The 56,195-nt window shown below is 56.8% G+C and carries 45 protein-coding genes; 25 read left to right on the forward strand and 20 right to left on the reverse strand.

What is annotated here, in order from left to right:
* Positions 1 to 275: 275 nt before the first annotated feature.
* A complete protein-coding gene (locus tag WH50_RS06180) occupies positions 276 to 2,564 on the reverse strand; it encodes a putative bifunctional diguanylate cyclase/phosphodiesterase (protein ID WP_110186542.1) in 2,289 nt (762 codons plus the stop codon).
* 225 nt (positions 2,565 to 2,789) lie between these two features.
* Positions 2,790 to 4,631 (reverse strand): dihydroxy-acid dehydratase, encoded by a 1,842-nt coding sequence (gene ilvD / locus WH50_RS06185; protein ID WP_110186543.1) that lies wholly within the window; start codon positions 4,629 to 4,631, stop codon positions 2,790 to 2,792.
* Positions 4,632 to 4,752: 121 nt separating this feature from the next.
* Between ilvD and WH50_RS26300 the strand changes: the two genes are divergently transcribed.
* Positions 4,753 to 4,896, forward strand: coding sequence for a hypothetical protein (locus WH50_RS26300; protein WP_165838328.1), 144 nt, complete (start codon positions 4,753 to 4,755; stop codon positions 4,894 to 4,896).
* 149 nt (positions 4,897 to 5,045) lie between these two features.
* Positions 5,046 to 5,702 carry a Crp/Fnr family transcriptional regulator gene (locus tag WH50_RS06190; protein ID WP_110186544.1) on the forward strand — a complete coding sequence of 219 codons (657 nt, stop codon included), beginning with the start codon at positions 5,046 to 5,048 and terminating at the stop codon, positions 5,700 to 5,702.
* Between the two features lie 58 nt (positions 5,703 to 5,760).
* On the opposite strand, the gene WH50_RS06195 is transcribed toward WH50_RS06190, so the two are convergent.
* From WH50_RS06195 to ubiE, 3 genes are read right to left on the reverse strand one after another with little or no spacing between them, the layout of a single operon-like run.
* Complete coding sequence (locus WH50_RS06195) at positions 5,761 to 6,402, reverse strand: MBL fold metallo-hydrolase (protein WP_207780207.1); 642 nt, start codon at positions 6,400 to 6,402, stop codon at positions 5,761 to 5,763.
* A 60-nt stretch (positions 6,403 to 6,462) separates the two neighbouring features.
* Positions 6,463 to 7,056 carry a ubiquinone biosynthesis accessory factor UbiJ gene (locus tag WH50_RS06200; protein WP_110186546.1) on the reverse strand — a complete coding sequence of 198 codons (594 nt, stop codon included), beginning with the start codon at positions 7,054 to 7,056 and terminating at the stop codon, positions 6,463 to 6,465.
* An 8-nt stretch (positions 7,057 to 7,064) separates the two neighbouring features.
* Positions 7,065 to 7,859, reverse strand: a complete 795-nt coding sequence (gene ubiE / locus WH50_RS06205; protein WP_110186547.1) for a bifunctional demethylmenaquinone methyltransferase/2-methoxy-6-polyprenyl-1,4-benzoquinol methylase UbiE — start codon at positions 7,857 to 7,859, stop codon at positions 7,065 to 7,067.
* Between the two features lie 202 nt (positions 7,860 to 8,061).
* Here ubiE and WH50_RS06210 point away from each other — a divergent pair, with 202 nt between their 5' ends.
* Positions 8,062 to 8,706, forward strand: a complete 645-nt coding sequence (locus tag WH50_RS06210; protein WP_110186548.1) for a peptidoglycan recognition protein family protein — start codon at positions 8,062 to 8,064, stop codon at positions 8,704 to 8,706.
* A 461-nt stretch (positions 8,707 to 9,167) separates the two neighbouring features.
* Here the strand turns inward: WH50_RS06210 and WH50_RS06215 are convergent, their stop codons facing one another.
* The 6 genes from WH50_RS06215 to WH50_RS06240 form a co-directional block, all read right to left on the reverse strand.
* On the reverse strand, positions 9,168 to 9,551 hold the full coding sequence (locus tag WH50_RS06215; protein ID WP_110186549.1) for a gamma-butyrobetaine hydroxylase family protein: 384 nt from the start codon (positions 9,549 to 9,551) through the stop codon (positions 9,168 to 9,170).
* A 49-nt stretch (positions 9,552 to 9,600) separates the two neighbouring features.
* The gene (gene hslU / locus WH50_RS06220; RefSeq protein ID WP_110186550.1) at positions 9,601 to 10,932 is read right to left on the reverse strand and encodes an ATP-dependent protease ATPase subunit HslU; all 1,332 of its coding nucleotides are present in this window, start codon (positions 10,930 to 10,932) and stop codon (positions 9,601 to 9,603) included.
* A 13-nt stretch (positions 10,933 to 10,945) separates the two neighbouring features.
* Positions 10,946 to 11,485: an ATP-dependent protease subunit HslV gene (hslV, locus tag WH50_RS06225; RefSeq protein ID WP_104153359.1), complete on the reverse strand. Its 540-nt coding sequence runs from the start codon at positions 11,483 to 11,485 to the stop codon at positions 10,946 to 10,948.
* Positions 11,486 to 11,855: 370 nt separating this feature from the next.
* The gene (locus WH50_RS06230) at positions 11,856 to 12,596 is read right to left on the reverse strand and encodes an SPOR domain-containing protein (protein ID WP_110186551.1); all 741 of its coding nucleotides are present in this window, start codon (positions 12,594 to 12,596) and stop codon (positions 11,856 to 11,858) included.
* A gap of 3 nt (positions 12,597 to 12,599) precedes the next feature.
* Positions 12,600 to 14,354, reverse strand: coding sequence for an arginine--tRNA ligase (gene argS, locus WH50_RS06235; protein WP_110186552.1), 1,755 nt, complete (start codon positions 14,352 to 14,354; stop codon positions 12,600 to 12,602).
* Between the two features lie 147 nt (positions 14,355 to 14,501).
* Positions 14,502 to 16,871 carry a primosomal protein N' gene (locus WH50_RS06240; protein ID WP_243410014.1) on the reverse strand — a complete coding sequence of 790 codons (2,370 nt, stop codon included), beginning with the start codon at positions 16,869 to 16,871 and terminating at the stop codon, positions 14,502 to 14,504.
* Positions 16,872 to 17,084: 213 nt separating this feature from the next.
* Here WH50_RS06240 and rpmE point away from each other — a divergent pair, with 213 nt between their 5' ends.
* Both rpmE and WH50_RS06250 read left to right on the forward strand, forming a co-directional pair.
* Complete coding sequence (gene rpmE / locus WH50_RS06245; RefSeq protein WP_104155888.1) at positions 17,085 to 17,303, forward strand: 50S ribosomal protein L31; 219 nt, start codon at positions 17,085 to 17,087, stop codon at positions 17,301 to 17,303.
* A gap of 439 nt (positions 17,304 to 17,742) precedes the next feature.
* The gene (locus tag WH50_RS06250; RefSeq protein WP_110186553.1) at positions 17,743 to 19,005 is read left to right on the forward strand and encodes a malic enzyme-like NAD(P)-binding protein; all 1,263 of its coding nucleotides are present in this window, start codon (positions 17,743 to 17,745) and stop codon (positions 19,003 to 19,005) included.
* A 121-nt stretch (positions 19,006 to 19,126) separates the two neighbouring features.
* Here the strand turns inward: WH50_RS06250 and WH50_RS06255 are convergent, their stop codons facing one another.
* Positions 19,127 to 21,532, reverse strand: a complete 2,406-nt coding sequence (locus WH50_RS06255; RefSeq protein WP_110186554.1) for a penicillin-binding protein 1A — start codon at positions 21,530 to 21,532, stop codon at positions 19,127 to 19,129.
* A 271-nt stretch (positions 21,533 to 21,803) separates the two neighbouring features.
* On the opposite strand from WH50_RS06255, the gene pilM reads away from it, so the two are divergent.
* The 11 genes from pilM to ald all read left to right on the forward strand — a co-directional run bounded on the left by pilM (position 21,804) and on the right by ald (position 38,296).
* The gene (gene pilM, locus WH50_RS06260) at positions 21,804 to 22,862 is read left to right on the forward strand and encodes a type IV pilus biogenesis protein PilM (protein ID WP_165838329.1); all 1,059 of its coding nucleotides are present in this window, start codon (positions 21,804 to 21,806) and stop codon (positions 22,860 to 22,862) included.
* Positions 22,863 to 22,864: 2 nt separating this feature from the next.
* A complete protein-coding gene (locus tag WH50_RS06265) occupies positions 22,865 to 23,446 on the forward strand; it encodes a PilN domain-containing protein (RefSeq protein ID WP_165838330.1) in 582 nt (193 codons plus the stop codon).
* Positions 23,430 to 24,110 carry a type IV pilus inner membrane component PilO gene (locus tag WH50_RS06270; protein WP_110186557.1) on the forward strand — a complete coding sequence of 227 codons (681 nt, stop codon included), beginning with the start codon at positions 23,430 to 23,432 and terminating at the stop codon, positions 24,108 to 24,110. Before WH50_RS06265 ends, WH50_RS06270 begins: the two co-directional genes overlap by 17 nt.
* Positions 24,107 to 24,694 carry a pilus assembly protein PilP gene (locus WH50_RS06275; protein ID WP_110186558.1) on the forward strand — a complete coding sequence of 196 codons (588 nt, stop codon included), beginning with the start codon at positions 24,107 to 24,109 and terminating at the stop codon, positions 24,692 to 24,694. Before WH50_RS06270 ends, WH50_RS06275 begins: the two co-directional genes overlap by 4 nt.
* Positions 24,695 to 24,846: 152 nt before the next feature.
* Entirely contained in the window at positions 24,847 to 26,775 is a 1,929-nt protein-coding gene (locus tag WH50_RS06280; protein WP_165838331.1) for a type IV pilus secretin PilQ, read from the forward strand.
* A gap of 14 nt (positions 26,776 to 26,789) precedes the next feature.
* Positions 26,790 to 27,320, forward strand: coding sequence for a shikimate kinase AroK (aroK, locus tag WH50_RS06285; protein ID WP_110186560.1), 531 nt, complete (start codon positions 26,790 to 26,792; stop codon positions 27,318 to 27,320).
* An 86-nt stretch (positions 27,321 to 27,406) separates the two neighbouring features.
* Positions 27,407 to 28,483 (forward strand): 3-dehydroquinate synthase, encoded by a 1,077-nt coding sequence (aroB, locus tag WH50_RS06290; protein ID WP_110186561.1) that lies wholly within the window; start codon positions 27,407 to 27,409, stop codon positions 28,481 to 28,483.
* Between the two features lie 38 nt (positions 28,484 to 28,521).
* Complete coding sequence (locus WH50_RS06295; RefSeq protein WP_110186562.1) at positions 28,522 to 30,159, forward strand: SPOR domain-containing protein; 1,638 nt, start codon at positions 28,522 to 28,524, stop codon at positions 30,157 to 30,159.
* A 708-nt stretch (positions 30,160 to 30,867) separates the two neighbouring features.
* Positions 30,868 to 35,325 carry a glutamate synthase large subunit gene (gene gltB / locus WH50_RS06305; RefSeq protein WP_110186564.1) on the forward strand — a complete coding sequence of 1,486 codons (4,458 nt, stop codon included), beginning with the start codon at positions 30,868 to 30,870 and terminating at the stop codon, positions 35,323 to 35,325.
* A 115-nt stretch (positions 35,326 to 35,440) separates the two neighbouring features.
* Positions 35,441 to 36,871, forward strand: coding sequence for a glutamate synthase subunit beta (locus WH50_RS06310; RefSeq protein ID WP_110186565.1), 1,431 nt, complete (start codon positions 35,441 to 35,443; stop codon positions 36,869 to 36,871).
* A gap of 312 nt (positions 36,872 to 37,183) precedes the next feature.
* On the forward strand, positions 37,184 to 38,296 hold the full coding sequence (gene ald, locus WH50_RS06315) for an alanine dehydrogenase (RefSeq protein ID WP_110186566.1): 1,113 nt from the start codon (positions 37,184 to 37,186) through the stop codon (positions 38,294 to 38,296).
* Positions 38,297 to 38,379: 83 nt separating this feature from the next.
* Here ald and WH50_RS06320 read toward each other — a convergent pair whose 3' ends face one another.
* The 4 genes from WH50_RS06320 to WH50_RS06335 are packed head-to-tail and all read right to left on the reverse strand — an operon-like array spanning position 38,380 to position 44,631.
* A complete protein-coding gene (locus WH50_RS06320) occupies positions 38,380 to 40,350 on the reverse strand; it encodes a heavy metal translocating P-type ATPase (RefSeq protein WP_110186567.1) in 1,971 nt (656 codons plus the stop codon).
* Positions 40,347 to 41,399 carry a protease modulator HflK gene (gene hflK, locus WH50_RS06325; RefSeq protein ID WP_110186568.1) on the reverse strand — a complete coding sequence of 351 codons (1,053 nt, stop codon included), beginning with the start codon at positions 41,397 to 41,399 and terminating at the stop codon, positions 40,347 to 40,349. Before hflK ends, WH50_RS06320 begins: the two co-directional genes overlap by 4 nt.
* On the reverse strand, positions 41,396 to 42,496 hold the full coding sequence (gene hflC / locus WH50_RS06330) for a protease modulator HflC (RefSeq protein WP_207780205.1): 1,101 nt from the start codon (positions 42,494 to 42,496) through the stop codon (positions 41,396 to 41,398). Before hflC ends, hflK begins: the two co-directional genes overlap by 4 nt.
* Positions 42,497 to 42,555: 59 nt before the next feature.
* Positions 42,556 to 44,631 carry an SPFH domain-containing protein gene (locus WH50_RS06335; protein ID WP_110186569.1) on the reverse strand — a complete coding sequence of 692 codons (2,076 nt, stop codon included), beginning with the start codon at positions 44,629 to 44,631 and terminating at the stop codon, positions 42,556 to 42,558.
* Between the two features lie 456 nt (positions 44,632 to 45,087).
* On the opposite strand from WH50_RS06335, the gene WH50_RS06340 reads away from it, so the two are divergent.
* Positions 45,088 to 45,612: a PAS domain-containing protein gene (locus WH50_RS06340; RefSeq protein ID WP_110186570.1), complete on the forward strand. Its 525-nt coding sequence runs from the start codon at positions 45,088 to 45,090 to the stop codon at positions 45,610 to 45,612.
* A 58-nt stretch (positions 45,613 to 45,670) separates the two neighbouring features.
* Positions 45,671 to 47,173 carry a methyl-accepting chemotaxis protein gene (locus tag WH50_RS27125; RefSeq protein ID WP_110186571.1) on the forward strand — a complete coding sequence of 501 codons (1,503 nt, stop codon included), beginning with the start codon at positions 45,671 to 45,673 and terminating at the stop codon, positions 47,171 to 47,173.
* Positions 47,174 to 47,185: 12 nt separating this feature from the next.
* Here the strand turns inward: WH50_RS27125 and WH50_RS06350 are convergent, their stop codons facing one another.
* Positions 47,186 to 47,674 (reverse strand): GlcG/HbpS family heme-binding protein, encoded by a 489-nt coding sequence (locus WH50_RS06350; RefSeq protein ID WP_165838332.1) that lies wholly within the window; start codon positions 47,672 to 47,674, stop codon positions 47,186 to 47,188.
* A gap of 103 nt (positions 47,675 to 47,777) precedes the next feature.
* Between WH50_RS06350 and WH50_RS06355 the strand changes: the two genes are divergently transcribed.
* The 3 genes from WH50_RS06355 to WH50_RS06365 all read left to right on the forward strand — a co-directional run bounded on the left by WH50_RS06355 (position 47,778) and on the right by WH50_RS06365 (position 50,658).
* Complete coding sequence (locus WH50_RS06355) at positions 47,778 to 48,656, forward strand: LysR family transcriptional regulator (RefSeq protein WP_207780206.1); 879 nt, start codon at positions 47,778 to 47,780, stop codon at positions 48,654 to 48,656.
* Positions 48,657 to 48,785: 129 nt separating this feature from the next.
* Positions 48,786 to 49,961 (forward strand): AAA family ATPase, encoded by a 1,176-nt coding sequence (locus WH50_RS06360; protein WP_110186573.1) that lies wholly within the window; start codon positions 48,786 to 48,788, stop codon positions 49,959 to 49,961.
* Positions 49,954 to 50,658, forward strand: coding sequence for a hypothetical protein (locus tag WH50_RS06365; protein WP_110186574.1), 705 nt, complete (start codon positions 49,954 to 49,956; stop codon positions 50,656 to 50,658). Before WH50_RS06360 ends, WH50_RS06365 begins: the two co-directional genes overlap by 8 nt.
* Here the strand turns inward: WH50_RS06365 and WH50_RS06370 are convergent.
* Both WH50_RS06370 and WH50_RS06375 read right to left on the reverse strand, forming a co-directional pair.
* A complete protein-coding gene (locus tag WH50_RS06370) occupies positions 50,639 to 51,469 on the reverse strand; it encodes an aldo/keto reductase (protein WP_110186575.1) in 831 nt (276 codons plus the stop codon). The genes WH50_RS06365 and WH50_RS06370 overlap by 20 nt on opposite strands.
* 17 nt (positions 51,470 to 51,486) lie before the next feature.
* Positions 51,487 to 52,635, reverse strand: a complete 1,149-nt coding sequence (locus WH50_RS06375; protein WP_110186576.1) for an FAD-dependent oxidoreductase — start codon at positions 52,633 to 52,635, stop codon at positions 51,487 to 51,489.
* Between the two features lie 62 nt (positions 52,636 to 52,697).
* Between WH50_RS06375 and WH50_RS26305 the strand changes: the two genes are divergently transcribed.
* Genes WH50_RS26305 through WH50_RS26055 form a run of 4 tightly spaced genes read left to right on the forward strand, consistent with a single transcriptional unit; the run spans position 52,698 to position 55,129 of the window.
* Positions 52,698 to 52,850 carry a hypothetical protein gene (locus tag WH50_RS26305; RefSeq protein ID WP_165838333.1) on the forward strand — a complete coding sequence of 51 codons (153 nt, stop codon included), beginning with the start codon at positions 52,698 to 52,700 and terminating at the stop codon, positions 52,848 to 52,850.
* Positions 52,843 to 53,826 carry a hypothetical protein gene (locus tag WH50_RS06380; RefSeq protein ID WP_133251258.1) on the forward strand — a complete coding sequence of 328 codons (984 nt, stop codon included), beginning with the start codon at positions 52,843 to 52,845 and terminating at the stop codon, positions 53,824 to 53,826. The genes WH50_RS26305 and WH50_RS06380 overlap by 8 nt, the downstream gene beginning before the upstream one ends.
* Position 53,827: 1 nt before the next feature.
* The gene (locus tag WH50_RS26050) at positions 53,828 to 54,346 is read left to right on the forward strand and encodes a hypothetical protein (protein ID WP_133251259.1); all 519 of its coding nucleotides are present in this window, start codon (positions 53,828 to 53,830) and stop codon (positions 54,344 to 54,346) included.
* A 6-nt stretch (positions 54,347 to 54,352) separates the two neighbouring features.
* The gene (locus WH50_RS26055; protein ID WP_133251260.1) at positions 54,353 to 55,129 is read left to right on the forward strand and encodes a hypothetical protein; all 777 of its coding nucleotides are present in this window, start codon (positions 54,353 to 54,355) and stop codon (positions 55,127 to 55,129) included.
* A gap of 174 nt (positions 55,130 to 55,303) precedes the next feature.
* On the opposite strand, the gene WH50_RS06395 is transcribed toward WH50_RS26055, so the two are convergent.
* On the reverse strand, positions 55,304 to 55,813 hold the full coding sequence (locus tag WH50_RS06395) for a GNAT family N-acetyltransferase (RefSeq protein WP_110186580.1): 510 nt from the start codon (positions 55,811 to 55,813) through the stop codon (positions 55,304 to 55,306).
* Between the last annotated feature and the right edge of the window lie 382 nt (positions 55,814 to 56,195).

The raw sequence follows: 56,195 nt of genomic DNA on the forward strand, positions 1-56,195 counted from the left end.
CCACAGTCACGTTTCCGAAGTGTGAACTGCACGTGGGACATGCTCAAGTAAACAAAGGTAATTCGATTGAAAAGACATGTTTTGGGTAGAAGGATGATGGACCTGCTTAGCAGGTCGTTGAAAATCTATCTGCGTTGCCGAATGCCGCGTCAAAAACAGGCTCAAAATGCTCATTTAGTTCACTAAACTCCGCTTTTTCGCCTGTTTCTTGTGCCCTAGGGGTATTTCCTTGTCTCGGCTGCCTCGATAACGTTTTTCAACAGCCTGTTAAGCCGCTACTCTGGCTGCGCGCAGCTCGTGTTGAGGCGCAGTTGCTGCTGCAGATAGCCGCCCAGCTGGTCAGCTGGTAATGGTGCGGAGTACAGGTAGCCCTGTGCTTTGGGGCAGCCCTGCTGGCGCAGCCACTCCGCCTGCTCGGTGGTTTCCACCCCTTCGGCGATAACGTCGAGGCCCAGATGGGTGGCCAGCGACAGGGTGGAAATGATGATGGCCTGATCGTTAGTGCTCTGCAGGGCATCATGCACGAAGGTGCGATCTATCTTCAGCGCCTGCAGTGGCAGATCTTTCAGGCGGCCAAGCGAGGAGTAGCCGGTACCGAAATCATCCATGATGATGGCGTAGCCCTGCCGGTTAAGGTGATACAGGCGGGCAAGTACCGCACTGTCGTCGATAAAGCGATTCTCGGTGATCTCAAAGCGTAGCCACTGCGGGCTGATACGGCCGTTTTCCTGTTCCTCATTGAGAAAGTGCAGAAAGGCATCGCGCAGTAGCAATGCGGGTGCCAGATTGAAACTGAGGGTCATCGGTGCTGGGCTGATGGCCTGCCAGGCGGGCCAGTATGCAATCGCCTTGCGCAGCAGATGGATGCTGAGCTGGTCGATCAGCTCGCTTTCCTCTGCCAGTGGAATGAAACGCAGCGGGGGAACCGGGCCATCTTGAGGATGGCACCAGCGTGCCAGCAGCTCCATACCGGTCACCGCGCCTGTGCACAAATCCACCTGCGGCTGGAATACCGGATAGAGTTCATCGGTGCCGATACTTTGGCGCAGATCGTTTTCCAGCCGGATCGGCGTCATTGCTTCATGGCTGCGGCTGAGGTTGTACAGATAATAGCCGTTGCCTCCTTCAGCCCGGACCTGCGACTGTGCCAGCATGGCTTTCTGCAGCAGGCTGTCGAGGCTGTCGCCATCCTGTGGAAAACGGCTCAGGCCCTGACTCAGGCTGAGATGGACATCCATACCCTGCAGTGAAATGGGGTGCAGGCTGCACAGGCGCAAGGCTTCTGCGCGCTTGATCACCTGCTCCTCGCGGTCACCGACAAACCGCAGCAGCACGATAAAGTCATCATCACCGTAGCGAAACAGCAGGTCGTCGTCGCTGAGGGCGTTGGAGAGGCGGCGCGCCATGATTCTCACCAGCTGGTTACCAGCCTGTGGACCAAGGTTGTCACGCAGCTGGCGATAGCGATCAATATCCAGATAACACAGGGTACAGGAGGTGCCGGTTTCCGCCTGCAGATAGGTGGCCATGAACTGTTCCAGCTGCTGGCGGTTGGGCAGACCTGTCAGGGGATCATACTGGGTCAGTCGGCTGATGCGTTGTTCCGACTGCTTGAGCGTGCGCAGGTCACTGAAGGTCAGCAGATAGCAGTAGCCACTGATCTGGCTCAGTTCGATCTGGCGCAGGCGCAGATTAACCGGCAGACGCTGGTGATTGAGCGGCTCCAGTTCGCATTCACCCTGCCATTCGCCAACGCCACCGACTTCCCGCAGCAAGGCTGAGAACGATGGCCAGCTGGCGGCAATCAGTGGGGACACCGCCTGACCGAGCAGGGGTTCATCGGCTTCCAGCAGGGTCTGACAGGCGCTGTTGGCGGCCAGAATCCTTCCCTCATCGGTACAGATCAGGTGCCCTTCGCTGGCATTGTCAAAAACACTGGCGTGCAGGGTCAGCTGATCCTGCTGGCGCACTCTGGCGCTGATATCGACGATCACGCCAAACCAGCCTCTGAGCTGCTGGCTGGCATCCTGCAGTGGCCCCCAGGTCAGCTCCAGGATGCGCTGGTCAGGCATCGGCAGCAGTACCGGCCGGGGCAGGGTGGGAGCGCCACTCAGCAAATGGCTGACTTTATCACGCAGATAGTCGGTGGCGTCGCATTCAGGCAGCAGTGGCCAGATGCTGTGACCATGCAGATCTTCTTCGCCCAGTGCCAGCAGTGTGCTGAGATGGCGATTATGCAGCAGGACCTTGCCTTCACTGCTGACTTCAAACAGGCCTTCGGGTAACCGCTGCAGCAGATTGTCCAGCTTGACGGCGTAACTGCCGAGGCGCTTGCGGCTGTGATCCAGATCCCGCAGAAAGCGCAGGCTGACATAAAACAGATACAGTGCCGAGATCAGTACAAAAAGTAGCCCCTTGTAGCGCTGCAGGGTCATGGCGGCATCGCTGTCAGTGCTCCATTGCTGCACCAGAGTGTCAGAAAACAAGATCCACAGGGTGCTGAGTAGCGCATAGCTGATGGCGATGGTCAGGGCGGAGCGATAGGGAGGGGATGCCTTAGGCATTAGCAACGGACTCTCAGATAGTGCAGCACCTTACAGGTATGGCTCAGGCTGGCGCACTGTGCAAGCCGGTTTACGCGATAGTGACAAAGCTGTCGTTATAAGAACAGTCAGTGGGTACTGAATGACCATTGCCATCCATTCAGTACAAAACGCGTTACAAAAATAACAACGGCGCCGAGGCGCCGTTGTTGGTGAAGCTACTGATGCAAAGCGGTAACCGGAAGATCAGTCCAGCTGTGACAGGTCGCGCACAGCGCCCTTGTCGGCACTGGTCGCCAGCAGGGCGTAGGCCTTCAGCGCGGGCGTCACCTTACGTGGGCGAGGGGCCGCGGGTTTCCAGCCGTCCTTGCCCTTGGCATCCATGGCTGCACGGCGGCTGGCCAGCTCTTCATCGCTCAGCAGTACATCAATGCGACGGTTGGGGATGTCGATACGGATTATGTCACCGTTCTGCACCAGACCAATGGCACCACCGGCAGCGGCTTCGGGGGACACGTGGCCGATGGACAGACCAGAGGTGCCGCCAGAGAAACGGCCATCAGTCAGCAGCGCGCAATGCTTGCCCAGCCCTTTGGACTTGATGTAGGAGGTGGGATAGAGCATTTCCTGCATGCCCGGGCCACCTTTCGGGCCTTCGTAGCGGACGATCACCACGTCACCGGATTTGACCTTGTCATCAAGGATGTTGCGTACCGCTTCATCCTGCGACTCAGTGATATGAGCCGGGCCTTCAAAGACCAGAATGGACTCATCCACACCGGCGGTTTTCACCACACAGCCGTCCAGCGCAATGTTGCCGAACAATACGGCCAAGCCACCTTCTCTGGAGAAGGCGTGCTCCAGTGAGCGGATACAGCCCTGAGCACGGTCGCCATCCAGGCTGTTCCAGCGGGTGTTCTGGCTGAACGCTACCTGTGTGGGAATACCGGCAGGGCCTGCGCGATAGAATTCTTTCACTTCGGGACTGGGGTTGCGCATGATGTCCCAGACATCCAGAGCGTCTTTCATGCTGGCACTGTGCACGGTGGGTTGCTGGGTATGCAGCAGACCGGCGCGATCCAGTTCGCCGAGGATACCCATGATGCCACCCGCACGGTGAACGTCTTCGATGTGATACTTCTGGGTGTTGGGCGCAACTTTACACAGCTGAGGCACCTTGTGTGACAACTGGTCGATGTGGCTCAGGTTGAACTCCACCTCGGCTTCGCGGGCAATGGCCAGAATGTGCAGGATGGTGTTGGTGGAGCCGCCCATGGCGATATCCAGGGTCATGGCGTTTGCAAAGGTTTCAAAGGTACAGATGTCGCGTGGCAGGACCTTTTCTTCCTTCTCGTAATAGCGCTTGGCCAGCTCGACAATGCGCTGTCCTGCTTCTTCAAACAGGCGACGGCGATCGGCATGAGTAGCGACCACGGTGCCGTTACCGGGCAGGGCCAGACCCAGAGCTTCAGCCAGACAGTTCATCGAGTTAGCCGTGAACATACCTGAACAGGAGCCGCAGGTGGGACAGGCGGAGCGCTCGTACTCGTTAACCTTTTCATCATCGGCATTGGGGTCAGCAGCAATGACCATGGCATCGACCAGATCCAGCTTGTGTTCAGACAGCTTGGTTTTGCCTGCTTCCATCGGACCACCGGAAACAAAGATGACCGGGATGTTCAGGCGCATGGCCGCCATCAGCATTCCGGGGGTGATCTTGTCGCAGTTGGAGATACAGACCATGGCATCGGCACAGTGGCCGTTGACCATGTATTCCACCGAGTCGGCGATGATGTCGCGTGAGGGCAGCGAGTACAGCATGCCGTCGTGACCCATGGCGATACCGTCATCGATAGCGATAGTGTTGAACTCCTTGGCCACACCACCGGCTTTTTCGATTTCCCGTGCAACCAGCTGGCCCAGATCTTTCAGATGCACATGGCCAGGCACGAACTGAGTGAAGGAGTTGACCACGGCGATGATGGGTTTCTGAAAGTCGTCATCCTTCATGCCGGTGGCACGCCACAGGGCACGAGCACCAGCCATATTACGGCCGGCGGTAGACGTTTTGGAACGATAGGCGGGCATGGTTATTCCTCACAGGCGGGTTACACGGTGAACCCGGTTTGTATGTCGTTGTGATGAGAGGGCAGGCGGACGATGACGCGATCATCCTTGTGCCTCTGCTCGGCAAAAACAGGAAACCCTGGTGGCATTAAATCGGGGCAGGGGTATTGCCGGGATTCAGGGTGCGGACTGGCAGGAGTCGAAATCCAACAGTTTCCATTCGATGAGCGGGGCGGGCGACAAGCAAGGTTCTCAGCGTAGCCGCTGTGAGGGGGTGGTACCTTGAAGACTTACACCTTGTGGGCTGGGCCGCATGCCCGATAACCTGTTCCAGCTTCGCTGTTGAGTCAGCTGCACGGATGGAACGGGTCTGTTGCCGATCATCGATAAAGGGCTATTCTAAGCAAAAGAGCACGTGTAGCAAGGCGGATAGCCATGGCCAAGCAAGTTCAACTCTTTCAGCAGCAGATTCAGGACCTGGTCGGGCGCGAGGTGTTGCAGACCTCGGCACTGATAGAGGTGCCACCCGGCAAAAGTCTGTTTCAAAAAGGCGAGCGCTGTACCCAGTTCCTGCTGGTCGTAGCAGGCTCAGTCAAAGTCTACGGCGAGACGCCTGCCGGTCGGGAGGTGGTGCTCTATCACATGGGAGCGGGTGAAAGCTGTGTGCTGACCACCAGCTGCCTGCTCGGCGATCGCCATTACCCGGCCCATGCCCGCACTGAAACCCTGGTGCAGACCCTCGCCATCCCGCGTCCGGCCTTTATGAAAGGTCTGGCCGAGTCGGATGACTTTCGCATGATGGTGTTTGCCAGCTACGGCGAGCGACTGGCCAGTCTGGTGGGGCTGATTCAGGAGCTGACCTTTGAGCGGGTGGATGTGCGTCTGGCGCGTTATCTGCTCGATCATCAGCATGCCAACCGCCTGCTGCTCAGTCATCAGCAGCTGGCATTGGCACTGGACTCCAGCGAGGAAGTCATCCTGCGTCTGCTGAAGGAGTTCGAGCAGCGGGGCTGGTTGCTGCTGCATCGCGGCGGTATCGACATCGTGCAGGCGAAGAAGCTGAACTTCTATATTGCCGAGGCCACTGCCTGAGAGGCGTTGATGCCATCGTCATCAACGCCGTATGGCCGACCCGCAGGGAAATTCGCTCTCAGCCCATACGCCCGGAAACGAAAGGATTGCTGCGGCGTTCTTCGCCCAGTGTCGACATGGGGCCATGGCCCGGGACGAAGCTGACATCATCACCGAGCAGGAACAGGTTATTGCGGATGGCATCCAGCAAGGTCTGGTGATCGCCACCGGGAAAGTCGGTACGACCGATGGAGCCCTTGAACAGCACATCCCCTACCTGTGCCCAGCGGCTGGGTTGATGATAGAACACCACGTGACCGGGCGTATGGCCGGGGCAGTGCAGCACCTGCAGGTTTTCCTTGCCGACGCTGACGGTATCACCCTGCTCCAGCCAGCGGTCAGGCTGGAAAGGCTGGCTGGGTGGGAAGCCGAACATCTGGGCCTGCTGCGGCAGGGCGTCAATCCAGAAGCGATCCGCCTGATGTGGGCCTTCAATGGGTAGCGACTGGCTGCTGGCCAGCTCACCGGTGGCACCGACATGATCGAGATGGCCGTGGGTCAGCAGAATTTTGGTCAGGGTAACGCCTTCTTCCCTGACGGCTGCCAGCAGGCGCTGGCTGTCACCACCGGGGTCAATCAGCGCGCCTTCCATGGAATCATCGCACCACACCAGGGTGCAGTTCTGTTGGAAGGGAGTAACCGGAATAATGCGATAACGCAGCATGGGCAGGCTCTCGTAGCAGAACAGAGTGGGCTATCTTCGGCCAGCCGGCCGCAGGCTTCAAGTCAGCCTGGCCAGACGGGCCTCCAGCCGGTCCAGTTGCAGCTGGGTGTGATGCAGATCGTCGATCCAGTCATCAATCTCCAGACGACTGGGCAGCAGACGAATTTCTTCCTGCAGGTATTCCTGCACATCCAGATGCAGATCACCGCGGCTGCGCTGCAGCCACTGCCAGCCTTTAGCCAGCGTGGTCCCCAGCGCATGGGCCGGGACATCACCGATAAACTCGGCGGCCCAGCCTTCCCAGTCAGGGTCCAGCTGCAGGGCGACCTGCTGCAGGGTTTCCGGCAGGGCCAGATTACCGTCAATACGCATACCACTGGCGGCGGCGGGGCGTTGCTCGGCCAGATTGGCTATCAGGGTGGCCAGGCTGGTATGTACCTCGGTGTCGGCCTGACCGTTGAATTCCTGCTGCAGACGCAGGCCAACGCTGGTCAGGGTAATGTAGGCGCTCGGTAATCCCTGGATATGCAGGGCCAGGGTTTGTCCGGCGTGGCGCCGGATGCGTTCAAGACTGCTCTCATCGCGCTGCAGCAAGGCGTTCAGACGCCCTTCGAAGGCAGCCAGCAAAGCTTCATGCAAAGGGCGAAACATAGGTCACCTCAGGGTTTGATGCCAGTGTGCAGAGCGACGATGCCGCTGGTCAGGTTTTCATATTCAACCCGCACCAGACCGGCGTTCTCCATCATGCCTTTCAGGGTTTCCTGATCGGGGTGCATGCGAATTGACTCGGCCAGATAGCGATAGGATTCGGCATCGCCAGCGACAAGCTGACCCATCAGCGGCAGCAGGGTGAAGGAGTAGGTGTCGTACGCCTTGCTCATCAGCGGATTGGTGGTCTTGGAGAACTCCAGAACCAGCAGGCGGCCGCCGGGTTTCAGGACTCGGGCCATGGAAGCCAGTGCCTTGTCCTTGTCGGTGACGTTGCGCAGGCCAAAGGCAATGGTGATGACGTCGAAGGTGTTATCGGGGAAGGGCAGGTATTCGGCGTTGGCCTGTACATACTCGATGTTGCCAACAGCGCCACGATTGGTCAGCTTGTCACGGCCGACATTGAGCATGGAGTCGTTAATATCGGCCAGTACTACCTTGCCAGTGGGGCCCACCAGCTGGCTGAACTTGAGGGTCAGATCGCCTGTGCCACCGGCGATATCCAGTACCTTGTGGCCACGGCGCACGCTGCTGCGATTGATGGTGTAGCGTTTCCACAGGCGGTGGATGCCACCTGACATGAGGTCGTTCATCAGATCGTACTTGCCGGCGACGGAGTGGAATACGTCGGCAACCTTGCGCACCTTGTCTTCCACCGCGACCTGCTGATAACCAAAGTGGGTGGTACCTTCTTGGGACTGCTTGGCGGCGTGGTCGGAAAGAGAGGCTTGATCCTTCTCGCTCATAGCTGTGGCCTTATCAACAAAGGGAAAATTGCGGCCTATTGTAGAGCCTTGTGCGGCGCGGGCCTACCTCTGTTCGTGTTTGCAGTGCAGGTTATGATAATGAAGCCGCACTGAGGTTGAGTGTGGATAGGAGCGTTGTTAAAGTGCCCCCTGCTTGGTTGGAACTGTCCAAGCTTTCAATCTACATGACTAGGATGTTGAAATGAGCATACTCAACCTTACTGACGGGATTGCGAACTTCGCTGCCGTTACGGTTCAAACCTACCCCTCCATTGAGCATGGGAGGCTTGACACTGTCAGGTCGATTGTATTGCATCGTACCGATTCTTTTTCTGCTAAATCTTCTCTGTCGGCCTATCAAGCGGGCCAGAAAACCGGGGCGCATTTTCTGATTGATACAGATGGCTGTGTCATGCAAACCGCCTCGTTACAGAAACAGTGCTGGCATGTTGGGCAGTTGCAGTCACGCTGCATGAACGAGTCGAGTTGCTCTCCCTCTGAGTTAAGTAGCATTAACGGTATGCTGCAGCAAAAAGGACAGACGTGGCGACAGCGTTATGTTGCTGTTTCTCGCTTTGAGGCAGCCAAAGCCTATCCTGCACGTTATCCCTCGAACAGCGACTCTATTGGCATTGAAGTAGTAGGGAAATTTCTGAATTCGGTGGCGGGTTATCAACGACCGACCGATGCGCAGAAAAAGTCATTGGCATGGTTGGTTGGTGCTTTGCTATCAGAATATGGGCTGCAGCTGTCACGAGATGTTTTTGCTCACGGTGATATTGCCAGAAAAGAGAAATTGGAAGGAAGTCAATTGTTACAGTTTCTGCGAGCAGGCGTAAGGCAATAAGTAAAGGGGCGTGAAGACAATGCACTATCGAAGAAGAGTATGTGGCCTACTGCTGGCAGTATTGGGTTCTACTTTATCCTTGTCGGCGTGCGCAATCCCTACTGATATTTCTATTCAGCAGGGTGGGGATAGCCAGGATGCTACGTATGACAGTTGTAAGGCGTTTTCTCTGACGGCTAAACAAGTGGCAGAGTACTTTCAAACGGCTGATCCTGTGGAGGATAGCGAGTGGCACGGACGGGCGGTGATTGCACCATGCTATGTCGAAGGAATGATGTCTGTTGGGGGACGGCAATATCACTGGCGTATAACCGCATCAGGTAGTGGTTATCGTTATCTGCCTGATAGCGAAGGGCAACAACGTTATTTCATCTGTGACGAAACATCGCAGCACATGAGCTGTAATAGGTTGTTTGAGCAGTGACATTTAAGAACAGGCACCATGAAGGTGCCTGATTTCTTTAGCCCATCAGCTTGACCACACTTTCATGAGGATCACGCGATGCCTTGGCCTGCTCCAGCTTGTGCAGATACTGCTGCCAGTATTCGGCCTGATGGGTGCAGAGCTCATGCAGATAGTCCCAGGTGAACAGGCCAGAATCATGGCCGTCATCAAACACGATCTTCACTGCATACTGGCCACTGGGCTCCATGCCATTGATACCCACATGGATCTTGCCGGTCTGCAGCTTCTCCTGCCCGCGCCCGTGCCCCCGTACTTCTGCTGACGGCGAATGTACCCGCAGGTATTCGGCACTCAGCACATAGCGCTGATTACCGGCATAGACCAGTTCAAGCGTCTTGGAACGTTTGTGCAGTTTGATTTCGACAGGACGTGCCGCCATGGCCACCTCGGCTTGGGTTGGCCGCCCAGCGCACTGGGCGGCATAGCAGTTACAGGATGTACTGGCTCAGATCCTGGTTCTTGGCCAGGCTGCCCAGATAGCGGTCGACATAGGCAGCATCCACCACTACTTCGTCCTGATTATCACCGGACGTGTAAGACACCTCTTCCAGCAGTCGCTCCATCAGCGTGTGCAGACGGCGGGCACCGATGTTTTCGGTTTGCTCGTTGACCTGGAAGGCCAGCTCAGCCATGCGCTGGATACCGCTGTCCTCGAAACGCAGTTGGACACCTTCCGTGCCCAGCAGCGCTTGATACTGCTCAGTCAGTGAGAAGCTGGGCTCGGTCAGGATACGGGCGAAGTCTTCAGGGGTAAGGGCATTCAGCTCAACGCGAATAGGCAGACGACCCTGCAGCTCCGGGATCAGATCCGACGGTTTGGACAGGTGGAAGGCACCGGAGGCGATAAACAGGATATGGTCGGTCTTGATCATGCCCTGTTTGGTATTCACGGTGCAGCCTTCGATCAGTGGCAGCAGATCACGCTGGACACCTTCACGTGACACATCTGCACCGCTGGTTTCGCCGCGCTTGGCAACCTTATCGATCTCGTCGATAAAGACGATGCCGTTCTGCTCGACCATCTCCACCGCACGAGCCTTGATGTCATCTTCCTTGATCAGATTGGCGGCTTCTTCTTCCTGTACTTTCTTCAGGGCATCCTTGACCTTCATACGGCGGCTTTTGCTGCGCTGATTGCCCATGTTGGAGAACAGGTTCTGCAACTGGCTGGTCATTTCTTCCATACCGGGCGGGGCCATGATTTCGACGCCCATGGGGCTGTCAGCCACCTGAATGTCGATTTCCTTGTCATCCAGCTCCCCTTCACGCAGCTTCTTACGAAACACCTGACGGGTATGGTTATCAGCAGGCTTGGCACTGCCCTGTTCAAAGGGGTTGTCGTTGCGCGCAGCAGGCAGCAGGGCATCCAGAATGCGGTCTTCAGCAGCATCCAGTGCACGATCCTGCACCTTCTGCATTTCCTGTTCACGCAGCATCTTTATCGCGGCGTCAGCCAGATCACGGATGATGGATTCCACATCACGACCGACGTAACCGACTTCGGTGAATTTGGTGGCTTCTACCTTGAGGAACGGCGCATTGGCCAGTTTGGCCAGACGGCGGGCGATTTCGGTCTTGCCCACGCCGGTGGGGCCGATCATCAGAATATTCTTCGGGGTGATTTCCGCCCGCTGCTCGACCGGCAGCTGCATACGGCGCCAGCGGTTGCGCAGGGCAATCGCTACGGCACGTTTGGCTTCGTGCTGGCCGATGATGTGTTTGTCCAGCTCGTGGACGATTTCGCGTGGGGTCATGGACATGACTGGACTTCCTTCAGGCCGCGGGCTGGTTGATATCGAGTTTTTCGATGGTCAGCTGGTGATTGGTGTAGACGCAGATGTCGGCGGCCATGTTCAGTGACTTTTCGACGATATCCAGCGCGCTGAGGCTGGTATTTTCCAGCAGGGCACGGCCTGCGGCCATGGCGAAGTTGCCGCCAGAACCAATAGTGAGAATGCCATGCTCAGGCTCGACCACATCACCGGTGCCGCTGATCAGCAGGGAGGCCGTCTGGTCGGCGACAATCAGCATGGCTTCGAGGCGGCGCAGGGCACGATCACTGCGCCATTCTTTAGCCATTTCTACTGCGGCGCGGGTCAGCTGACCATTGTGCTTTTCCAGGTGGCCCTCGAAACGCTCGAACAGGGTAAAGGCATCGGCGGTCGAGCCGGCGAAGCCTGCCAACACCTTGCCGTGGTACAGGCGGCGCACCTTGCGTGCATTGCCTTTCATCACGCTCTGGCCAAGGGATACCTGACCATCGCCACCAACAACTACCTGATCATCGCGACGCACACAAACGATAGTGGTCATCAAACTCTCCAATAAGGCGCCTGCAGTCCTGAGTAGCAATCCACTGAGATTGCCTGGAATGCGCACGCTGGCAATATCATCCACGCAGCCCGCTGCGGGATGACAGTGTGAATTAGTATTGGGGGGAAGTGGTGACGGTGTGCGGTTATTTCAAGGGTGGGTACTGACATGCACCGAGATCATGGGCAGTACAGCAGGGCACGGTGACAGATGGAAACATCTGAACGGGTATTCAGGGGCTGAAGCACTATGCAGGAAGATAGCGTTGGGGCCGGCATCGCTCACCGCCCGATCTGTTCAGATGAGTCATATAAAGCCCAGGGGCCGTCTTGCGACAGCCCCCGTAACTTTTTAGGTCGTGAATATGGTCTTAACGAATGGGGACGCGGATGGGTGAGGTGCCCATGGCGCTGAGTTTACCTTCCGCTTTGCTCAAGCCATCGCCACTAAACGGCCCAAGGCGCACGCGCCACCATGTCTGACCTTTACTGTCAGGGCCAGGTGACACGCCCACTTCCTGAAACCCTTGCAGGAACATCTTCACCCGCATTTTTTCGGCTTCATCTTCCGTCTTGAAGGCGCCTACCTGTAGCAGGAAACGTCCGGCGGCGGGTGCTGCTGCCGGTGTCGACTTGTCGACCACCTTCGGTGCTTCGGTTTTAGCTGCCTCCAGCTTCACCGCTTCGGTGGCTTTGGCCAGTTCAGCGCTGCTGGACGGCTTGGCCTCTTCCGGTTTGGGTGGCGGCGGAGGCTGGGTGGCCAAAGGTTGCACATCAGGCGGCAAAGGGACTTCCGACTCCGGCAACAGTTTGTAGAAGTCCCAGCTCTTCGAGGCGCTGTCCGGTGCTGGCGCAGGCGGTGGTGCCTTGACCTTGGCTTTGGGTTTTTCCTTTTCTTCCGGCGCAGGCTTGACGGCCAGCGCTGCCTGCGTAGCGGCCGGATCGGTTTTTACTCGTGCCAGTTGCACCAGAATAAAACCGAATACGCCCACCAGCACCAATACAGAGGCAATACGCCAGGAAAAGCCCGACTTTTTAGCTGGGGCTTTCTTGCGCGAAGACGAACCGCTGCGCGCTCTGGATTGGCTTTTGGCAAAGTCCTGGGTAGCCATGGGTTACATGCTTTCCGGTGCGCTTACTCCCAACAGGGACAGACCATTGGCCACCACTTGACGTACTGCCTGAGACAGCACCAGACGGGCATCTCTCAGATTGACGTCTTCCAACAGCATGCGGTGGGCGTTGTAATAGGTGTGGAAATCACCTGCCAGTTCACGCAAATAGTGGGCCAGAATATGCGGGTCACCATTCACGGCGGCATTTTCCAGTGCTTCCGGATAACGTGCCAGCTTCTGCATCAGGTCTTTTTCCGCTTCCTGTTCCAACAGGGACAGGTTGTTCAGGCCGCGAGCCTGATCAAAGGCGGTTTCTTCAGCGGCTACTTTCTGCAGCAGCGTACAGATACGGGCATGGGCGTACTGGATGTAGTACACAGGGTTGTCCTTGCTTTCTGACTTGGCCAGATCAAGGTCGAAATCCATGTGTTGTTCCGCTTTGCGGCTCACGTAGAAGAACCGTGCCGCATCGTTGCCTACTTCATCGCGCAGTTCACGCAGAGTAACGAATGAGCCGGAACGGGTAGACATTTGTACGCGCTCACCGCCGCGATACAGGATGGCGAACTGCACCAGACGAATCTGGATACGTTCAGGATCAAAACCCAGCGCTTCACACGCCGCCTTCATACGCGGGATGTAACCGTGGTGATCGGCCCCCCAGACATAGATGACCCGGTCAAAGCCGCGTTCAAACTTGTTCTGCAGATAGGCGATGTCAGAGGCAAAGTAGGTGGTCTGGCCATTATCACGTTTGACGACACGGTCTTTGTCGTCGCCAAAGGTGGTGGAGCGGAACCACAGTGCCCCTTCCTGCTCATAGATATGACCATTGTCGATCAACGTCTGGATGGCGCGTTCAACGTTTTCGGTCAGGCTGCGCTCGGAGAACCACTCATTGAAGGTGACCCCGAACTCGCCAAGATCATCACGGATGTCATCCAGAATACGGGTCAGACCTAGCTGGAACACCACTTCGTAGGCGTCTTCGCCCAGCAGGTCGCGGGCCTTGTCGATCAGCGCATCGATATGGATTTCCTTGTCGCCGCCTGCAGGCTCATCGGCAGGGACGCCGTCGAACACGGTGGTGGCGGGATGACGGTAGGCCTGTTCCACGCGCTGCAGCAGCTCGGCGGCATAGTCGCGGATATAGTCGCCTTTGTAGCCGTTACTGGGGAAGGTGAACTCTTCGCCACACAGCTCCAGATAACGCAGCCAGACGCTGGCTGCCAGGATGTTCATCTGCCGGCCTGCGTCGTTGACGTAGTATTCGCGCTGAATATCGTAGCCGACAGCGGCCATCAGATTGGACAGGGTGGCACCATAGGCTGCCCCACGACCGTGGCCAACGTGCAGCGGGCCGGTCGGGTTGGCTGAGACAAACTCAACCTGAACTTTTTCGCCTTTGCCCAACTGACTCAGGCCAAACGCGGAACCCGCCGCAATAATACTGGGGATGACTTCTGCAGTACTGGCGCTGCTGACAAAGAAGTTGATGAAGCCCGGGCCGGCAATTTCTACTTTGGTGATGGCGGCGTCCGCAGGCAGGGCGGCAATGATGGCCTGTGCCAGTTCACGGGGATTTCGTCGCGCCTGCTTTGACAGCACCATAGCAATGTTGGAAGCAAAGTCACCGTGGGTCTTGTCACGGGTGGCGTCGACTTGCGCCTGTACATCCAGCTCAACAGGCAGGGTGCCTGCAGCTTTGAGGGAGTCCAGCGCAGTGTGAATAAGATTGGCTATCAGCTCTTTCATTGCGGCCCAAGCGTGTTTTTACACGTGTGTAATAAGGTACAGGAGTCAGATCAGGGAGGATCAAAGGCGCCATTATCGCGATTAGCCTCAGGTGACGCAACCGCGTATCGGCACTCAATGCCGCCAACCAAGCGGCTTGGCAGCGGCTCAGAAGGTGTCAGCGGGGTCGACATCGACTGACCAGCGCAGGTCTCCCGGCGGTGGATTCAGTTCAATAAAGGCACACAGCCACTGCAACAGGTGGTGCAGCTCCCGACGCTGGCTGCCATAGAGATGCAGTAGTGCACGGTAACGGTCGTGACGCTTTTCCATGCTGGCGGGGAGCGGGCCGGCCAGCTGGATTTCATGTCCCCAGTGCTGCTGCAAGATATAGTCCTGCAGTGCCTGTCGGATGCTGCTCAGCCATTCCAGGGCAATGGCCGGGCGGCGGTGGTCAGCCCGCAGCAGCGCCATCGGCTGCCAGGGCGGCAGACCGACATGTTGACGGCTACGCAGCTCTTCGCGGGCAAAGGCATCGTAACCCTGTTCACAAAGGGTGGCGAGCATGGGGTGGTCGGCATGCTCGGTTTGCAGAATGACTTCACCGGGTTTCTGTGCCCGTCCAGCCCGCCCGGCAACCTGAACAAGTAACTGGGCCATACGCTCCATACCGCGAAAATCGGCACTGAACAGTCCCTGATCGGCATCAATGATGGCCACCAGGGTGACGTCGGGAAAGTGGTGGCCCTTGGCCAGCATCTGCGTACCCAGCAGGATACAGGGATGACCTTTGTGGACCGGATCCAGCAGAGTTTCCATGCGTTGCTTGCCACGCACGCTGTCACGGTCGATGCGAATGACCGGGACATCGGGGAAAATGTCACTCAGGGCATCTTCACTGCGCTCTGTCCCCTGACCTATAGGCTCCAGAGCGGCACTGCCGCAGCTGGGACAGTGCAATGGAATAGCAGCCTGATGTTCACAGTGGTGGCAGACCAGACGACGACTCTGTTTGTGCAGGGTCATACGGGCGTCGCAGGACGCGCATTCCGCCAGCCAGCCACAGTCGGCGCAGTGCAGTGTAGGGGCAAATCCTCGCCGGTTGAGAAAAACCATGACCTGCTGCCCCTGCTCGATATGGCGGCGGATACTCTCCAGCAGTGGAGCACTGAAGCCCTGTGTCAGTGGTCGATTGCGGATATCCAGACAATGCAGGCGCGGTGCCTCGGCATTGCCAGCCCGTTGCAGCATGCGCAAATGGTAATAGCTACCGCGCTCAACGTTATGCAGGCTTTCCAGTGAAGGCGTGGCGGAACCCAGCAACACCGGTATATCAGCCTGCTTGGCGCGCACTATGGCCAGATCGCGGGCGTGGTAACGGAAGCCTTCATGCTGTTTGAAGGAGGCGTCATGTTCTTCATCAATGACGATCAGCCCTAATCGTGGCAACGGTACCATCAGTGCAGAGCGGGTACCAATCAGGATCTGGGCAATGCCTTCCCGTGCTTCCAGCCAGGCATGCAGACGCTCGTTATCATTCATGCCCGAATGCAGGATCACCACGTTGACATTGAAGCGGTGCTTGAAGCGGCGCAAGGTTTGTGGCGTCAGGCCGATTTCGGGCACCAGCACCAGCACCTGTTGCTTTTGCAGCAGATGATGTTCGATCAGTTGCAGGTAGACTTCCGTCTTGCCGCTGCCGGTGACGCCCTCCAGTAACGTGACACTGAATCCCTGATCACGCTGCAGTAACGTATCCAGCGCGTTTTGCTGTTGGGCATTGAGGCTCAGATGTACCTCATTTAACAGATTGCCATGGGGGGCGAGAGGGCGCTGTTCGCGGCTGAAGGAGTGAATCAGGCCGCGTTTCTGTAATGAGTTGAGGGTTTGACTGCTGTATTCCAGTGTGCGCAATGCCTCCTGACTCAGGCCCTGCGGCACTCGTTGCAGCTCCTCCAGCAACTGCTGCTGGCGGCTACCGGTTAGGCTTGAAGGGCGAGTACTGCCACCGAGCTCGGTCAGCTGCCACAGGGTCTGAGTCGGGAAGTGGGCCGGCTTTCCCTGTCGCAGAGCAACGGGCAGGGCGTGGTACAGGACTTCGCCCAGCGGATGGCAGTAATAGCTGGCCGCCCAGTGCAGCAGCTTCAGTATGGAGGCGGAAAGGACCGGTTCTCGGTCCAGAAGTGTCAGGGCGGGGCGGATCTTGTCCCGCGCTATACTGGCTTCATCACTGATAGCCACGATAATGCCGAGCAGTTGGCGGTGGCCGAAGTTGACCTGTATGCGTTGGCCGGGTTGCAGCTCGTCGGCTGTGACACTATCCGGGGGGTAATAGTCAAACAGGCGGAATAGCGGTACGGGCAGCGCAACCTTAAGGATGATGGCAGAGGTGGCGGCTGGCACGTTATGGTCCCCGAGTGGAAGCTGAATGCGGGCGTGCAGTATGCCCGCCATGTGATAGTGCTGCAGGCTTGTGCGGTGCTGATGGGTCAGACACCGAAGTACCTGCAGACTGGGCAGGATAGGGGAATGTCGCATCTCATGCCAGCAACGCTTAGTGATGAAGGAAGTGCTGGCTAATTTTTAAACGATGATTGTCGCTGCATTGCTGTTCTGCTAGAATTCGCGCCCTTGTTCCTGCACTGCTTTGGTGTGGGAGCGTCCGCTGGGCTGTTACAGCCCTGACTATCAGTGCGGTGCCCGGCCATACGTGGTTATACGGGTAGCGGCACAGTTAATGAGGCTATGGTCATGAAACAGGGCATTCACCCTAAGTACGTTGAAATCAAAGTATCCTGCTCTTGCGGTAACGAATTCCAGACTCGTTCCACTGTAGGTAAAGATCTGCACGTTGACGTTTGCAGCGCCTGCCACCCGTTCTATACCGGTAAGCAGAAAGTGCTGGACGTTGGCGGTCGTATCGACCGTTTCAACAAGCGCTTTGGCGCTATGGGTTCTCGCAAAGCCTAATTGGCAGCGGAGCGATCAACAACAAAGGCGCCTTAAGGCGCCTTTGTTGTTTCTGCGTGGTGGGCAGGAAAATTTTTCTGTTGCGCGACGCCAGGAGGTATCAAAGACTGTTTCGATCAGGTTAACCATCCGTTGGTCAGCTAATAGTGGGCTGCTTCTCCTCGCTACTTTCTTCTTCTGCCGATTCCTTGCCACTCAGGCAGGTAGTGGCTGGCTTCTGGCCTGTATTAGTGGTTATTCCTAAATTATGGTCTTTATATAGATTTAAATTCTGTTTTATTGAATGGTTCTGAGCTGTCCAGAGTGCAAAGTGTAGACATAGGTCATATTTGGCAACGACTTTATTCCGGCTTTATTGCCGGGGGCTGGTGGTTTGCAACGATGTTTTAATTTAAGATTTTTCGTCCGACTCAACGAACAAAAGCATCGGAACTTGAACATGTCTGATCTCAAACAAGCTGCGCTTGACTACCATGAGTTTCCCCGTCCCGGTAAATTGGCGACTGAGGTAACCAAGCCCACTGCCACTGCACGTGATCTGGCGCTGGCCTACAGCCCCGGTGTTGCAGAGCCAGTACGTGAAATCGCCAAGGATGCCGAAAACGCTTACCGCTATACCGGTAAAGGCAATCTGGTTGCAGTTATTTCTGACGGTACCGCTATTCTGGGTCTGGGTAACCTGGGTCCACTGGCCAGTAAGCCGGTAATGGAAGGCAAATGCCTGCTGTTCAAACGCTTCGCCGGTATCGATGGCGTCGATATCGAAGTGAATGCTGAAAGCCCTCAGGCTTTTATTGATACGGTTGCTCGTATCGCTGACACCTGGGGCGGTATCAATCTTGAGGACATCAAGGCGCCAGAGTGCTTCGAAATCGAGCGCGCCCTGATCGAAAAATGCTCTATTCCTGTGTTTCATGATGACCAGCACGGTACCGCTATCGTGACCGCTGCGGGCATGCTGAACGCTCTGGAACTGCAAGGTAAGACTATTGCTGAGGCCAAGATCGTCTGCCTGGGTGCTGGCGCTGCTGCCGTTGCCTGTATGAAGTTGTTGGTCAGCTGCGGCGCTAAGCTGGAAAACATCTACATGCTCGATCGCAAGGGTGTTATCCACAGCGAGCGTGATGATCTGAACCAGTACAAGGCCATGTTTGCGACTGTCACTGACAAGCGCACCATGGATGACGCGATTGCAGGTGCGGATGTGTTTGTCGGCCTGTCTGGCCCTGACCTGCTGTCGCCTGCACAGCTGAAGGCGATGGCGCCTAACCCTATCGTCTTCGCCTGCTCCAACCCTGATCCAGAGATCAAGCCTGAGCTGGCGCACTCTGTACGTGACGACGTGATCATGGCCACTGGCCGTTCTGATTACCCGAACCAGGTCAACAACGTGCTGGGCTTCCCCTTCATCTTCCGTGGTGCGCTGGACGTACGTGCCACACGTATCAACGAAGAAATGAAGCTGGCCGCGGTGAATGCATTGAAGGATCTGGCACGTGAAGAAGTGCCTCAGGATGTGCTGGCTGCCTACGGTCTACAGAGTCTGAGTTTTGGTAAGGAATACATCATTCCCAAGCCCATGGACAGTCGTCTGCTGGGTGTAGTGGCAGGTGCTGTGGCCAAAGCGGCGGTCGATACCGGCGTTGCCCGTTTGCCCTTCCCCGAGAACTATCCGCTGAACAGCGTCGCAGACGTCAAATAAGTTCCCGGTAGTACTTGTGAAAAGGCCGCCCTGAGTGATCAGGGCGGCCTTTTTATTGACTGAAAACTTGTTGGTTCGTCAGGTGCTGTGCAAGGTGCTTCGCACCCTGCAGATCAGCGCATCAGAACAGGTCTTCAGGTCGGATTTCTTTCTGTACCTGTCCCTGAGCATTGAGATGAAGCTCTGGTGGTGCCAGTTCTGACTGGAACAGTTCGAAGATGCCATCGCTGCCGGGAGCGGCACGCTCACCGGTCTTGGGGTCAATGCGCACACTGACAATGCCATCTGGCTGCTGGCGAGGTTCCTCTGGCATGCCTTTGAGGGCAACAGCCATGTAGTCCATCCATGCTGGCAGAGCCGCCACGGCACCGAACTCGCGACGTCCCAGGGTGCTGGGTTGGTCAAAGCCGACCCAGACGCTGGTGGCAATGCGACTGTTATAGCCAGAGAACCAGGCATCAACCTGATCATTGGTCGTGCCGGTTTTGCCTGCCAGATCACTGCGCTTCAGCGCGGCCGCTCGGTGACCGGTACCACGACGGATAACATCCATCAGCATATCCGTCAGCAGGTAGTTCACTCTGGGGTCCATGATCTGCTTGGCGACCGGGTGGCCATCAGGGGTGACAGCCTGGTTGCTGATGATGCAGCTTGGACAGGCCTCAGTGGCGGTATTTTCTACCAGTACCTTACCGTCGACATTCTCCACTCGATTAATCAGGTAGGACGATACCTTATAGCCTCCGTTGGCGATGGATGCATAGCCGGTAGCCACTTCCATCGGTGTGAGGGAGGCTGTGCCCAGGGCCAGCGACAGACCGCGTGGAAGGTTGGCAGGATCAAAACCGAAACGGCTCAGATAGTCGATGCCGGTTTCAATGCCAATAGCACGCAACAATCGTATCGACACCAGATTGCGTGACATGTACAGCGCTTCACGCATGCGTGTAGGGCCATAGAACTTGCCGCCGGAGTTTTCCGGGCGCCAGGCGCCGCTCGCCAGGCTGGGGTCGCTATAGACAATAGGGGCGTCGTTAATGATAGAACCGGGAGAAAAGCCGTTTTCCAGTGCCGCCGCATAGATAAAGGGTTTGATATTCGAACCGGGCTGGCGGCGAGCCTGAGTAGCACGGTTGAAATTGGAGTAGTAGAAGTTGAAGCCGCCACTGAGTGCCATGATGGCGCCATCCTTGGGATTGAGGCTGACCAGTGCGCCCTGCACCACGGGCAGCTGTGACAAGGTCCAGATCACCTCTCCCTCAGGGTTATCTTCGGCATTGTCGGCAAACGCCTGTTGCTGGCGCACCCGTACAACGTCTCCCACAGTAACTATGTCAGCAGCTTGCTTGGGAACCGGACCAAGGCTGTTAACATTAATATTCTTGCGTGCCCATTTCAGACCAGACCAGTCGACGGTGACTTCACTGTCATCAGCCAGACGTACCTGGATCTGCTTATCCTGAACCTGAGTAACCACCGCGGGCATCAGACCACTATAGCTTGGAATAGCTTTTAACTGCTTTTGCAGGGTGGCACTGTCAAGCGAACTCAGGTCCCAGTGCTGCTCCGGGCCACGGAAGCCGTGGCGGGTTTCATATTCGAGCAGTGCGTTGGCGAGCGCTTGCTGTGCCGTTTCCTGCAGATGGCTGTCCACGGTGGTGAAAACACGATAACCACCTTCGTAAAGGTCCGGGAACTTGTCGAGCAGTTCTGCCCGTGCCATTTCGGCTACATAAGGCGCATCCAGTTCAGGCTGAAGGCCATGATAGCGGGCGGTGTTTGGCTCTTTGATGGCCTGCTCGTAGGCAACATCATCGATGTAGCCGAGGTCCAGCATGCGGCCGAGAATCCAGTTGCGACGCTCCATGGCACGGTCTGGATTAGCGATCGGGTTATAGGCAGAAGGAGCTTTGGGCAGTCCGGCAATCATGGCCATTTCTGCCAGACTCAGGTCGCTGATGGACTTGCCGTAGTACACCTGTGCTGCCGCTTCGATGCCATAGGCGCGGTTGCCCAGATAGATTTTGTTGACATACAGCTCGAAGATTTCGTCCTTGCTGAGCTCTTGCTCCATTTGCAGCGACAGCAAAATTTCGGAGAACTTGCGAGTGAAGGTCTGCTGGCGCGTCAGAAAGAAGTTACGTGCCACCTGCATGGTGATGGTGGAGCCGCCGCCTTGAATATGGCCGGTCTTGGCCAGCTGGACGAAGGCGCGCAGCAGGCCTTTGACATCAATGCCGTGGTGGGTTTCGAAGTTGGCGTCTTCTGCGGCGTAAAAGGCTTTGACGAAAGTTGGAGGAATAACGTCATAATCCACAGGCGTGCGGCGCTTTTCGCCAAATTCACCAATCAGCTTGCCGTCTGCACTGTAAATGCGCAGCGGTGTCTGCAGTTGAACTGTGCGCAGGGTCTCAACATCAGGAAGTGTGGGCTCCAGGTGCTTGTAAATGGCAAAAGTGGCGAGGGCACCTAGAATAATTCCGGCAAGAGTCAGCCAGACGAGCCAGCGGAACAAAGCTCTCAGCATGAGTAACGAGTCCTGGTAAGTATTTGAGCGTATGCGGAGGAGGCCCTATTCTAACAGGCCAACTGTACAAGTCATGGTCGATAGTCAGACAAATATTGTGCAGACATTACGCGAGTGACCAAATTTTACACAGAGGCATGGGGTGTGACCTAGACAAAAAGAAAATTTTTTCTATACCATGCAGTTTATGTGTATATGTAACTTCTTCGTATCACTTTAAGTATCTATATTTAGAGTGAGTTCCAGCTAATTCCAGCATAAGGAATTGCATGTGCCGTCGTGGTTCAAAGGTTTCAGACAACAGTCGCTGCTCGGAATCGATATAGGTACCACCGGTATCAAACTGGTAGAGCTGGCTCGCAAAGGCAAACAGTATGAACTGCTCAGTTTTGCTGTGGTGCCTTATACCAATGGCCAGATGATCGATCCCATGCTGCCAGAGGAGGAGGTCGTCATTAGCACTCTGCAGGAAGCGGTGAAGATTGCAGGATGTCAAAGCCGGCGTGGTGCCATTGCTGTCAACAGTGCGTCAGTTATCAGTCGGGTGGTGGAGGTGCCGGTCGATGCGATAGGCGATGAGATTGAGCAAAGTATTCGCGATCAGGCAGACCAGATCATTCCCTACTCTCTTGATGATGTCATTCTTGATTACAGCGCGCTGGATCAGGAGCCCAGGAATGGCTTGCAGTCGATGTTCCTGGTGGCCGCCCGTCGTGATCAGGTGGAAACACAGGAGCGTTTGCTGCTGGCGGCGGGGCTGGAGTGTCGCCTGATTGATGTGGATACCTTCGCGATTGGCCGCTCCCTCCAATACAGTCTGGCGGCTCAGCAACAACGCCCTGCGGAAGGCCTGATCATGTTGCTCGATATCGGTGCCATGCGCTCTGTGCTCTATGCCTTTGACGGAGAGCGGGTGGTGTACTCCCGCGAGCACGATTTCGGCGACCATCAGTTACGTCAGCCCCCAGTGACCAATCCATTCGAATATGAAGAGTACGGCGAGAGCTCGTCTCCAGCATCTGGCGCCATGAACGAAGCCGAGCGTTATCAGCAACTGTTAGGGCATCAGCTGGAGCGAGCGCTGGAGCTGTTCGCTGAGGCTCAACCAGATAGCCTGATAGGATGTCTGGTGCTGGCAGGGGGCGGCGCCTGTCAGAAGGGATTAACTCCTGCCTTGTCCAAGCACCTGCAGTTGAAAGTCGTGCAGGCTAATCCCCTTGCTGGAGTAAAGCGCCCCGGCAAGCTGGATGCTGAGCTGCAGCAGCGTGCACCTTCGCTGATGACAGCGTGCGGGCTGGCAATGCGGGTCGGCCAGGAATGGGGGGGCTGAACATGAGAATCAACCTGCTTCCCTGGCGTCAGGAACGTGAAGAGCTTCGCAAGAAATATTTCAATCAGGCAATGCTGGGTGGCTTGATCGTGGCTGTACTCTGCCTGGCAGGCTACTGGCAGTGGCGCAATATGCAGATTGATATTCAGCAGGGCCGAAACCAGTACCTGAAGGCGCAAATTGCCCGACTGGATAAGCAGGCGGGTGAGTTGCGCAGTATTCAGGATCGCCAGCAGCTGCTTTTGGACCGCATCGACGTCATCAACGGATTACAGGCTGAGCGGCCAGTGATGGTGAATCTGCTCGCCGATGTGGTGCGCGATGTGCCGGAGAAAGTCTTTCTGACGGCCATGAAGCGCAGTAATGATCAGGTGGCTATTCAGGGCAAAGCGCAGAATAACCTGCAGGTTTCCAGCTTCCTGCGTACGCTGGATCAGGGGGAACGCTTCCATTTGCCCAACCTGTCACGGGTGGCAAAGGCTGATAGCCCGGTAGGTTGGATGGACTTTGATCTCAAGGTCGACCTGCAGAAACCGAAAGCCGCTGAGCCAGCAGAGGAGGTGAGCAATGGCAAAAAGCAATAACCTCGGACGGGCATTCAAGCGTGCTTTCCATGGCTTTGATGCCAACAACCTGGACTTCAGCCAGGCGGGCAGCTGGCCCATAGGGCCAAAGATCATTGTCGTTATGCTCATTTTTGTACTGGCGCTGGCAGCAGGATATTTTCTGGTGCTCAGTGATCTGGACGACCAGTATGATGCCATGGTGCGAGAGGAACCGCGGCTGAAAGAGCAGGTCACCAAGAAAAGTGAGATGGTGGTTGGTTTGCCAATGTATAAGGCGCGTCTCGAGGAGGTTGAGGCGCGTTTTAAGGTTTTGCTGCAGCAGCTACCGCTCAAACAGGAAGTGCCTGGCTTGCTGGACCAAATGACCAAACTTGGCCAGAACGCAGGATTAACTTTCCGCCAGATTGACCTGCAGCCAGAGCAAAAGTCGTCTTTCTACCAGATACTGCCGATCAAGATCACCGTATTTGGTGCCTATCACGCTATCGGTGAGTTCATCTATGGTTTGGCTGCCCTGCCACGAGTGGTGACCTTACATGATTTTGATTTGACGCCTCAGGCTGACGGCTCGTTGCAGCTGGTATTGCAGGCACGCACATATCGCTTCGAGGAAGACGACGAGCAGGCAGCCAATAAGCCTGCAAACGGGAGCAATACCAGCAAGAAGGCAGCCAAACCATGATCAGACTGACGCTCGGTACGGTGATGGTTGCCGGTGTGCTTTTGATGCAGGGGTGCACACCGCAAGTGCCGCTGGATGATCTTAAAGCCTTTGTCGACAAGGCAGGCAAAACACAGCCTAAGCCACTGGCGCCTTTGCCGCCGCTACCTGAGTACAAACCTGCCCGGTACGATGTCACGACCCTGCGCGAGCCTTTCACTAACCCAGAAATCAAAATAGTGCAAAAGGCAGATATCGAAGAGTCCGATATTCATCCTGATACCAACCGGCCCAAAGAGGCGCTTGAAGCCTATGATCTCGACTCATTGAGCTTCGTTGGATTAATGAACAAAGGTGGCAAGGAGTTCGCCCTGGTTCGTGATCCGCAGGGAGCATTGCATCTGGTGGCTGAGGGTAACTACATGGGCAAAAACTTTGGCCGCGTGGTGGCTATCCGGGTTGAGCAGGGCAAGGCTATGAATGATCAGTTAGGTACCAAGCCTCCCTTGCAGGGGCAGCTTGAGTTGGAAGAAATTATCTCGACCAGTGATAACCGGTGGCGCAGTCGCCCCCGTGTAATATCAATGCAGTTCGAAAATAACTAAGCAGTCGATAAGGTAAGGGGGTTGAGGTGATACGGAGATCGGAACATAGCCTGTTATTCTTGGTGCTGGTCATGTGTCTGGGCCTGCTTAGTCAGCCTGCTGCTGCACTGCAATTGAAGGATGTTCGGGTTTCTCCAGCAGGAAAGCCCCTGATGATCAGTCTGGATTTTGACAGTAAGCCAGGGCGGGTGCGGGTGACACGGAGTGAGGATCCACCTCTGACCCGCCTGACGGTGGATCAGGCAAGCAATGGGACGGGGCAGACCAGCTGGCGGAATCTCAACCCGGCATTACGCGATATCACTGTTGACAACGATAGTGGCAGTCTGAAAGTGAATGTTGAACTGCGCGAAGCCTCAGCGATGCAAACCCGTATCAATGGCAACACCATCGAAGTGGTGCCTGCTGAGGCGGAAACGGATGCTACGGCATTACCTGATGCCAGTAATGATGATAATGCCGGGCTGGTTTTTGAGCGCGGGGACAGTGGTGAAGGCAAGCTGCGAATCATGCTGCCTGATCCCAATGTGCATGTCAGCGTCCAGGAAGAGGGCGCGGACATTCGCGTTGAGCTGGACGGTGATGTGTTGCCGGAGGTGTGGCAGAAGCATTATGACGTGGCTGATTATGGTACGACGGTCAGTGCCATTGATGCGCGCCGTGTATCGCCTTCGCGTGGTGTGATCGCTATTCACCCGGTGAAAGGTAAACGTCTTGAGTTTATAACCTATCAGGATGGTCTGGAGCTGGTTGTTGAAGCGCGCCCCAAAGAACCTTTACAGCGCAAAGTGGCAACCTACGATGGTGAACGCATTAGTCTGACCTTGCAGAACGTTGATGTAAGGCGCGTACTGCAGTTGATTGCCGAATCTCAGAACAAGAACGTCCTGATCAGTGATGGTGTGCAAGGCGAAATCAGCGTCAACTTCCAGAAGGTGCGTTGGGATGAGGCGCTGGATATGGTGCTGCGTTCACGCAAGCTGTCCAAGCGTGAACAGGGAGATATCTGGCTGATTGGGCCTGCTGCAGAGCTGGCAGATTATGAGCGTCAGGATCTGGAGCAGAAGAAGCAGCTGGAAGATCTGGCACCTCTGGAGATCGACTATATTCAGATCAACTATGCCAAGGCGTCTGATCTGGTCAAAGTACTGGAAACCGAAGGGACGGACAGCAACAAGAGCCGCTTCCTGTCGGCGCGCGGTAGCGTAACTGCTGATCCACGCACCAACATCTTGCTGGTACAGGAAACCTCGGATCGCCTGAACAAAATTCGTGAGATAGTTGCCAAACTGGATCGACCCGTGCGGCAGGTGCAGATTGAAGCGCGAGTAGTCATTGCCAAAGACGGTTTCAGTAAGCAGCTGGGTGTGGCCTGGGGGGGAACCAGTACGAAGACCAGCGGCAGCAACAGCCTGATCCTTGGTGGTTCGACAAATACGATCGTACAGCGTGCCAATCAGCTGGCAGGTAACGATGATGATGTTGAGTTTCCTGGTGCACTGGCGGTAGATATGGGCCTGGATGACGTTGACAGTGCGACTTCGCTGGCACTGGGTTTCTACAATGGCTCCAACCTGCTGTCGCTGGAACTGTCGGCGTACCAAAGTGACAGCAAGATCGAAATCGTATCGCAGCCCAAACTGATCACCACCGACGGCAAGAAAGCGCTGATCGAGTCAGGGACCGAAATTCCTTATCAGACCGTACAGAATGATGAGGTGAGTATCGAGTTCAAGAAAGCGGTGCTGTCGATGGCGGTAACACCACAGATTACCCCGGATAATCGTCTGATCATGGACCTCGATATCAGCAAGGATTCCAAGGGGGAAACACTGAGTGATGGTAACTTCGCCATCGACACCAACCACCTGCAGACTCAGGTGCTGGTCAACAACGGCGAAACGCTGGTGCTGGGGGGGGTGTTTGAGGTCAACACCGAGAACAGCGTCATCAAGACACCGTTCTTCGGCGATATTCCCTACATCGGACGTCTGTTCCGGAAAACCGTCAATAGCGAAGACAAAGCGGAGTTGTTAATATTCATCACGCCTAAACTGGTCTCAGACGTAAATATTCCTTAATCATCGGGCGTCCTATGCACCCGCAGAAAAATCTTGTGCTTGTAGGGCCGATGGGGGCGGGTAAAACCACCATCGGCCGTTTGTTATCTCAGACACTATCGCTGGAGTTCGTTGACTCCGACCGGGAAATTGAAGAGCGTGCCGGTGCCAACATTCCCTGGATCTTTGATGTTGAGGGGGAGGAAGGGTTCCGTCGTCGTGAGGAACAGGTCATTGAGGATCTGGTACAGCGTCCTGGCATGGTGCTGGCTACCGGTGGTGGTGCAGTGATTCGAGACAGCAACCGTAATGTATTGAAACAGCGGGGCTTTGTGGTTTATCTGCATACTACGGTGGCCCAGCAACTGGAACGTACTGCCAAGGATAAAAACCGCCCGCTGTTGCAGACTGAAGACCCATCCGCTGTGCTTTCTCGACTGTTCGCCTTGCGCGATCCGTTGTACCGGGAAGTGGCCTCTCTCATCATCAATACGGACAAGCGCAGTCCACGCGCAGTTGTGAACGAGATTGTCAGAAAGCTGAAGGCTGCCCATTGGTGTGACTGATGGCTGTCGTGTAGCTGATCAACCTACTGGTCTGCAAGGTGCAGTGTGTCTGGCTTTGCGGGCCCCGATAGAGTAACGGTAAGTCTATGTTGACCCTGAGTGTCGCTTTGGAAGAGCGTAGTTATCCGATTTTTGTGGGTCGGAATGTGATCGAACAGGCGGAGCTGTGGTTGCCCTACATCCGCAGTCACCAGGTGCTGATCGTCACCAACGCCACAATCGCGCCGCTCTATCTGGATCGGGTCAAGGCACAGCTCGCAGGCAAACAGGTCGATGAGGTTATTCTGCCGGACGGTGAAGGCTACAAGACACTCGAGTACGTCAACAAGATTTTCGATGTGCTGCTGGAGAAAGGGCATAACCGCACCACGACGCTGATCGCACTTGGCGGAGGTGTAGTAGGTGACATGACTGGCTTCGCTGCAGCCAGCTACCAGCGCGGTGTCGACTTTATCCAGATTCCTACCACGTTGCTATCGCAGGTAGATTCTTCTGTTGGCGGCAAGACGGGCGTCAATCATCCTCTGGGTAAAAATATGATCGGTGCTTTTCACCAGCCGCGCGCGGTGTTGGCCGATCTGACTACTCTGGATACGTTACCTGAGCGTGAGCTCTCTGCGGGCCTTGCTGAGGTGATCAAATACGGCCTGATCATTGATGCTCCCTTCCTGCAGTGGCTGGAAGACAATATGCCTGCACTGTTGCAGCGAGATACCGCCGCGTTGGCTTACGCCATTCATCGCTCCTGCGAGATCAAAGCTGATGTAGTGGCACAGGATGAACGGGAAGGTGGGGTGCGTGCCCTGCTTAATCTGGGACACACCTTTGGCCACGCCATCGAAGCTCATCAGGGTTATGGTGCGTGGCTGCATGGTGAGGCTGTGGCAGCGGGAACTATGATGGCCGCACGCATGTCAGCTAAATTGGGCTGGATCAGTGCTGCTGATCTGACCCGCACCGAACAAGTCTTACTGGCTGCCGGATTGCCGGTCAAGGCACCTGTGGATATGAATGAAGACGACTTTATGCGCCGCATGGCGGTGGATAAAAAGGTTATGCATGGCCAGCTGCGGCTGATTTTGTTAAAAGCATTGGGAGAGGCTGTAATCACTGGCGATTATCCGGTGGAGGCTTTGAGCGCTACCCTGGCTGAGTCGGCGTAAGTCAGGCGCTACATGCAAGCGTATACGGGGCAAACGATATGAGCCATCAAACGGACGTGCTGCATCGCTTTGGGCTGAGATACAATCCCTTTGTGGATGAGATCATGCCCGAGGATGCTTTTCTGACTGATCAACGCAGTCAGTTACTGGATAAACTCAGTCATCTTAGTCGCTACAGCCAGTTTGTGCTGGTGGTGTCCGGTGCGCACGGCATCGGTAAAAGCACTTTCCTCAATCAGTTACTGCCCGGCAGCGATCCAGTGATGCGCCCGGTTGTGTTGCGCTTGCAGCATGAGACCGGACCTGCGCAGATGGTGACCAGTCTGGTTCAGGCGGCGCGGGTCGATCTCGATGGTGAAGTACATTTCGAGGCGCAGGTTCAGGCGTTGCAACAGCATGCACTGATGCTGCGTGAGCTGAATCGCATGATGCTGATTCTGATCGATGATGCTGAGCTGTTGACCGATGCAGCACTCGACGTATTGTTCACCCGCTTGATGCAGACGCCTGACCCGGCTGCCAGCCCTCATATTATCCTGCTCGGTCAACCAGACATGCTTGGTCGGCTGGGTAGCCCACGTTTGCAGTCGGTACTTGCGGGTCGAAGCCATCATGCAGCACTGGATGCCCTGAATCTGGATGAGACCGAGGCCTATATTCGTCACCGTATGGAGCTGGCGGGTTTGCATGGTGAGGTGCCTTTCACCATGGCGAACTACAGTCGTATTCACCAGCTGTCAGGTGGCAACCCCGCACAGATTAACCGTATTGCGCAGGCCATGCTGATGGAGCTGGGCGGTGCCGCCGCTCAGGCTTCGGGTCGCAGCCGTGCTACCGTCAACCCCGCTGCCGCAGCAGTCAGCTCCTTGAGCCGGCTGCAATTGCCATGGATGCATATTGCTGCTGTAACTATTCTGGTGCTGACCATAGGTGGGGCTTTTCTGCTGAGCGATGGCAAGAGTGCTGACGAGCAGCAGGTCGCCTTGAACCAGCAGGTGCAAATTCCCTTGCCCAGCGGTATCGCACCTGCAACGACGACCGCTGAGCCGACGCAGGCGGGTGCGGCTACCGTGGCGCCAGCGCCTGCTGCGCCCCCCACCCCTGAATCTCCACTGAGTCTTTCTGAGCGACTGGCATTGCAGGAAGCGAAGTTGGGTATCAACAATGGTCAGGATGACACAATGCCTCCGCCTGATAGCGCTGTTGATCAGATTCCGGTTCCCGTTGCACCTGCGCAGGTACAAAGCACACCTGTACAACCAGCTCAGGTTGCCAAGCCAGTACAGCCTAGCAAGCCCGTGGTCGCGGCTCCTCCGAAGGTTGAACAGCCTGTACGTCAGGCGACTCCGACCGTAGCGGCCAAACCTGCGTCAGGTGGCAGCGCCTATCGCCGGGATGCCATGGTCAAGGGATGGAATCCCGGGGGCTATACCCTGCAAATGTTGGGGTCTCGCAGTGAGCAAGGGGCTATTGATTTTATTCGTCAGAATGGCGGAGCGAATGAGTTCTCCTACTTCCAGACAGAATACAAAGGGCAGCCCTGGTATGTTGTCGTATACGGTGAGTATGCCTCGCGGGATGCTGCTCAGACCGCTGCCAACCGTTTACCGGCTAGTCTGCAGAAGCAAAAGCCCTGGCCCCGCTCTATTCGCGGAGTGCAGCAGGAAATCAAATAAAGCAAAAAAGGTTGCTCTTCTGGCAACCTTTTTTGCTATTGCTATATATGGATAGCGGTTTGGTGCAACCAGGTTTTTTGGGCATCCTTTAACTGGTTTATTTGTTCTATCCGTATTCCGAAGAATAGTTCTTGTAGAGTGATAAATAGACTAATAGTTGCTCTTTTTTAGTTGCTCTTTTTGCTGAAATTGCAGAAATGAATGTTATTACAGCAGTGCTCGTAAGAGTCGACAGTATTCCTTTTTATTATTTACTGAAGGAATTGATCGTTCGGGTGAATAAAAGTCACTAATCGTCACTGTGGTGCTGGTGAGCACAGGCGTCATCATGGTGCAGAGTGAGTCAGCTTGGGGCATGCTTTGTTGGTTACCGGCAGATATCGAAGGTAAATATTTCGCGCTTAATTCAACAGGCGTTAAATATTTCATATATGCGACCGCAATTTTGTTTTGTTTATTAGACTAATGGCCAATTGGCATTCAACTTGCTGAATTTTTTCAGTCTTCTCACTTGCTCCTGCAAAAAAATCCTTGCTAGGATGTTTATCCTTTTGCCCATTGTCTGTGCTAAAAATCGAGAGACACATCTCAACGCAGGCAGCACCTATCATCAGAACCGTCAGCTAATAAGACAGTCGATGAAATCCTCAGGGCGCAATAACTAGAACGATATCTGATATACAGAACGATACTCAGTGAGATTGGCTTATGAAGACAGGTTTGTACAACGCAGCAGAGTTTAAAGATAACTGCGGCTTTGGTCTCATGGCTCATCTGAAAGGAAAGCCCAGCCACGAAGTGCTGCAACGTTCCATCGAGGCCTTGGCCTGCATGACCCACCGTGGTGGTATTGCAGCCGATGGCAAGACCGGTGACGGCTGCGGTCTGCTGTTGCAGAAACCAGACGGTTTTCTGCGTGCAGTAGCCAAAGAGCAATTCGGGGTCAGCTTGTCTGCTCAGTATGGCGTGGGCATGGTGTTTCTCTCGCAGGATCCGGCCAAAGCCGAGATTGCTCGCGACATAATGAATGCCAACATCAGAAAGCATGGCTTGCGTCTGATTGGCTGGCGTCAGGTACCTATTGATCCCTCTTGCCTGGGTACTATTGCGCAATCCTGTCTGCCCCGTATCGAGCAGGTATTTGTCGACTCCGACTGCCGTAGTGAGCAGGAGCTGAACATTCGTCTGTTCCTGGCCCGTCGTCAGACCGCCAGCCAGCTGCTGGGCAAGGATCCTGACTACTACTGCTGCTCCATGTCTGCCAGCGTGCTGTCCTACAAAGGGCTGATGATGCCGGCGGATTTGCCCGTGTTCTATAAAGACCTGGGCGATAAGCGACTGGAAACCTCCATCTGTACTTTCCACCAGCGCTTCTCCACCAACACCCTGCCACGCTGGCCGCTGGCGCAGCCTTTCCGTGTGATGGCGCACAACGGTGAAATCAACACCATCGAGGGTAACCGTAACTGGGCCCGTGCGCGGGTATCCAAGTTCACCTGCGAAGCTATTCCTGACTTCAGCGAGATCGAACCGGTGGTCAACACCCACGGTTCAGACTCTTCCACGCTGGATAACATGCTGGAAATCCTCATGATCGGTGGCATGGATATCTTCCGTGCCGTACGCATGCTGATTCCGCCAGCATGGCAGAACTGGGAGACTATGGATCCCGATCTGCGTGCTTTCTATGAATACAACTCCATGCACATGGAGCCCTGGGACGGTCCTGCGGGGATCGTGCTGAACACTGGTCGTCATGCGATCTGTATGCTTGACCGTAATGGCCTGCGTCCGTCGCGCTGGGTACTGACCAAGAACGACCTGTTCTGCTGTGCCTCCGAGATCGGCGTATACGATTACAACCCTGAAGACGTCGTGGCCAAAGGCCGTGTCGGGCCGGGCCGTATCGTTGCGGTGGACACCAGCACAGGAGAGATCCTCGAGTCCGAGGACATCGACAACCGACTGAAAGTACGTCAGCCCTATCGCAAATGGCTGCGTGAGAACGCACTGCGTATCGAAGGCCTGTTGACCGATGCCGATCAGGCTTTTGAAGACTTCGACGCTGATGAACTGAAGACCTACATGAAGCAGTTCCACGTCACCTTCGAAGAACGTGACCAGATTCTGCGACCTCTGGCTGAAACCGGTATGGAAGCCGTAGGTTCCATGGGTGATGACACGCCGATGGCGGTACTGTCGTCTAAGACCCGTGTGCTCTATGACTTCTTCCGTCAGCAGTTTGCTCAGGTAACCAACCCTCCCATCGACCCGCTGCGTGAAGCGGTGGTAATGTCACTGGATACCTGCCTCGGCCCGGAAAAGAACGTTTTCGTTGAGCTGCCTGATCACGCCAACCGCATCAAGCTGTCCTCGCCGGTGCTGTCGGCGAAGAAATTTGCTCGGCTGCTGCACATGGACCGCCCCGGCTATGGCGTGAAGAAGCTGATGCTGCATTACGATCCTGCCCAGACCTCGTTGCAGGCAGCGGTCGAACAGCTGTGCAAAGACGCCGAAGTGACCGTCCGTGACGAAGGCACTGTGCTGCTGATTCTGTCGGATCGTGATATCGAGAAGGGCAAGCTACCCATCCATGCCTTGATGGCGACGGGCGCAGTCCATCATTACCTGACCGAGAAAGGTCTGCGTTGTGACTGTAACCTGATCATCGACACGGCGACGGCACGTGATACCCATCACTTTGCCTGTCTGATTGGCTTTGGTGCGTCAGCGGTGTATCCCTACCTGAGCTACCGGGTGATCAATGACATGATCAGCCAGGGTACAGTGCTGGGCAATCCGGTGGACTGTCACCGCAACTATCGCAAGGGTATCAACAAGGGCCTGATGAAAATCATGTCCAAGATGGGTATCTCCAGCATCGCCTCCTATCGTGGCGCGCAGCTGTTTGAAGCGGTGGGTGTTGGTAGCGATGTGGTGGGAATGTGCTTCAAAGGGGTGCCGAGCCGTATCGAAGGTGCGCGCTTTGAACACTTCCAGCAGGAAACCCAGCAGCTGCACGATGTGGCCTGGACCCTGCGCAAGCCGATTGCTCATGGCGGTCTGCTCAAGCATCACCACGAAGGCGAATACCATGCCTTCAACCCTGATGTAGTCAAATACCTGCAACAGGCTGTGGAGTCTGGCGACTACAGCGTTTATCGAGATTACGCCGGTCTGGTCAATGGCCGTGGCGTGGCGACGATCCGTGATCTGCTGAAACTGAAGGCGGATGTCACCCCGATTCCTCTGGAAGAAGTGGAGCCGATCGAAGCCATTCTGCGTCGTTTTGACTCTGCCGGTATGTCCCTCGGGGCGTTGTCACCCGAGGCTCACGAAGCGCTGGCTCAGGCCATGAACGAACTGGGTTGCCGCAGTAACTCCGGTGAGGGTGGCGAAGACCCTGCGCGTCACGGCACGATTCGCCGCTCCAAAATCAAGCAGATTGCTTCGGGCCGTTTTGGTGTGACTCCAGAGTATCTGGTGAATGCTGAAGTGCTGCAGATCAAGGTGGCTCAGGGTGCCAAGCCCGGTGAAGGTGGCCAGTTGCCCGGTGGTAAGGTTAACGATCTGATCGCACGCCTGCGCTATTCCGTCCCCGGCGTGACGCTGATTTCGCCACCACCGCACCATGACATCTACTCTATCGAAGACCTGGCGCAGCTGATTTTTGATCTCAAGCAGGTCAACCCTGAAGCGCTGGTATCCGTGAAGCTGGTATCGCGTCCTGGCGTTGGCACCATCGCTGCCGGTGTGGCCAAAACCTACGCCGATCTGATCACTATTTCCGGTTATGACGGCGGCACCGCCGCCAGCCCTATTACCTCTATTCGCTATGCCGGTTCACCGTGGGAACTGGGTCTGGCGGAAACCCATCAGACCCTGCGTGGCAACGACCTGCGTGGCAAGGTGCGGGTACAGACAGACGGTGGTCTGAAGACCGGTCTGGACGTGGTCAAGGCGGCCATGCTGGGTGCCGAGAGCTTTGGTTTCGGTACCACGCCGATGGTAGCGATGGGCTGTAAATACCTGAAAATCTGTCACCTCAACAACTGTGCGACCGGTGTGGCCACCCAGAACCAGTCACTGCGTGACAAGCATTTCCGCGGCACCGTGGAAATGGTGAAGCACTTCTTCCGCTTTGTCGCCATGGAAACCCGTGAGTGGATGGCCCAGGTCGGTGTGCGCACACTGGAAGAGCTGGTGGGTCGTGTTGATCTGCTGGAAGCCCATGCCGGTCTGACCGACAAGCATGCCGCACTGGATCTGTCGCCCATCCTCTCGGACGGTGGTGTACCTGCTGACAAGCCTCATACCTGTCAGCTGGAACGTAACGAACCGTTTGATGCAGGTGTGCTGAATAGTCAGATGCTGGAAGCGGCCAAAGCGGCCATTGAAGGTAAGCTGGGCGGTGAGTTCGACTTTGTCACCACCAACTGCGACCGTTCACTGGGTGCCCGTACCTCCGGTTATATTGCCCGCCACCACGGCAACCAGGGCATGGCCTCTGCGCCCATCCGTTTCAACTTCAAAGGGGTGGCTGGCCAGTCCTTCGGGGTATGGAACGCCGGTGGTCAGGAGTTGTATCTCGAAGGTGATGCCAACGACTACGTGGGCAAGGGGATGACCGGCGGCAAGCTGGTGATTCGTCCGCCCAGGGAAAGCACCTTCGCTTCGCAGGAAACCTCCATAGTAGGTAACACCTGTCTGTACGGTGCGACTGGCGGTAAGCTGTTTGCTGCGGGTTGCGCTGGTGAGCGTTTCGCTGTGCGTAACTCCGGTGCTCATGCCGTTATCGAAGGTGCCGGTGATCACTGCTGTGAATACATGACAGGTGGTCTGGTGGTGGTGCTGGGTGAAACCGGGTTCAACTTCGGTGCAGGTATGACCGGTGGTTTTGCCTATGTACTGGATCAGGACCGCAGTTTCGTCGACAAGTACAACCATGAGCTGGTGGATATTCACCGTATTGCCAACGAAAGCATGGAACAGTATCGAGGCCACCTGCGCAGCGTACTGGAAGAGTATGTAGCGGAAACCCAGAGTGCCTGGGGTCAGCATATCCTCGACGAGTTCGACACCTTTATCGAACGTTTCTGGCTGGTCAAACCCAAGGCGGCCGGCCTTGGACAGCTGCTGACCCAGGTCCGCAGCCGTCCTGAATAATACGCCCTGTCAGTAGGTGACCGGAGTGTGCTCCGGCCACCGCAGGGTACAGAATCGACGTGATTAAAAGGGACTGGCCCGTGTGCCTGTTCCGCAGTAATGAGGTGAAAGTAACATGGCAGAACGTTTGGATAACGTTTTCCAGTTCGTCGATGTAGGCCGCCAGGACCCCAACAAGAAGCTGGCCCGCAAACGCAAGAAAGAATTCACAGAAATCTACGAACTGTTCAAACCGGAAGAGGCATCGCCTCAGGCTCATCGCTGCCTGAGTTGCGGTAACCCCTACTGCTCATGGAAGTGCCCGGTTCATAACCATATTCCCGACTGGCTGAAACTGGTCAGTGAAGGCAACGTGCTGAAAGCGGCTGAGCTGATGCACCAGACCAACTCCCTGCCGGAAGTGTGTGGCCGGGTGTGCCCACAGGATCGCCTGTGTGAAGGTGCCTGTACGCTGAATGATGGCTTTGGTGCGGTGACTATCGGCTCGGTAGAAAAGTACGCAACCGATACCGCCTTTGCCATGGGCTGGCGCCCTGACATGTCCCGTGTGGTCTGGACCGACAAGAAGGTCGCCATCGTCGGCGCAGGTCCAGCGGGTCTGGGCTGTGCTGACATTCTGGTGCGTAACGGCGTCAAACCGGTGGTGTTCGACCGCAACCCTGAAATCGGCGGCCTGCTGACCTTCGGTATTCCTGAGTTCAAGCTGGAAAAGAATGTCATGTCCCGTCGCCGTGAGATTTTCGAATCCATGGGCGTCGAGTTCCGTCTGAACACCGATATTGGCAAGGACATCAGCTTCCAGGAGTTGATGGACAGCTATGATGCGGTGTTCCTCGGTATGGGTACCTACACCTATATGAAAGGCGGCTTCCCCGGCGAAGAACTGGGTGGCGTCTATGAGGCGTTGCCTTATCTGATCTCCAACGTGAACCGCTGCCTGGGCTTCGAGAAGGATGCTGCTGACTTCATTGATATGAAGGGCAAGAAGGTTGTGGTGCTGGGTGGTGGTGATACCGCCATGGACTGTACCCGTACCGCTATCCGCCAGGGCGCATCTACCGTGACTTGCGCTTATCGTCGCGATGCCAAGAATATGCCCGGTTCACGCCGTGAAGTGGCTAACGCCAAAGAAGAAGGCGTGAAGTTCAAGTACAACGTACAGCCCGTGGAACTGGTGGGTGACAACGGTCGCGTCACGGGGGTGAAAGTGGTGCTGACCGAGCTCGGCGAGCCGGACGCCCATGGCCGTCGCAGCCCGGTAGTGGTGCCCGGCAGTGAGGAAATCCTTGAAGCTGATGCCGTTCTGATCGCCTTCGGTTTCCGTCCCAGCCCGGCTGCCTGGTTTGATGACTTCAACATCGGCCTGGACAACCGTGGTCGTGTGGTTGCACCTGAAACCCCCAGCGCTGGCCAGCATTACTTCCAGACCAGCAACCCGAAAATCTTCGCCGGTGGCGATATGGTGCGTGGTTCTGATCTGGTGGTGACAGCCATTGCCGAAGGCCGTAAAGCGGCGGAAGGCATCATGGACTTCCTCGAAGTCTGACGCCCCGTTTCTGCTACTGTCGCGCAGGTAACACCTGTGTGACGCAAACGACCCTCCCGCCTTCAGGCCGGAGGGTTTTTTGTTTTGTTTCAGTGGTCAGAGTGTCTAATTACAAGATTGAAACGTTTCGGCGTTGCGATACTTCGAACTTGCTGCCTCTATCGATGGTTATTAGCCAGCTGAATTTGCTGAAAAAGAGCGAAACTACGGTAAAAAATCTGGATGGGGCGGTGCTAGGCTGGTCAATAGCCCTAGTAGTCTGCAATGACGGATAGGGGCTCCTGAACAACAATAATCACCAGGAGACCAGCCATGCTTGTCGGCATACCCAAAGAAATCAAAAACCATGAATACCGTATCGGCATGACCCCGGCAGGGGTGCGTGAACTGGTGGCTGCCGGCCATCAGGTGCTGATCGAACATAACGGCGGCGCCGCTATCGGTCTGACCGATGCAATGTACGAAGCCGCCGGTGCCAGTATTGTCGATACCGCGCAGGAAGTGTTTTCCCGTGCTGAGCTGATCGTCAAGGTTAAGGAACCACAGCCCATCGAATGCCGCATGCTCAGTCCGGGGCAGGTGCTGTTTACCTACCTGCATCTGGCGCCTGATCCCGAGCAGGCCCGGCTGCTGATCGAGTCCCAGGCCATCGCTATCGCCTACGAAACCGTCACCGACAGCCATCATGGCCTGCCACTGCTGGCACCCATGAGTGAGGTGGCGGGCCGCATGGCGATACAGGCCGGGGCCCACTGTCTGGAAAAGGCACAGGGTGGGCTGGGCATGTTGCTGGGTGGGGTGCCCGGTGTGGCGCCTGCTAAAGTGGTGGTCATCGGCGGCGGTGTGGTCGGCACCAATGCGGCGCGGATGGCACTGGGACTGGGGGCGGATGTGACCATTCTCGATCGTTCCCTGACCCGCCTGAAGGAACTGGACGCGCTGTACGGCCCGGCGCTCAAGACCCTGTACTCGACCACAGAAACGCTGGAGCAGGAAGTCACCGCAGCAGATCTGGTGATCGGTGCGGTGCTGATTCCCGGTGCTGCGGCGCCAAAGCTGGTCACCCGCGCCATGCTGGGCAGGATGAAGAAAGGAGCGGTACTGGTGGATGTGGCGATCGATCAGGGCGGCTGCTTTGAAACTTCGCGGGCCACGACCCATCAGCAACCCACTTATGTCGAGGAAGGCGTGATCCATTACTGCGTGGCCAATATGCCCGGCGGTGTGGCCCGGACGTCCACCTTTGCCCTGACCAACGCCACTCTGCCCTATGTACTGGCACTGGCCAGCAAGGGCTATCGGCAGGCATTGCAGGATGATGTGCACTTCCGCAATGGTCTGAATATCCACCGTGGGCAGGTGACGCATCAGGCGGTAGCGCGGGCACTGGGGTATGGATATGTGCCAGCGGCAGAGGTGATCTGAGTGCCCCCATAACCTAGGAGCCCTCTGAACGCTGAGCAGACAAAACGGCCCGGAATGGCAGAGACACCCGGGCCGTTTTCATATCAGGGACTACGGACCGTCTGCTCTGAGTCGTGTAGTGGTTCATGAATCCGCAATAGTCGTCCGGCGTTCCCCAGCACAAACAGGGTGCTGAGGTTGTGCAGCACGGCGGCCAGCAGCGCGCCCGAGGCGCCCAGCCAGCCCATGGCGGCACAGGCGACGATCGCCAGCGTCCAGCCCAGACCGACAATGACATTGACCAGCAGGGTATGACGGCAGCGACGGCTGAGGCGAATACAGCTGGCCAGTCGGCGCAGATCATTGCCGATCAGCACAATGTCAGCCGAGGCCAGTGCAATCCCAGCCGCCTGCGAGCCCATGGCCACGCCCACCACCCCGGCCTTCAACGCCAGTGAGTCATTGATACCATCGCCCACCACCAGTGGTCGCAGCCCCCGCTGCACTTCCTGCTGTACACAGTGCAACTTGTCGTGGGGCAGGGCCTGCGCCTGAATGCGGTCGATCCCCACCTCATGGGCGACAGCCGTGGCCACGCTCTGACGGTCACCGGTCAGCAGGGTCTGGTGTTGCAGGCCCAGCCGTCGCAGCTCCTGCAGAGCGCTGGCCGCCTCCGGCCTGACCCGGTCTGCCAGCAGCAGCCAGGCCAGAAACACCTCGCCCAGCGCCAGCCCGGCAACCGGGCCATCGTGCTCAGGCACTGCCGGAGTGATGATACCGAGCTGGCTAAACAGCTCCGGCCGCCCCAGTGCGGCGGGCTGACCATGATAGTCGGCTATCACCCCCAGCCCCTGCAGCTCCCGGCAGTGCTGCAGCGCGCCGTCGTCACTGGCGGCCAGCTGACTGCAGGCACGGCTGACTGGGTGGCTGCTGCTGGCGCCGAGGGTGGCAGCAAGGCGCAGGATGCTCTGCCGTTCACCACTGAATAACTGCATATCCTGCAGATGCAGGGCGCCCAGTGTCAGGGTGCCGGTCTTGTCGAGGATCACCGAATTCACATCGGCCAGCTCCTCCAGAAACGCCGCATTGCGGATCAGCATGCCGTGGCGGGCTGCCACGACCACACCGGCAATGGCGGTGGCCGGAGCGGACAGCACCAGTGCGCAGGGGCAGGCGGCCACCAGTACGGCGAGCATGGCCTGCACATCGTTGCTGAGGAACCAGGTCAGCGCCGCCAGTAGCAGCACCAGCGTCAGATAGCGCCCGGCGTAGCGTTCCAGCAGACGGGTAATGGGCGGTTTGCTGTGCTCGGCATCTTGCATCAGGGCGATCACCCGGCCGAGGGTGGAGGCATCGCCGGTACGGGTCACTTCAACTAGCAGCAGGCCGTCCAGATTGATGGCGCCGCCATAAACGTCGCTGCCTGCCTGTACTTCCTGGGGGACCGATTCACCGGTCAGGGGCGCGCAGTCAACGCTGGCCTGACCGCGCAGTACCCGGCCATCGGCGGCAATGCGATCACCGGCACGCACTTCGATCTGGTCGCCCGGCTGCAATTCGCTGTTATCCACTTCGCTGATCTGACCACTGCGTTCGATGCGCCGGGCCCGGCTGTGAGTCAGCTGCTGCAGCGCGGCAATGGCTTCCTGAGTACCGATGACGCTGCGCTCTTCCAGCAGATGGCCGAAGATCATGATTACCGGCAGCAGGGTGGCGGTCAGCATATCGCCGCTGGCCCAGGCCGCCAGCATGGCCAGCGCGATCAGCTGATCGGTGACGCCGTGCAGGCTGGGATGGCGCAGACTGTGCCAGCACTCGCGCAATACCGGCACGGCCACCAGTAACGAAGCGCAACCAAGCAGCAGCTGGCTGACGACCTGTTGTTGTGGCAGCCACCAGCGCCAGATCAGTGCCAGACACAGCAGGCCGACGGCCAGCATGGCCAGCAGCAGCTGGCGTCCGGCCTGACGTTTTTCCGCCGCAGACAGCAGTTCGCCGGGGCCGAAGTGCAGGTGATGATGATCGTGGCCATCGTGATGAGAGGCGTGGCCATGGGCGTGATGGGCAGGGCTCATGGATTGCCTCCTTGCAGTAACAGGCGAGCCTCGGCCGAGGGCGTGACCGTGGTGACGGCATCGGCGCGTGACAGCAGGGCGGGCATACGGGTGCGGTAGATACGTTGCAACATGTCGGGGTCGCTGCCGTTATCCAGCGCTTTGGCCAGCGCGATGATATCGGCGGTGTCGACACTGGCACTGGCAACCTCCTCGTTGGCTCGGGCGGTGGCCTGCTGGCGGATGGAGTCTGCGCTCTGATTGGCCTGTTGCAGACGCTTTTCCGCTGCAGTGTGAGCATCGGCCACCCGTTTGTCGGCCTGCTGACGGGCGGTCAGTACCGCATTGAAGGCACTGACCGCGTTATCCGGCAGGCTGGCCTGCACATCCACGCGGGTGATTTCAATCCCCAGCCCGGCGCCCTGTTGCTGCAGGCGGGCGAGGCGCTGATTGATAGCCTGCACCAGATCGCCCCGCAGCTGTTCGCGCCGTTCGGCGGCATTGCTACCTGCGCTCACCAGCTCCGGGCGGGCCACCAGAATGGTATCCAGATCCCGTGAGGCGGCCACGGCTACGGCACTGCGCTCGGCCAGCCGCGACAGGGCGGGCAGCACATGTTCGGCCTGGGTGACGAAAGCGCGGGGCTGAGTGATCTGATACGACAGGGTCAGGTCGAGCTGCACCACTCCGGCATCACCGGTCAGCAGATAGCCGGAACCGGCCAGGGCATCGCCATCCTCCTCGTAGCTGCTGGCCCGCTGATCGGCAGCGCGGGCCTGATCGGAGCGCAGCAGCGCGCTGACGTGATAACTCAGCACCTGTTGTGCCGACGGGATCATGACCACCTGTTCAATGGGGTTGGGCCAGGCCAGCAGCAGGCCGGAATCCTGCACCCGCTCGATAGCCCCCAGCCGCATGACTACGGCACGATGCTGCGGATCGATCTGGCGGATATTGCTGATCAGCCAGCCGCCTGCCGCCAGCAGGGTGGCGCCGTACAGCAACCAGAACAGCACCGTACCGGCCTGCAGCCAGGGGCTGCGACGCTGGGCGTGTGGCAACTGGCTCATGGGTGTTTACCCTGCGAGCTGGGGGCGGTGGTACTGGCCGTGCCACTCTGGGTGGGCACTGGCTGGGTCAGCACGTTGAAGGGGGCCGCATCGGTGCGTAGTACCAGACGGGTATTGGGGCTGATCACCTGTTCGAGGGTATCCAGTGAACGTAACTGCTGGTATAGCGCTGGTGCGGCGGCATAGGCATCACCGTAAATGCGGGCGGCCTGCAGCTGCGCCTGAGCTTCGATGCGGGCGGCGTCGACGCGGGCATCGGCCTGAATAATACGCGACTGCTTGTCCGCATCGGCGCGAATCAGCGCTGCCTGACGTTTGCCTTCGGCCGTGCGCTGGGTGGCGATGGTCTCGCGTTCCGCCCGCATGCGGTCGACGGTGGCCGACAGGGTGACGGCGGGCAGGGTGAGGGTCTCGATACCAACCTGCTCCACCTGAATGCCATAGATCGCCAGCAGCTGCGGTGCCAGTTGCTGCTGCAGGTTACGCTCGAAATTGTCCAGCTGCACCTGCTTGGCATCGGTGTTGATCAGGCTGGCCAGATCGTAGGCGCTGGTGGTGGTCTCCAGTGCCGAGGCAACAAAGGTGCGGATCTGTTCTGCTGCCTCATCGGGCTGATTCTGCACCGCGCGCAGGTAGCGCTGCACCAGCGTCGGCTCGGTGGCCACATGCCAGTTCACATAGGCCTGAATCACGATGCGCAGGCCATCACGGGTGCCGACATCCTGCAGACCGCTGGAGGTGGTGCGCAGATGCAGATCGACCGGTTGCACCGCATCAATGGGCAGTGGCAGTTTCCACGCCAGACCGGGATCCAGCAGCACCCTGACCGGCTTGCCAAAGCGGGTGATGACCGTGGCTTCACCGGCACGGACCTGCACCAGACAGGCCGCAGCGACGGCCAGCAGTAACAGCAGCAGGGCCAGCGGCATGCGCCAGGGTAAGCCCTGACTTACCGTGCTGTGATGATGCCCGGTCGGTGAAGGGGTCTGTGCCGGATGAGCATGGCCTTCGCTGTGCGCATGGACGTGCTCGTGGTGATGGTTGTGTTCATGGTCATGGCTGTGATCGTCGTGACGGTGATCGGGTGGCAGTCCCACGGAATAGTCCTCGTCGTACTGATACTGTTCGGCAACGCAGATAGCGGGTCAGCAGCCACTCAGGGGCTGGTATCGCCGCTGCTATCGTCGCCTGATTCGCTGCTGGTGTCGGTGCTGTCGGTGGTGGTCGTGCTGTTATCAGCAGGGCCTGATGTGCTGTGACTGGCCGGTGCTTCACTGCCAAACCCTGCCGACAGCTCCGGGGTCAGGTTGCGCAGATCAATCATCGGTGTGTGTGCGGCGCTGATGCGGCTATCGATGATCAGCACCTGCTGGGCATTGGGCAGGGCGCTGGCCAGCTGATGCAGATAGCGCTCCTGTACGAAGGTATGGGGGGCGTTGTCATTGGCCTGCTTCTCGGCGCTGAAGCCAATGCTGTCGGCATTGGCCTGCGCTAGCCCTTCATGGGCCTGAGCGCTGGCCTGATCGGTGATGCTGCCGGCTTCCGTCCGGGCCAGATTCAGCAGCTCGGCCTTGTGTCCCTCGGCCAGTGCAATCAGCGACTGGGCATTGATCTGTGCTGCCTGCACGGCGTGGTAGGCGGCCGCTGCTCCGGCGGGTGGGTGGATGGCTTCCAGCTCGGTGGCGACGATATGCACGCCGCACGACATGGCATCCAGCTGGCGCTGCATGGCACGGCTGATGTCCTGATCGAGCTGGCTGCGCTGCAGGCCCAGCACATCATCCAGCGTGCGGTAGGCAAACTCCTGAATCAGCACCTGATTGGCGCTGTTGCGGATCAGCTGGGGCAGATCGAGGCAGTGGTAGACGCTGGCCAGAGCATCGGCATCACTGGCACCGATCTGGTAGAGGAAGCGGATATCCATATCCATCACCTGAAAGCTCTGCTGCTGATCATGGCCACTGGCAATCAGCTGGGTCTTCTCGCCGTCATGGGCGGCGTCCCACAGGCGGTTGGCGCGGGCGGGCGCGGCGCCGTCAGCACTGCTGATGCTGCCCGGCGGCTGGCTGTTAATCACGGCACCCAGTTCATGCACGCTGCCGTTATCGACGGTAATCAGTTTGCCCAGTGGCCAGGGCAACAGCAGATGCAGACCGGGCTGCAGTACCGCCACTGGCTGGCCAAGGCGCTCGTAGACGCCGCGCTGATCAAGACTGAGGCTGTGCAGGCCGCTCAGCAGCCAGCCACACAACAGCATCAGCAGGCTGACCGGCAGCAGACGTCGGCGGATATAGCCGAGCGCCCAGGACTGCTGCAGATCGACACCCAGTGTCTGTTTGATTTCCTTCTCCAGCCGGGCCATGGGCAGCGGCGGCCAGTCAAGGCAGTGGGCCAGCAGACTGTGCGCAGCAAAGCGCTGCTCGGCCAGCGGCAAAGGGGGCTGAAAACACTGCCACAGCACCCGCAGTAATAGTTCCACCGCGATCACTACGGGCAGTAAGCCCAGCAGGTGCTGCAGCCCGTACCAGAGTGTCGGGCTCCAGGCGGCCAGCGGCAGGTTGAGGCAGCACAGCAGTAATACCAGCAATACACTGCGCACGGCCATGGCCAGTGCAGATGCCTCCGGCCAGTCTGCAGCTGGGCGGCTGATCAAATCTCGTTCCAGCACCAGCAGGGCGGCGGCGGGCAGCAGCAGTACGGCGACCGACAAAGCCTGCAGCAAGGGCGACACCGCAGCCGGTTGCGCCTGGCCAGCGGCGATCAGCCCGGCCAGCTGCCAGCCCCGTGCCACCAGTACCAGACTCAGTAATGCCAGCAGGGACAGATGCAGCAAGGGCTGGCGCAGCAGGCGCCGGAGGGTGTCGGGCAGCAGCCGGAAACCATCCTGATCGGTAGCCTCGTTGCTGACGTAAGGGTCTTGCAGCAGCGCGGTCAGTAACCGGTGCAGACTGGCGGGTAGGGGCAGCGGGGTCTGATCCGTCGCCGCACAGCGCTGGCGGCTGCGTTGCCAGGCCAGCAGCAGGCTGGCAAACAGCAACAGCAGACTGGCACTGAGCTGGCACAGCGGCGGCAACCACAGTGATGCAGGGGCCAGCAGCAACATGACCACGGCCGTCAGCCACAGCAGCAGCGTCACGCCGCCAAGGCCGAGCAGTGCCAGCAGCAGGTAACGTGCCTGCGCAGGAGCCTGCTGATAGCGGGGAAGATCTGAGTGAGCGTCGGTGGCAGCCATGGTCAGGTATCGGACAGGGTGAAACACAAAACTGCGCTGACAATAGCCTGACCTCCGTGAGGGATGTAGAGGTGATGTTATAAAATCACATTTTTATCTCAATCCTTTCTGTATGCATTACATCGCAGATTCGGTGAATAATCCGCGGCGTTATAGCGCCAGTGTGATGATTCGTTGCCAGCTGATAAATGAGAAAAGCCGATAGCCGCGGCGCTGCGGTCAACGTGAAAAAATATAATTATTTTCACGTTTTTCCGTCTTTATCATCATCCGTTGCTAATCTGGCGTATTAATGGTGCTGCCATAAGCTGGCAAAAAAATAACTGATTCAGGTCAATGCGAGGTGGGATGGGAGTCGGGAAAATTCGTCGCCGTCGCGCCTCAGGGTGTCACTGGATCGCAACCGCTGCCCTCTACGATCTGTTCCGATAGCCTCCACACACATAGGTTTATTGCATGAAGCAGGCGATATCCCCGATCAACAATGAGATCAAACTGCAGGAAGACGAATTTATCGTCAGCAAGACCGACACACGGGGTGTGATTACCTATGTCAATCGGACCTTCATGCGTGTCTCCGGTTTCTCCGAGCCGGAAATGCTTGGCCAGCCACACAATGTGATTCGTCATCCAGAGATGCCGCGCGGGGTCTTTCGGTTGTTGTGGAAAACCCTGGAGAGCAGGCAGGAGTTTGTCGGGTACGTCAAAAACCTGTGCAAGGACGGCAGCTACTACTGGGTGCTCGCCAATATCACGCTGGATTACAACTCCAACGGCAAGCTGCAGGGTTACTATTCGGCACGTCGCAAACCTCAGGCCCGAGCGCTCAAGGCCGTCCTGCCCCTGTATCAGGAAATGCTGCGCATCGAAGCCAGCTACGGCAAGAAGGATGGCGCAGAAAAGTCCATGGCCTATTTGCTGGAACATTGCCGCCAGCAAGGCGTGCCCTATGACGAGCTGGTCCTCGCGCTGGATCGCTAGTACCCGGTAAGCCGCTGTTTGTCCTCTTTTGTCTGAACCTCAGGAAGTCGAGGGAGCCATGTCTCAGGATTCCAAACCGAACAAACGTGGGCGTAGTTTCGGTAGTCTGTATCTCAAGCATCGCCTGCAGCTGGCCTGCTGGCTGTTTTCGCTGCTGGGGCTGGTGCCTGCCATTGTGCTGGCCGCCACCGGTCAATGGACGCTGGCGGGCTGGATGCTGATCCCCGCCGTGCTGATCATGGTGCTGTCGGTGCTGCACTATGGCCAGTCCAACCGGGCTCTGAGTGCCATCGAACAGATGCAGCGGGCGCTGCTGGCCGGCAACAAGGGCACCTTCGGGATGCGTATCAACCAGACCGAGCGTCTGGGGGAAGTGGGTTTTGTCGCCTGGGAGCTGAATGATTTCCTCGACAAGATCGAGACCTATTTCAAGGAAGTGGACACCTGTTTCCGTCACGTCGCCAATGGCCGGTTCAACCGCTACGCGCTCTATCGCGGCCTGCCCGGACAGCTGCGGGAGTCCCTGCAGCGCATCAACGAGTCCATCGACAAGATGAAGCGTGGCTCCGAACTGGTGGCCAGCAACGAGCTGAACTCCGACCTGCACAAGCTCAATATCACCAATCTGATTCAGAACCTGCGACAGAATCAGGCCGATCTCAACGGTATCAGCGAAGACATGGAGCGGGTGGAGCAGATCGCTGTTGAGAGTGGTGAAGCCGCCAGTCAGAACCAGAAAACCGTGCGGCAGATGGTGCAGGCACTGCACAACATCAACAACACCATTGAGGCGGTGTCCTCGGTGGTCAACCAGCTCGGTCAGGACAGCCATCAGGTGGAGCAGTCACTGTCGATCATCACCGAGATTGCCGATCAGACCAACCTGCTGGCCCTTAACGCAGCGATTGAAGCTGCCCGTGCCGGTGAACAGGGGCGCGGCTTTGCGGTGGTGGCTGATGAGGTCAAGGCGCTGTCGAAACGCACCAAGGATGCCGCGGTGGACGTCACCGGTACCATCAGCAGCTTCAGTCAGCGGGTGGATCAGATGGTGACTCAGGCTGCCAACTCGGCCCGCGAGGCGGGAGAAATCTCCGCCATGGTCAGCCAGTTTGATGTCGAGTTCAGCCGCATGGCGACCTCCGCCGAACAGACCAAAGGCCGCATCAGTTACGCCAAGAGCCGCACCTTCGGTGTGCTGGCCAAGGTCGACCACATCATCTTCAAGCAAAACGGCTATCTGACCTTTGATGAGCACCACGACCACAGCGAGGAAGTGGCCGCGGTATCCAAACATCACACCGAATGCCGTCTGGGGCAGTGGTACTACCAGGGTGTGGGAGCGCAGTTCTTCTCTCATGTGCAGTCGTACAAGGCCATCGAAGCCCCCCATGCGGCGGTCCATCAGGCGGTGCAGAAAGCCATTGCACTGCGTAATGAAGACTGGAAATACCAGCCCGAAATCCGCAGGCAGATTATCAGCCTGATGGGGGACGCCGAGCGCCAGAGCGAGCGCCTGCTGAACCTGATTGATGACGTTATCCGTGAGCGTCACCACGGCTAGTGAAGGGGGCGGCTAGTTGAAGCTGATAGCCGCCAGCCCTGCCTGAGCACACTGCTCGTCCTGATCCTCACTGCCTCCGCTCACTCCAATACTGCCGATGACCTGACCGTGGGTATCGGCAATCGGCAGCCCACCGGCGACCACGGTAATGCCGGGGACATACTGCGCTCCCTGATTACTTTTCACCGCCTCCCTGACCTGTCGGGTCGACAGACGTAAACCTGCTGCGGTATTGGCCTTCAGCTGGGCCACACCGGTACTGATCGGCAGGGCATCGTCCATGCGGGCAAAGTGCAGCAGCTGCCCCGCCGCATCATCAATGGCCACCACCATGTGCCAGCCCTGTTTGAGGGCGAAGGCTTCGCAACCTGCGGCAATCTGGCGGGCACTGGCCAGATCCAGCGTGGGTCGCAGTAACGGCTGGGCACTGCTGGCGCTGCTCCAGATCAGGATGGTGCTGGCGCACAGCACCGTGCGCAGGGAAGAGAGGCGGGCGAACATGGCAAACTCCTTCTGAACAGGAAAGAACACGCCGCAGTATTCCAGCTGGGTAAAGGCAGAAAAATGCGCTAGGGTTTTGCACATTGCTAACCCGGAGTTTGGAATGATGGACCGTCTGCTAAGTATGGAAGTGTTTGTCGCCGTGGTTGAGCTGGGCAGTCTCAGTGCTGCTGCTGAGCGCTTTGCCCTGTCGGCGCCGATGGTGTCCAAGCACGTGCGGCATCTGGAGCAGCGTCTGGGTGGGCGGTTATTCAACCGGACGACCCGGCAGCAGAGCCTGACCGCCATGGGGCAGAACTATTACCAGCGCTGTCTGCTGATTTTGCAGGATATTCGCGCCGCGGAAGCCAGTGCTGCCGAACAGCAGCAGGAGCCGCGCGGGCGGGTGCGTATCAACGCCCCGGTCACCTTTGGCAGCTTGGCTCTGACGCCGGTACTGACCGGTTATCTGCAGCGCTATCCGCAGGTCAGCATCGAGCTGGATCTGAACGATCAGCAGCTGGATATGACGGCGGTGGGGGCTGATCTGACGGTGCGCATTGGCCGTCTGGCCGATTCCAGCCTGATCGCCCGTTCCCTTCGCCCCTACCAGATGCAGATTGCCGCATCGCCAGCCTATCTTGCACGCCATGGTGAGCCACTTACACCCGCTGATCTGGCGCATCATCAGTGCCTTGGTTTCAGTTTCTGGCGTAAAGGGCGGGGCTGGCAGCTGGGCGGGCAGGCGCAGGAAGAAATCCGCAGCCGCCTGCGCAGCAATCAGGGGCAGGCGCTGAAGACAGCGGCACTGGCAGGGTTTGGCATCGTCATGCAGCCTGCCATTCTGCTGCAGGACGCCCTCGACAGTGGCCAGTTGCAACCCCTGTTACAGGACTATGTTCCGGCACCGCGGCCGATCAGCCTGCTTTATCATCAGGACCGCCAGCGTCAGCCGACACTGGCCACCCTGATTGAGTGGATTGTGCAGGCGCTGGCGGACTGAGGAGGTATAACTGAGTGCTAATATGCGTCTTTTTCTTGTAACTTTGCCTTATCGCAGGTTACTTATTCCGCACTCAGATATGGATCAGGCTGGGATATAGCCACCCGTTTTGCTATTGAGGAATACAGCATGATCAAGACTATTCAAATCGATGGATTCAAATCGATTGCCACTCAGTCAGTTGAGCTGGGCAGCGTTAACTGTTTTATCGGAGCCAATGGTGTAGGTAAAAGTAATATTCTTGAAGCAATTGGGGTCCTGGGTGCCGCAGCAAATGGCAAAGTGGATGATGAGTCTCTACTGCGCCGGGGTGTTCGACCTGGAATGCCGAGGTTATACAAAACTTCGTTTGATGGGCACAGAACACCTCCTGCCATCGGCCTTGGAGCTAGCTCTGATGGCGCAGAATATAGAGTGTCACTGTTGAATCCACTGGAAGCTCCTGAACCCGCCTGGACATACAAAACTGAGCGCTTGTCTGAGGGAGATCGAACCCTGATATCTGGAGGGGTGCGGAACCGTGGGCACTTGTCAGCCACCGCTGGGTTGGCGGCTTTGAAAATGGCAGACATCCCACCGGATAACGTAAGTGCGCAACTAATGCTAAGGCTTCAAAACTACGCGATCTATTCGCCAAACACTCCTGCATTGCGTGCAATGGCGGTGGATCCCCAATCTCGCAATCCTGTAGGTTTGTCTGGTGGGCGATTGGCTGAGGCCTTTGCTGAGTTGCGTAAAGCCGTGCTGGAGCACGATGAAAGCTTGCTTGATGATGTTCTGGAGTTGATTGATTGGGTCGCAGATGTCGACACAACAACATCTGCAGGGCAGATACTATCGCCGTCAGTGGCTCATAGTAAGTATCTGATGAAGTTCACTGATCGATTCATGGGGCGCAGCCGCAACGAGTTAACGGCCTATGATGCAAGTGAAGGAGCGCTTTATATACTGTTCTGTGCAGTACTTTGCTTGTCTCCCGTAGCCCCCAAAACTTTTGCCATCGACAACTTGGATCAGGCACTTAACCCTCGCTTGCTGACACGGCTGACCTCTAGACTTAAGTCTTGGTTAGCGCATGCTGATAATCAGCGTCAAATGCTGTTTACGGTCCATAATCCAGCAGTGTTGGATGGATTAGATTTGGATGACGATGAGGTAAGGCTATTTGTCGTTGAGCGTAATAACCATGGTCATACCTGCGTTCGTCGCATAGAGCTGAATGACGATCTGCGTGCTCGAAATGCAACATACCCTCTTTCTCGACTTTGGTTGATGGGTAGTTTGGGAGCCGTGCCAAATGTCTAAGCCTTTGCAGATTGCCCTTGTAGCAGAAGGAGTGACCGATCTAGTAGTGATTGAGGCTGGCTTAAATGCCATCCTTGCGCATCGCCGAGACTTCAAACTGACTTTGTTGCAACCTGAGGAGACACGTCCAGATATGGGCGGTGGTTGGGGCGGGGTGTTCAAATGGTGTAAGGAGTTTCGTGAGCGAGGATTTGCCTCTTTGGAACATGACTCGACACTTTCGCTATTCGATCTTGTTATTGTGCATTTGGATGCCGATGTTGCAGACAAGAACTATGCGGACTGTGGCAGTGCTGTTGAGACTTATGCTCGTTCAGCATCATTGCCACCACTCCCTTGCTCATTACCTTGTCCACCTCCTGACGATACCGTCATGGCTTTAAAAAGAGTGCTATTAGGTTGGTTGGGGAATATTGCTACAGGCAGCAAAAGTGTTGTCTGTATCCCCTCTAAGTCAACGGAGGCATGGGTGGCCGCTGCATGCTTACCGACCGATCATTCTGCTTACCATAGTCTTGAGTGTAATGCCGATATGGAAGGGATACTGGCTCGGCTACCGAAAGCACTGCGTATTAAAAAAACTCGGCGAGAATATAACCTCAAGGCCAGAGCCATAACTGAAAACTGGCCGCAGATTGTCCAGCTATGTGGGCAAGCTGCACGTTTCCAACAAGATATCAATCTATTACTGATTTAGGTAATTGCAGCACACTGGCCATCACCGCCACGTTATGGCGCAGATGCTCTGCATTGAGGGTGCCGATAATGACGGAGGTGACGCCGGGTCTGGCGAAGATCAGCTCGAAGCTGGCCTGCACCGGGTCTTGCCCTGGCTGCAGACAGATATGGCCGGAGGCCAGCGCTTTCTTGATCAGGATGCCCTTGTCGTGGCTGGCCGCATAGTCAATGACCGGCTGCTCATCCTGCTGATTGAGGTTGAGGGTGACCATGGCGCAGTCACTGTGCTGCAGTGCCAGCAGGCCGCCTTCCACGGTCTTACTGGAGATACCGGTAGCGCGCAGCTTGCCCTGTTGCTTCAGTTCATTGAGGACCTGCAGTGAACCGTAACGCTGGATATTGTCCACATCGTTGCCATCGGAGTGCAGCAACATCAGGTCGATAACGTCGGTGTTCAACCGCAGCAGCGAGCGTTCCACCGACATACGGATATGCTCCGGCGTATAGCAGTAGCTGGATTCACCATCAGTAAATTCTTCCCCCACCTTGGAGCAGATCAGCCACTGCTGGCGCTGGCCACGCAGCAGGGTGCCAAGGCGCAGCTCGCTGCTGCCATAGGCGGGGGCGGTGTCGAGCAGGTTGATGCCCAGCGCCTGGGCTTCGGCCAGCAGGTTCAGCGCGGTACGGTCATCCGGCAGCTCAAACCCGGTGGGATATTTCACCCCCTGATTGCGGCCCAGCTTGACCGTACCAAAGCCCATCGGCGACAGCTGCAGGCCAGTGTGGCCAACAGCGCGGCGGGGCAGATCATGCAGAGTATCAGTGGTCATTTGGCTGCTCCTGTGGCTCACAGTAACTGGTCCCAGATGGGCAGGCTGACATCCGGTTCGGGCAGCCCGGCAGGCAGCGTGATGGCGTCACCGCCGGGGGCGGGCAGCATGGCCAGCACCTGATCACTGAGATCGGCAGACAGCGCCAGTTTGGTCGGCCAGCAGACAATGGTGTCGCCCACCGCCTGAGCATAAGCGGTATCGGGGCGCACCAGACCGGACTGTCGGGGTTCGGCACGATTGATGGACAGGGTAGCCCATTCTGCCTCCCCAAGATCGACCCAGGGCAACAGCTTGCCGACCACCTCTTTGGCATGAGCGATCTGCTCCGTGCTACTGCGTTCAACGCCGCTTTCCGCGACTTCACCCCCGATATACCAGACCTGGCTGCCATCCTGATGGGGATGCGTGGTGATAGTGGCCAGTGGCTTGCTGCTGGCACCGATGCAATGGGCATAAATGGGATGAGGGTAGCGATGCTTGGCCATTACCATCTGCAAGGGGCGGCGTTGCATGGGGATGTCCAGCCCCAGCTGCCGGGTCAGGGCCTCGGTGCCTTCGCCTGCGGTCAGGACGGTACGTCTGGCACGAATCTGCAGATCGCCGTCCGTCAGCGTCCATACGCCATCGCTGAAAATCAGATTGTCACCGGCACGTGCCCTGAGCTGACGCCCGGGCAAACGCAGGGCACGCAGTACCGAAGGGACATCCAGCACGATTTCATTCAGCCGGTAGAGGCTGCCGCGAAACGCCGGGTCCTGAAAAATGGCGGGCTTGTCGGCTTCCGGGGTATCCACCCGGCCACGCAGCGCCTTGCTGGCGAAGAAGCTGGTGAGCTTGCCGCCGAGACTGCCGCTGGACCACATATAGTGGGCATCACTTAGCTGCCGTGCCGCACGCAGGTCTACATCGCCTTCACCACGCAGGGCGGCCTGCCAGCGGCCGGGCATGGCCGCGATGGCATTGGCGGCCTGTGTCAGCATGCCGTTCAGCGCATACTTGGTGCCGCCATGAATGATGCCCTGCGAACAGACGCTCTGCTTGCCCCCCAGCGTATCGGCTTCCACCAGCAGGGTGGCATAGCCCTGGTTGTGCAGGCGGTTCTGCAGCCACAGGCCCGCGATGCCGCCGCCAATAATCAGTACGTCCAGGTCCAGGGTAGTCATAACCAGTCATCTGCCTCGGAAAAACAGGGCACAAGACTACCAAAGTTAGGGCGGCGGCCAAAATGGCAAGCGCACAAAGTGGCACTGTCATATACGTCGGCCTGTCAGGCGGTTCGGGATTCCCCTTGCTGGGGCCGGGTCTTCGCGGTATGTTGCCGGGCATCACGGATGATGAACACTTTTTGACCCCGGTGGACTGCCAGCAGGATGGCTGAGCGCTTCCCTTCCCGCATGACGTCGATGTCGACTGTTCAGCTGTTGTTCCGCGATCCGCACGTGCTCAGGCACGTTTTCTGGCTTAATCCGGGCAACAAGGACAGACCGATGGCCAAGCTCTATCGCAATAATCGCGCTCCATTAGGCAACAAGATCACACTGGTGGCAGGTAACAGCCTGCCGATCAAGGTGGAAGGATTGGGCAGCAACCGCCGCCATATCGTCCTCAAAAGCCGTAATCCACAATTGCTGACGGTCTCCGCCGTGCAGGTCAATGACCGGATGCTGGAGCAGTCACTGCGCATCGAGGTGCGTCGTGATGGCGTCGTCACCAGCCAGCGTACCTTCCTCGATGCCTTCCTCAACGACGGCACCCCTGCGCTGAGCAAAAAAGACCAGACCACTGCACCGCTGGAGGTGGAAGTACTCCCCGAGATCAGGCTGCCGGCAGACAGTACCGAGGTGGGTATGCTGACGCGGATGCTGCTGGTGGAGAATATTACGCCGGGTTTACCGGGTTACAGCAGTAGTGAGGTTGAAGAATGCATGAAATGGATGCGGTTTGTATTCATAAACAGAATGCAACTAGGGTCGGAGTTCTTTGGTGCTGGAAAGAATATCAATAATTTAGTCGAATTTGTTAAGGCGCCAAATCAAGTCGAAGGTTTTGCCAATTACCCGAAACTATCCACTGTGCTAGGTGATAATCTGGCCAGGTATATTGAAATTGCCAATGATGGAACTCATGCAAAAAACAAAGCATTTAGAGACTACATTGCACTGGCTGTTGCTACTGCACGCTTAAGTGAAAGTGAGCTTGGAAAAGATCCCTGTATTACCAAACTGTATGCGTGGCGTACTACTGGCGCGGCATCTCCGGGGAAAAACTTTGTTCTTTTTGCCAGTAAAGGAGGACAGGATTTTTACACGTTGACGGACTCTTTTATTAAAGACTCAGGTAAAGGTGGTAAGTGACATGGCGTTTTGTCTTTCATTTAAAAAATACAGTTTACTTTTATCTTTTCTTATCTTTTCTTTAGCATTTAACACTGTATTTGGCAGTGATATACCCAGTTCTCCATTTAGTGATGAGAATCAACCTACAAGTCGTTTTGATACATCAGCGAACAGCTATTTTTCTTTTCCAGAGCCCTCTATTCAGGCAAGAATTGCCAGATCGGGTAAGAATGATCAGATAAATCATTTCTGCATTGTTGGCTATCAATGGGGTAATGGAAACATGCAGGTCTGGGTGCACTGGCAAGAACAGAAGGAGATTATCCTTTGGCAAGGGGGCGATGATGAAGAGACACAGATTGCCAGCATGGCATTAGCGAGAAAAGAGCTGGTGTTGGGGCGGGATACGGTCAAATCCGAAGAGGAAATCAACGGCAGCTCCTATCTGATTACCGAATCAGCGTGGCATGACATCGTGAATGATTGTGCCAAGAATGGCAGGCAGTTCACTATTGACCCCTTTGTCAGCAATAACTGAAACTCAGTGTCGGTAGTGCAAAATGGCCCGGAGGAAAACTGGGCCATTTTTATGTTAGGCGGTATGACAAGATCATTCTTTCACCTTATTTTCCTGTTTGTGCTGTTAATAAGCATGGGTGGATTACCTGTCAGTCTGGCTTGTATTCCTGGCGTACTACCGGCTCAGGCAGTCCAGGGTCAAATTTCGTCTTTTTTGCGGATAAGGGTGGCCAGACGTTTTATACGCTCTCTGATGATTTCCTCTCTAAGGCAAAAAAATAATATGCGGTGGAAGAAAATGAATAATGTCTGTTGTTATGTTTTTTGCACTGTTGCCGCCTTTTCCTCCAGCATCAATATCTGTAAGGCTGATCAGTTACCCGATGTTTTCAATAACAGCGCCAAAGAAAGAGTCGTTCTGTCAACACAGCCGTATTTTACCCGGCCACAGTCAGCGATTGCTGAGCTGATAGCGCTTTATGAAGAGAATGGAAAAACCAATCATCTTTGCACTGTCGGGTATCGCTGGGATGATGGGCATATCATGGCCTTTGCTCACTGGCAGGAAGCAAAGATGCTGGCACTGTGGGAAGGTTCTACCGATGAGGACCGACCGGATACCAGTCTGGCTCTGTCCCGGCGCCACTGGGTTTTTGGCAAAGACACCGTTAAAACAGCCGCAGAGATTAATGGCAGTACCTATCTGGTGACGGACAAATACTGGCAGGAAATTACCGATGACTGCGAGAAAAACGGTGAACACTATACGGTCGCCCCTTTTGCACTAAACAGCAGCGAATAGTAAATGCACACAGGTGCTGGCATAGTGCTTTGCCAGCATCTTTAAAGTGTCTTTCCGGTTTGCTGTCAGTGGTAAAAGACTACAACAGTGCTTCTTATGAGATTTTAAATAAGATGATGCGTGCTGATGTTAATTCACCCACTCTCAGCCAGCGCCCACCTCATCTCCCTTTATTCAGCCTGCCTTTGCCAGATGTTTGCACATCAATATTGCACCCATACTGCTGCCATCGGCCAGAGACTGGGTGGCCGCGCTGACTGACATATAGCCCTGATGGCGGTAGAAGTGCTCGGCGTTATATGAGGCATACAGCTCCAGTACGCTCACGCCACTCTGATAGCACTGCTCTTCCACCGCCCTGAGCAGACTGACACCCACACCCTGGCCGCTGCAGCCGGGGTCAACATACAGTGCCTGCAGTCTGGACTGGGCCGGTAACGCCAGCACAAACCCCACTATCTGCCCCGTTGCTGACAGGGCGACCTGACAGACCGTGCTGTCCTTGTCGACCAGATGGGCCAGCCAGGCACAACGATACTCATCCGGTTCAGGTGACCAGGAAGACAGGATGTCGGCAGCGTAGTGTGTTGGGGAGATGGCGTGCACCGCTGCATAGTGCACGGCCACCATATCGGTGGCGTCGTCGGCGGTGGCGGGGCGGAGCTGGATGGCAGGTGGAGTCATGGCAGGCGCCTGTTGAGGGGGCGAAGGGATGGCATAAAGCACGATCAGGTTTTAACAGGTCGTTGAAAATCTATCTGCGTTGCCGAATACCGCGTCAAAAACAGGCTCAAAATGCTCATTTAGTCCACTAAACTCCGCTTTTTCGCCTGTTTTTTCCTTGTCTCGGCTGCCTCGATGACGTTTTTCAACAGCCTGTTAGATGTCACATCCCCCTTGATCTTTCATCGAGTGTGTTCATAATTTTCTATCGTTCATGAATCGTGAATAGAATGAAAAAATGAACAATCAAGAACTTCTTGTGCAGGCACTCGCTCATCTCCCCCCATCAGTCAGTGCCTATGCTGAGGGAGCTGAGCTGATTATTACAGCAGGCAGCCAGCAG

The organism is Pokkaliibacter plantistimulans (assembly GCF_003194385.1).
Classification (GTDB): domain Bacteria; phylum Pseudomonadota; class Gammaproteobacteria; order Pseudomonadales; family Balneatricaceae; genus Pokkaliibacter; species Pokkaliibacter plantistimulans.

Excerpts from the sequence above, each read along its gene's own strand:
- WH50_RS06210 (WP_110186548.1), top strand. The coding sequence starts at position 8,062 with ATGAGCATACTCAACCTTACTGACGGGATTGCGAACTTCGCTGCCGTT.
- WH50_RS26305 (WP_165838333.1), top strand. The coding sequence starts at position 52,698 with ATGGCAAGCGCACAAAGTGGCACTGTCATATACGTCGGCCTGTCAGGC.
- WH50_RS06340 (WP_110186570.1), top strand. The coding sequence starts at position 45,088 with ATGAAGCAGGCGATATCCCCGATCAACAATGAGATCAAACTGCAGGAA.
- WH50_RS06275 (WP_110186558.1), top strand. The coding sequence starts at position 24,107 with ATGATCAGACTGACGCTCGGTACGGTGATGGTTGCCGGTGTGCTTTTG.
- WH50_RS06250 (WP_110186553.1), top strand. The coding sequence starts at position 17,743 with ATGTCTGATCTCAAACAAGCTGCGCTTGACTACCATGAGTTTCCCCGT.
- WH50_RS06280 (WP_165838331.1), top strand. The coding sequence starts at position 24,847 with ATGATCAGTCTGGATTTTGACAGTAAGCCAGGGCGGGTGCGGGTGACA.
- hflK (WP_110186568.1), bottom strand. The coding sequence starts at position 41,399 with ATGAGCCAGTTGCCACACGCCCAGCGTCGCAGCCCCTGGCTGCAGGCC.
- WH50_RS26050 (WP_133251259.1), top strand. The coding sequence starts at position 53,828 with ATGGCGTTTTGTCTTTCATTTAAAAAATACAGTTTACTTTTATCTTTT.
- hslU (WP_110186550.1), bottom strand. The coding sequence starts at position 10,932 with ATGTCCATGACCCCACGCGAAATCGTCCACGAGCTGGACAAACACATC.
- WH50_RS27125 (WP_110186571.1), top strand. The coding sequence starts at position 45,671 with ATGTCTCAGGATTCCAAACCGAACAAACGTGGGCGTAGTTTCGGTAGT.
- WH50_RS06270 (WP_110186557.1), top strand. The coding sequence starts at position 23,430 with ATGGCAAAAAGCAATAACCTCGGACGGGCATTCAAGCGTGCTTTCCAT.
- WH50_RS06320 (WP_110186567.1), bottom strand. The coding sequence starts at position 40,350 with ATGAGCCCTGCCCATCACGCCCATGGCCACGCCTCTCATCACGATGGC.
- WH50_RS06310 (WP_110186565.1), top strand. The coding sequence starts at position 35,441 with ATGGCAGAACGTTTGGATAACGTTTTCCAGTTCGTCGATGTAGGCCGC.
- WH50_RS06200 (WP_110186546.1), bottom strand. The coding sequence starts at position 7,056 with ATGTTTCGCCCTTTGCATGAAGCTTTGCTGGCTGCCTTCGAAGGGCGT.
- WH50_RS06190 (WP_110186544.1), top strand. The coding sequence starts at position 5,046 with ATGGCCAAGCAAGTTCAACTCTTTCAGCAGCAGATTCAGGACCTGGTC.
- WH50_RS06360 (WP_110186573.1), top strand. The coding sequence starts at position 48,786 with ATGATCAAGACTATTCAAATCGATGGATTCAAATCGATTGCCACTCAG.
- WH50_RS06365 (WP_110186574.1), top strand. The coding sequence starts at position 49,954 with ATGTCTAAGCCTTTGCAGATTGCCCTTGTAGCAGAAGGAGTGACCGAT.
- WH50_RS06255 (WP_110186554.1), bottom strand. The coding sequence starts at position 21,532 with ATGCTGAGAGCTTTGTTCCGCTGGCTCGTCTGGCTGACTCTTGCCGGA.
- WH50_RS06380 (WP_133251258.1), top strand. The coding sequence starts at position 52,843 with ATGGCTGAGCGCTTCCCTTCCCGCATGACGTCGATGTCGACTGTTCAG.
- aroB (WP_110186561.1), top strand. The coding sequence starts at position 27,407 with ATGTTGACCCTGAGTGTCGCTTTGGAAGAGCGTAGTTATCCGATTTTT.
- WH50_RS06240 (WP_243410014.1), bottom strand. The coding sequence starts at position 16,871 with ATGCGACATTCCCCTATCCTGCCCAGTCTGCAGGTACTTCGGTGTCTG.
- WH50_RS06395 (WP_110186580.1), bottom strand. The coding sequence starts at position 55,813 with ATGACTCCACCTGCCATCCAGCTCCGCCCCGCCACCGCCGACGACGCC.
- WH50_RS06370 (WP_110186575.1), bottom strand. The coding sequence starts at position 51,469 with ATGACCACTGATACTCTGCATGATCTGCCCCGCCGCGCTGTTGGCCAC.
- ald (WP_110186566.1), top strand. The coding sequence starts at position 37,184 with ATGCTTGTCGGCATACCCAAAGAAATCAAAAACCATGAATACCGTATC.
- aroK (WP_110186560.1), top strand. The coding sequence starts at position 26,790 with ATGCACCCGCAGAAAAATCTTGTGCTTGTAGGGCCGATGGGGGCGGGT.
- hslV (WP_104153359.1), bottom strand. The coding sequence starts at position 11,485 with ATGACCACTATCGTTTGTGTGCGTCGCGATGATCAGGTAGTTGTTGGT.
- WH50_RS06350 (WP_165838332.1), bottom strand. The coding sequence starts at position 47,674 with ATGTTCGCCCGCCTCTCTTCCCTGCGCACGGTGCTGTGCGCCAGCACC.
- WH50_RS06375 (WP_110186576.1), bottom strand. The coding sequence starts at position 52,635 with ATGACTACCCTGGACCTGGACGTACTGATTATTGGCGGCGGCATCGCG.
- WH50_RS06295 (WP_110186562.1), top strand. The coding sequence starts at position 28,522 with ATGAGCCATCAAACGGACGTGCTGCATCGCTTTGGGCTGAGATACAAT.
- argS (WP_110186552.1), bottom strand. The coding sequence starts at position 14,354 with ATGAAAGAGCTGATAGCCAATCTTATTCACACTGCGCTGGACTCCCTC.
- ilvD (WP_110186543.1), bottom strand. The coding sequence starts at position 4,631 with ATGCCCGCCTATCGTTCCAAAACGTCTACCGCCGGCCGTAATATGGCT.
- WH50_RS06265 (WP_165838330.1), top strand. The coding sequence starts at position 22,865 with ATGAGAATCAACCTGCTTCCCTGGCGTCAGGAACGTGAAGAGCTTCGC.
- WH50_RS06180 (WP_110186542.1), bottom strand. The coding sequence starts at position 2,564 with ATGCCTAAGGCATCCCCTCCCTATCGCTCCGCCCTGACCATCGCCATC.
- WH50_RS06230 (WP_110186551.1), bottom strand. The coding sequence starts at position 12,596 with ATGGCTACCCAGGACTTTGCCAAAAGCCAATCCAGAGCGCGCAGCGGT.
- rpmE (WP_104155888.1), top strand. The coding sequence starts at position 17,085 with ATGAAACAGGGCATTCACCCTAAGTACGTTGAAATCAAAGTATCCTGC.
- WH50_RS06215 (WP_110186549.1), bottom strand. The coding sequence starts at position 9,551 with ATGGCGGCACGTCCTGTCGAAATCAAACTGCACAAACGTTCCAAGACG.
- gltB (WP_110186564.1), top strand. The coding sequence starts at position 30,868 with ATGAAGACAGGTTTGTACAACGCAGCAGAGTTTAAAGATAACTGCGGC.
- ubiE (WP_110186547.1), bottom strand. The coding sequence starts at position 7,859 with ATGAGCGAGAAGGATCAAGCCTCTCTTTCCGACCACGCCGCCAAGCAG.
- WH50_RS06335 (WP_110186569.1), bottom strand. The coding sequence starts at position 44,631 with ATGGCTGCCACCGACGCTCACTCAGATCTTCCCCGCTATCAGCAGGCT.
- WH50_RS06355 (WP_207780206.1), top strand. The coding sequence starts at position 47,778 with ATGATGGACCGTCTGCTAAGTATGGAAGTGTTTGTCGCCGTGGTTGAG.